The sequence below is a fragment of the Mycobacterium sp. SMC-21 genome (genome assembly GCF_045310825.1).
In the GTDB taxonomy this organism is placed as follows: Bacteria; Actinomycetota; Actinomycetes; order Mycobacteriales; family Mycobacteriaceae; genus Mycobacterium.
In genome coordinates this window covers 1-40,798 of the sequence record NZ_JBJIAO010000043.1, presented here as the reverse complement: position 1 = coordinate 40,798, position 40,798 = coordinate 1, and the positions used below count along the sequence as shown (strand labels likewise).

Genomic DNA, 40,798 nt, shown 5'->3' with positions numbered 1-40,798 from the left:
TCATCATCGGAAGACCTCGACCCCTACCTAGGCAACGACGCGCCGACCACCTCTACACCCTCAACTGCGAAGAGCCGGTAAAGGCCACTCCGGCGTTCAATCGTGAGTTGTGCGCGCGTTTCGGTGTCTCGCCGATCGATTTCGATGGTCGTAGCGATGCACTGCTACATGGGTTTACGGGTGACGGCACCCAGCACATGGAGTATCTGTGCGATCGAGGAGCATACGACGATCTACCCCTAGCGGACATCCTGCAAGCACTGAAATCGCATTACGGCAGTTTCATCGACCAGCCGAACAGCAGTCCCGACCTCTTCGCCTGAAAGGGCACTACACGATGCAAAGCACTATGCAAGATGTTCCCCTCACGGTCTCGGCAATCGTTCAGCATGCGGCAGCCATACACGGTGATAGCGAGGTCATCACTCAAACCGGAGCTGGTTATCGTAGGACTTCCTATCGCGAGATGCTGCCGCGAGTAGCTCAACTCGCCAACGCACTGCGCAGCCTTGGCGTCACTGCAGATCAACGCGTGGCCACCTTCCAATGGAGCAACCAGGAACATTTGGAGGCCTACTGTGCGGTTCCCTCCATGGGTGCGGTCCTGCATACCTTGAACCTTCGTTTGGCCCCAGATCAACTCGCGTACATCGCCAATCATGCGAACGACCAGATTGTGATAGTCGACGCGTCGGTCGCGCCGTTGCTGGCTGCCGTGCTCCCTGCGATGACGTCGGTGCACACCGTCATCGTCACAGGACAGGGCGACCTTGCCCCGTTGCAGGGAAGCGGAAAAACAGTTCTGTGTTACGAGGAAGTGCTTGCCGGCCAGGAAGAGTCATTTGAGTGGCCGGTTCTCGACGAGTTGTCTGCCGCGGCCATGTGTTACACCAGCGGCACCACGGGAGATCCCAAAGGCGTCGTCTATAGTCATCGTTCCACCTACCTGCACTCCCTGACCGCGTGCACAGCTAATGCGTTGTCGATCAGCGAGGCCGACCGTCTGTTGGCCATCGTTCCAATGTTTCACGCCAATGCGTGGGGGCTTGTCTATGCAGCGTTGATGTCCGGTGCGGATCTGGTGCTGCCTGACCGGTATCTCCAAGCCGAACCATTGGTATCGCTCATCGAAAACACCGGGCCGACCGTCGCTGGTGCGGTTCCGACGATCTGGAATGATGTCGACCGATATCTGGATTCGCATCCTGGGCGGGATATTTCTTCGCTACGTTTGGTCGCTTGCGGCGGATCGGCTGTTCCGATTTCGCTGATTCGTGGGTTTGAAGAAAAGTACAACGTGCCCATCGTGCAGGCATGGGGTATGACCGAAACGTCTCCGCTGGCTACCGTTGCACGTCCGAGTCGCGACGCTGACGAGACGAGACGATGGGAGATGCGGGCCAGTCAAGGTCGGCCGATCTGCGGTGTCGAAATCCGTCTGCGGGACGACGACGGTAAAGACGTGCCGTGGGACGGACAATCCGTTGGGGAGATTCAGGCGCGTGGGCCTTGGATAACCGGCTCATATTTCGGTGATTTCGACTCGGACAAATTTGACGAAGGATGGTTGCGTACCGGTGACGTCGGCCGCATCGATCCGGACGGATGCCTGACCCTGACGGACCGCTCAAAGGACGTGATCAAATCTGGCGGGGAATGGATCTCGTCGGTAGAACTGGAAAACGCGCTTATCGGTCATCCCTCAATCTACGAAGCAGCGGTCATCGGAGTTCCTGACGAAAAATGGCAGGAGAGGCCCTTGGCTCTTGTGGTAGTTCACCCAGGCTCTGAGGTGAACATTGACCAACTTCAGGTCTTTATCTCGCAGAAGGTTGCAAAGTGGTGGATTCCGGAGCGATGGTGTTTCGTTGCTGACATTCCACGTACAAGTGTTGGAAAGTATGACAAAAAAGCAATCCGTGCGAAACATGCGTCTGGACATTACAAAGTTAAGTACGTTTGATTCCCCTGAATATTTGCAGACTCGAGTTGTTGAAAGGAAATTGTGTCCACCTCAATGTCCCCATGGATGAATGCCGAATTGGTAGAGCTTCGCGACCTCGCAGCGAAGTTCTTGTCGGCCGAATTAGCGCCGCATGCGCAGCGCTTTGCCGACCAGCACCACGTCGACCGAGAACTGTGGAACCGGGCGGGTGAGCTGGGCTTGCTCTGCATGTCTATACCTGAGGAATACGGCGGAGGCGGTGGCACGTTCGCACACGAAGCGGTCGTGCTCGAAGAGCAGGCCCGCATCGGTGACAGTTCGTGGGGCGCTGGGCTGCACAGCGGAATCGTCGCGCACTACATCCTGCAGTACGCGACTGAAGAGCTGCGACGAGAATGGTTGCCTAAGATGGCATCCGGCGAACTCGTTGGAGCTATAGCAATGACTGAACCAGGTACCGGCTCGGATTTGCAAAGTGTCAAAACCAAAGCTGTACTGGCCGGAGACGAGTACGTCATCTCGGGCTCAAAGACCTTTATCACCAACGGCCAGCAAGCCGATCTGATAATTGTCGTTGCCAAAACCGACTCCAGTAAGGGCGCGGCCGGAATATCTCTCTTCGTAGTCGAAGCTGACCGGGCGGGGTTCCGGCGTGGCAAGGTTCTCGACAAGATCGGCCAACGCGGTCAGGACACCTCTGAGTTGTTCTTCGACGAAGTGAGGGTTCCGCGCTCGCATCTATTGGGCCAGACCGAGGGGCAGGGCTTCATTCAGCTCATGAACCAGTTGCCCCAAGAACGACTTATCGTGGCGGTGGGTGCAGTCGCGGCGATGGAGCTTGCCCTGGAGCAGACGCTTAACTACACGCGTGAGCGCGAGGCGTTTGGTCGGCCGGTCTTTGGCTTCCAGAACACCAAGTTCATTCTGGCTGAAGCCGCGACCGAAACGCGCATCGCAAGAGTGTTCCTCGACTACTGCATCGACCTGCACCTTGCGGGTCAACTCGACGTGCAGACCGTCGCTATGGCGAAGTGGTGGACCACGGAACGGGCTATGAAGGTCCTTGATGACTGTATGCAGCTGCACGGCGGATATGGCTACATGACTGAGTACCCCATCTCGAGATTGTGGGTGGATCAGCGCGTGCAAAAAATCTATGCCGGCACGAACGAGGTTATGAAGGAAATCATCTCTCGATCGCTGTGATCGACCGATCATTGACTTTTCTAAACAAATCTAGGAGTTCGAATGGCAACGGTGATTCTGCCCTATCGACATGAAGTTGCGGGCCATTGTGGTTCGGGTGCGCTACGTGACTTGACTGAGTGGGCGGGTATTCGTTTCGCCGGACACGTACCGGATGAAGGATTGGTTTTTGTGCTTGGCGGCGCATTGGACTTCTCCTACATCCGATCAGCGAAACTTCAACCGCCGGTCTATCTCGTTGGGCGTAGCGCCGATCTTGAAGACGAATACTTGAACCGATTGGGTGCGCAGTTTGAGACTCGCGCGACCGATGACGCTGACCTTGGATGGAAATGGGTTACCGAGCAGCTCGACGCGGGCACGCCAGTCATGGTTTGGACGGACATCGCCGAATTGCCTTATCTGCGCGCGCGGCTGAACATGAGTCGGCACGACGTCGTGGTCGTCGGATATGATGATGCCCAGGAAGTCGCTTATGTCGTAGATAATGATCGCGATACTGTCCAGGCTGTTCCGTATGCAAATTTACGGCGCGCCCGTGCTTCGACTGGATTTCCAGTCCCGACCCGCAATACGACTTACATAGTCGAGTGGCCGGAGTCGGCACCCGACCTCAGGGTAGCTGCGTGCTCGGCGTTTCTTCGTAGCGCTGAAGCCATGGAAGGCGCCTACATTGGCGCACCCATTGCGTCGCTTTCCAGTTCCGAAATGCAGGTGAGCGGACTGGCTGGAATTTCGTCTTTCGTTGAGGATTTGAACCGGTGGCCGGACCTTTTCGATGATGATTGCCTCGAAGCGGCGTTGTTTGCGCTAAGCGCCCTTATTCAAAAGGCTGGAACGGGAGGCGGCCTGTTCCGGAGCCTCCAGGCGCAGGGTTGTCAAAAAGTAGCCGAACTACTCGATTTCGAACCTGCACAAGAAGCTGCCGACGCTGCTGCGGCCGCATCCCGACTTTGGACGGGCTTGGCGTCGATCGCTTATGACCCGGAGGCCGACCCCCGCCGTAGGGCCGCAGATGCTGCTTCTCTGGCGGCGCAGCTGCCGAGTGCCGAATGGGAGTTGGCGACCGCGCTGAGGGCTGCGGGAAATTCGCTTCGTGGACGACGAATCACGAGCGGATAAGGCTGCGGCAAATATGGTCGCGCGAAGATTCCCGGAACAACCATGTGGTCAATATGTCAATAGATGGAGGAAAGCAATGTCCGTTTTTGGTGATGAGGATGAGGTCTACCGCTACTTGGGTGGAATTTTCCGGCGAGGTTTAGAAAACGCAGAGCTTGCGACAAAGCTTGCTAGGTCCGGCGTGGTATTGCGCATTCACTACACCGATCCTGATGCGATAGTAACCGTGGACATGCCAAACAAATTGATCGAGACTGGCGCCGCCAGCGCCGCTACGCCGAACGTCGAACTATTTATGACTGCCGACACTGGCAATAGGTTTTGGCTGGGCAAGGTAAATCTGACGGTGGCCATGGCTAAAGGGAATGTCAGGGCCAAAGGCCCTGTAGCCAAGTTGGTGAGACTAATACCGCAGGCCAAGAATCTCTTTCCGGAGTACCGTGCAATGCTGGAAGCGGAGAAACGCCAAGATCTTTTAAGTGCTTGATGTGGCAAGTCAATCGGCGCTGTCGTAGCTTCAACCGTATTCTTCGTTGAGATTCCCCGTGGTCGCGGTCGCATAGTAACCTCGCTTTGGGGTAGTGCTCAACGCTAAATTATGTATTTACTAAACATTGTTGCCACCGAAAGGACATATTCAACGTGAAGACACGTGCTGCGGTATTGTGGGGTCTGGGTCAGAAATGGGAAGTCGAAGAGATTGACCTCGACCCTCCGGGTGCTGGCGAGGTACTTGTACGCCTTGCGGCCACGGGACTGTGCCATTCTGATGAGCATCTCGTAACCGGTGATCTGCCAATCCCGCTGCCGGTTGTCGGTGGCCACGAAGGTGCCGGCACAGTTATTGAGTGTGGCGTGGGCGTTGATGAGTTCGCCGAAGGCGATTCCGTTATCTTGACTTTCCTGCCCTCGTGCGGTCGGTGTTCCTACTGTGCCCGCGGTATGGGGAATCTCTGCGAACTCGGAGCCGCGCTGATGATGGGGCCGCAACTCGATGGCACCTACCGGTTCCATGCTCGAGGCGAAGATGTCGGACAAATGTGCTTGCTGGGGACGTTTTCCGAGTATACCGTGGTGCCGAAATCGTCACTGGTAAAAATAGACGGTGGAATTCCCCTCGACAAGGCAGCATTGATCGGTTGCGGCGTTACGACCGGCTATGGTTCGGCTGTACGGACCGGAGAGGTGCGCGCCGGCGACACTGTTGTGGTCGTTGGTGCAGGCGGTATCGGAATGAATGCGATTCAGGGTGCGCGCATCGCTGGAGCGCTCACGATCGTGGCCGTCGATCCCGTGGAATTTAAGCGGCAGCAGGCCCGGGATTTCGGCGCGACACACACCGCAGCTTCAATGGACGAAGCGTGGTCAGTCGTTAGTGACGTCACGTTCGGCAAATTGGCCGATGTATGTATTCTCACCACGGACATCGCCGAAGTGTCCTACACGGGCGAGGCGCTCGCTTTGGTTGGAAAGCGCGGGCGCGTTGTGGTTACGGCCATCGGGCACCCTGACGACACGTCGATAACTGGATCCCTGCTTGAGATCACGCTCTACGAGAAGCAAATTCGTGGTGCGCTCTATGGTTCGTCAAACGCGCCCCACGATATTCCGCAGTTGGTCGAACTTTATGCCGCCGGGCAGCTGAAGCTTGATGAGTTGATTACCCAGGAATACTCATTGGATCAAATTAACGATGGGTACGATGACATGCGATCCGGAAGAAATATTCGTGGACTCATCCGATTTTGACATTTGACCGCACGGGATTGGGTCACGTCGTTGCCGCTACGGATTTTCATGCAGGGGCTTGGTCTCGGGCTCGGTGAAGATCGCCACGACTGGCCTGGTGAAGCCGCAGCGGGTAAATACTCACGCGCCGCGTAGCTTCGCCAGGTGCAGACGCGCATCAAACTCCGCGATCAAGAAGCCGAGTTGACTCACTGCGCAGTCAGTTACCTGTCCCGCGACGTCAACCCACAATGATGAACCCGCTACTCCTCGAGCTTTCCGATGACAGCGTTCCCGACACGGTGGCCTGCCGGGTTTTTGGATCTCCACTCAAGCGTTCTATACGAGGCGCAGAGAAACTTGTTTCGCAGCGCGATTGGGATGATGTAAATCTGATCAACGCAGGCCGTGAGATCCACGCCCACGGCCCCACCTTCGGACAATGATTTATCGCTGACGAGTTGCCCAGGTGCGGGATCAGCGCCGGCGAGAGCCGTGTCGCTCTACTGTGCTCGAAGGAGCGTATCTTGTTGTCCTCGTCAAGATTCGTGGGTTGAATCGTCGATCAGGTCCGTAAGTTCATGGCGGCCTCGTGCAGCGTCAGTTCGATGCGCAGTCCCCAAATCCATTGTGGTTGGCCAACCTCACAGAGCGCCGCACCACGAACGCCAGCTCTATCTGTGTATTCCATAAAAGAGGTTCTTTCCAAACGGATCGTGGGCTATCGATCGAAGCGCGCAAGAAGTCCACGCTCGGGTTGGCCGCACTCGATTGTTCATCGGGGCAGAGGCAGCGATTCCGCCGATCCGTTAAAGCATTGTTATGCAAACAATTACGCCGATCGCGGTGCTCAGTGCGCGGGTCGCCTGCGGAGCAACGCGCCTCGCATTGACCCAGCCTCCCGGCGATTCGACGCCACCGTGTCACGTGTTGAACAGCAAACCCGACCCCGGTTGGCGCGCCACTACGTTAAGTTCCATTTCGCCCCGGGGATTCGTACAAATCCGTCCTGAGAATTGTTGTTGGCAAGCGTCTTTCGTCGTGAGGCCGGATGTCCGTGCCACGCGCCGATAGACCCCGAGAACGCCGGGTCATAGCCGTCCGCCCCCATGCAATCACGCCGCTTTTAACCCTGTCCGTTGTGGTCGGCAGCGCGCATGCTCGTATACATGTCCCGACCAAGACACATGCACCTCGCCGGCTTCTTCTCCGCGGGAAACGTCACCCACGCTCACGGCGCCTGGCGGCACGTCGGCGCAACGAACGAGTTTCTTAGCGGGCGGTACTACAAGGAGATCGCCAGGACGCTCGAACGCGGGAAGTTCGATCTGCTGTTCCTGCCCGACGCTCTCGCGATCGAAGACAGCTACGGGCACAATCTTGAAACCGGCGTCGGACTGGGCGGCCAGGGCGCTATTGCGTTGGAGCCGACCAGCGTTGTAGCGACGATGGCCGCCGCGACCGACAAGCTCGGACTCGGGGCGACCGTATCGACCACCTACTACGCGCCGTATCACGTTGCACGAGTGTTCGCGACGCTGGACAACCTCTCCGACGGACGAGTCTCGTGGAACGTGGTCACCTCCCTCAACGACTCCGAAGCCCGCAACTTCGGTGTTGACGAACACCTCGAACACGACCAGCGGTACGACCGCGCCGACGAGTTCCTGGAGGCGGTGAAGAAGCTGTGGGCGTCCTGGTCAGACGACGCGCTGTTATTGAACAAGGCGGGCGGCCAGTTCGCGGACCCGAAGCGGGTGCGTTACGCCGACCACCGGGGCACGTGGCTGTCGGTGCGCGGTCCGCTGCAAGTGCCCAGATCCCGGCAAGGTGAGCCCGTGATTCTGCAAGCCGGTTTGTCACCGCGTGGACGTCGCTTCGCCGGCCGCTGGGCGGAGGCGGTGTTCAGCATTTCGCCCAACGTCGACGTCATGCGCGCGACGTATGCGGACATCAAGTCCAACGTCGCCGCAGCCGGACGTGACCCTGACCAGACAAAGGTCTTCACCGCGGTGATGCCCATTCTGGGCGAGACCGAGGCCATCGCCAACGATCGACTCGAATACGTGAACTCGCTGGTACACCCTGAAGTGGGGTTGTCGACGCTGTCGAGCCACAGCGGCGTCGACCTGTCCGCGTACCCGTTGGATACCAAATACTCCGATATTGTCGGCGATCTGGGCGACCGTCACGTCCCCACCATGTTGCAGATGTTCTCCGCTGTCGCCGGCGGTGCGGATCTGACGCTCGCCGAGCTCGGCCGCCGCTACGGTACGAACGTCGGGTTCGTTCCCCAGTGGGCGGGAACGGCCGAGCAGATCGCCGACCTGCTGGTCGACCACTTCGAGGCGGGCGCGGCCGACGGTTTCATCATCTCCGCCGCTCATCTTCCCGGCAGTTACGACGAGTTCGTGGACCAGGTGGTGCCACTCCTTCAGGAACGCGGGGTGTTCCGCGCCGATTACGAGGGAACGACGCTTCGGGAGCACTTGGGCCTCGATGTACCCCACGCGGAGGCGGTCGCATGACGACGGGCGTCGAGCGCGATGTTCTCGCGTACAGCAATTGCCCCGTGCCGAACGCGCTCCTGACCGCTCTGGAATCCGGTCGCCTGACACGGGAAGGCATCTCACTCGAAGTGCTCACCGGCAGCCAGGGTGATCTGCACTTCACCTACGACCACCCGCAGTACACCCGCTTCGGTGGCGAAATCCCACCGCTGGTCAGCGAGGGACTGCGGGCACCGGGCCGAACACGCCTTCTCGGTATCACCAGATTCGTTGGACGACAGGGCTTCTACGTGGCCGCGGGTAGCCAGGTAACCGATGCTGCCGGGCTTGCCGGCCGACGCGTCGGCGTCTCGTCAGCGGCGGTCCGCATCCTGCGACGGGAACTGGGTGATTACCGGCGACTCGATCCATGGAACCAGACCCTGACCGCTCTCGGCACATGGGAAGCTCGCGGCCTCCTTGCAACGCTGAGTCGCGGTGGCCTCGAACTCGGCGACGTCGAACTCGTCGCCATCGAAACACCGGGGGTCGACCTGCCGCCGGATCAACTTCACTCATCGTCGAGTATCAAGGGTGCGGACCTGTTCCCCGCCGTCGCTTCGCATCAGTCCTCCATCTTGGCGTCCGGCACGGTAGACGCACTCTTCAGCTGGTTGCCGTGGGCAGCGGAACTGGAGGATCTCAGCGGCGCACGGATCGTCTCGGACCTCAGCGACGACGACCGCAACATCTACGCCAGCGTGTGGACGGTGAGCGCGCGATTGATCGACGATCGACCGGATCTGGTGCAGCGACTGGTCGACGCGGCCGTCGACGCGGGACGGTGGGCCCGTGATCATCACGACGAGGTAGTGGCCATTCACGCCGAGAATCTCGGCGTTGCACAGTCGGCCATCGGACGGGGCTTCGGTGCGGACTTCAACAAGCATCTCGGCCCCGCACTCGACGACGAGTCGTTCACGATTCTCGAGCAAACCCAGCGGTTTCTGCTGGACCGTCAGCTCATCGATCGCGCCACCGACCTAGAACAGTGGTCCGCCCCCGACTTCCTCGCCGACAGCATCAAACGATTGACCACGATAGGAGCATGACGATGACATTAACCACCGACGCACACCACAAGGGTGCACAGGCGCTCGCCGATCCCGTCGCGGTCGCCAAGGACCTCGCCTCCACCTGGACCGACGGTCTGCTTGAACGCGACCGCGCCGGCGGCTCAGCCACCGCGGAGCGAAATGCTCTGCGGGACAGCGGACTCCTGTCCCTCGCCGTTCCGCAGGAGTTCGGTGGCTGGGGAGCGTCATGGTCGACGGTCTTCGACGTCATCCGCGAGATCGCCAAAGTGGACGGCTCCCTCGGTCACCTGTTCGGCTATCACATCGTGGACATCGCCTTCGTCGAACTACTGGGTTCGACCGAGCAGAAGGAGTCGACCTACCGCGAGGTGGCACAACACAATCGGTGGGCGGGCAACGCGTCGAGTGAGAACAACAGCCACGTCCTCGATTGGAAGGTCCGCGCGAAGCCGGTGGCGGACGGTGGGTATCGGTTCGACGGCGTCAAACACTTCAGCAGTGGTGCAAAGGGTTCCGATCTGCTCCTCGTGTTCGGTGTCGTTCAGGACGACTCGCAGCAGCAGGGGGCGATCATCACGGCGGTGATCCCCACCGATCGAGCGGGTGTCGTCGTCAACGACGACTGGGACGCGCTCGGCATGCGCCGAACCGACAGCGGCACTACCGAATTCCATGACGTCGAGGTGCGCGCCGATGAGGTGCTCGGCGGTCCGAACGCCGTGCTGAGCGCTTTCTTCCAGTTCCAGCGAGGCAGTCTCTTCGGCCCCCTGGTGCAGCTGGCCTTCGTCAACGTGTACCTCGGCATTGCGCGGGGAGCCCTCGACGCAGCCGCCGAGTACACCCGCACTCAGGCAAGGCCGTGGACACCGGCTGGCGTGACCCAAGCAGTTGAGGATCCATACGTTATCCGCACCTACGGCGAGTTCGGCATCGCATTGCAAGGCGCCGACGCCGCCGCGCGCGAGGCCGCGCGAGTTTTTGAGACGGTGTGGAACAAGGGCGATCAACTGTCGGCGGAGGATCGAGGAGAACTGATGGTTCTGGTGGCGGGCGCCAAAGCGCTGGCATCGCAAGCCGCACTTGACATCACCAGCCGGATCTTCGAGGTCATCGGAGCCAGGGGGACGCATCCGCGTTACGGCTTCGATCGCTTCTGGCGCAACATCAGGACCCACACCCTGCACGATCCGGTGGCGTACAAGATCGCCGAGGTGGGGAATCATGTGTTGAACGGCGCCCATCCGTTACCGGGATTTACATCATAGGTGCGGCCACCGCGTCGCGATGTTTGATGTTTGCCGGGCAGACAAACGTGATTCCACGCGGTTGTAGCTTGGAGACAGATGACCTCAAGGGAATCGCGTGACTCCCAAGCTAATGGGTATGACCATCCGAGTTGAGCACTGCTGCTCCGAACAACTCGCACATTTCTAAGGCGATCTCGACATCGAGCCGGTCGTCGGTTAGGGGGCGGCCCCGTCGCTGGGCTGCACGCCCTACTCGGTACTTGACCGTATTGCTGTGCAGGTGCAGCTCTTCTCCCGCTGACTTAAGGCTGGCTCCCGAACGCAGAAAGACTTTGGCTGTTTCACGGAGTTTTAGGTCGGCTACAGAGTTGCTTGCGAGGGGCCCGAGGGTATCGCGGACGAACATGCGCATCGCATCAATGTCACTGACGAGCAGAGAGCCAAGCGCAACCCCTGGATCGGCCGCGCTGATGAAGCGGTGCTCCGCACCTTCGGCCGCAATAGCGACTAGACGAGCCCGTTCCGCCTGGCGATGTGATCGCCGAAATCCGTCTATACCGGCGAGCGGTGTTCCTACGGCGACGTTGGGCACGTCCTGCTCTGACTCTATGAACCTGCGGAGTTGGGCCACCGCAGTCTCGTCGTTCACTGCAATCCAGGCCCACCCCACCAAACGGTCCACGGACAGGTGCAGGGCGGACACGGCCCCCACCGCACGTGATGCACGTTTCAGGAGTCTCTTGGTCGTCTCCGGTTGTGCATTCTGGTCCTCTCGCGGGCGATCCCACCACAGGACGATCGCGGTATGCAGGGCGTCCAGTGGATACTGGATGATCTCGGACGTCGTGGCGATGTTGACGTCCATGCCTGCGAGAACGTCGCGTACCACCTGTGTGCGAGCTCCGCGACGATGCTCTTCCCACACCGTGTGCTCTTCTTGATACGTGCTCAGTAGCTGTTCGGAAACGCAGTCAATGTAGCCGAACGACACTCGCGTAATGTGTTCGTAGAGATCGAGCTTCAGTTCTGGTGACAGATTCGACCGTCTGATCTCGTCGATCACGAATCGCAGTCCTTGCTGATGACCCAGTCGATAAGCCCGCAGCAGGGAATTGGCCGGTACTCCACGCTGTGCCATCCTGCGGGCATGTTCAAGCGCCGCTGCGGGTGGTTCCACAATTGCGATCGGGATGTCGTAACGTAGGGTCGAAAACCAGGTTTCGACGTTCGCCGCGACGGTCTCGATTAGAAGATCTTCGAGTTGACCGTCCCCACTTAGCTCTGCGACCTCGGCCGCCAGAAGCCTCTGGATCAGATCCGGTAGATCGCGCAATTGCTGCCCCAGGCCACCGAGTACCTCGGCGACGTGAACGGGCATCGTCCTATCAGAAGCGGGGTGAACCACCATGGGTCCATGGTAGGCGCTACCTTTGTCTACTGGCGACAAACATTTCCTCGGCGTTCATCGATAACCTACGTAGCTCTAGTTGAGCCACCGCGTTAATGTGGAAATCGCTGTTCCCGGCGGTGACCGGCGGATTTCAGTAATCGATATCGTGCGGCTTGCCTCATCGTAGGAGGACCTTTATGTCATTCATCGCAGCTTTCACTGTGTTGGCATGCGTTGCCGGTATAAGTCGGCCTGTTGTTGCCTGTGTTGGCTCGCGTCCGGATGTCGTGCGAGCACTCGCTTCGATCGGTGACGACTGGTTGGCAGTCGACCATGCTCGGGACAACCCACCGTTGTAGACGAAGACTGCTCACTGATCAACGGCCGGCAATAGGCTTGTAGTAGTCAGCTCTTGCGCAGCGTCAAGCGAGTGCTCCTTCGCCACCATCTGAGCCGTGCGCCGGGCCACTTGCAGTGCGAGGTTGTCTCTGACGTGCATTGAATCTGAAGTTGAATTAGCGCCAGTTATACCCAACGTGCGGTCACGGCCGAGTATGCGACAGTCGGTGCACGGCGTTCCCGCGCCCACTCACGCCGCTATAGGTCACGGCCGCACGGTTCAGCCAATGATGTCACGCAAAGCAACTCGCCCACCTGGTGCAGCTGGCACTGCCCGGTCTGGCCATGCTCATCAACTATGTTGCGCAACATCGCTTTTCGCACCCGCAGCATACCGGCGGGTGGTCGATCAACTGACATAGACTCATTTGGTGACGTAGACCCTCGTTGCTTCGCCGACGATCGCCGCTGTTGCAAGAACTTCCGGCGGGTCGGGAAAATTGAGCGTCACGGTTCGGGCACGCAGTAATGGTTTTCATCATCTAAACTCGAGCGACACCAAGAACGGCATGTCCCAAATCGGCAAGTAGAACCGAAATGCGTTCGGCGTCCATACCGGTTTCGCGGTATTGCAACGTCGACTGAATCGCTCCAATTGCGCCGTGGACTACAGCGCGTAATCCTGTCTCGTCAAGTTCGGGGCGGAGCTCACTGAGGACGTGCACCCACTCCTCGAGATATAGACGCTGTTTGCGACGTAACTGACTGCGCTGCTGCGCGGCCAGATTATGAAATTCGCGGTAGTAGACGATGGCGAGTTCGCGTTGGTCCAAAACGAGCGCTACATGGTCCGCGACGAGGGCGGTCAGTGCCTCGGCGTCGTCACGGCTCTGTTCGACGATCGAGGAAGCACGCTGCAGTAGCGTGTCGATCACTTGCTCGAATAGCGCCGCCAGCAAGCCTGCCTTGCTTTCGAAGTGTCGGTAAATCGCCGGACCGACGACGCCAGCGGAATCGCCGATATCGGCCATCGATGCGGAATGATATCCGCGGTCCGCGATAATCTGCGCGGCTGCCGTCAGAATCCGCGCTCGACGTTCATCGCCCCTTCTGCGACCGTCGGCGACCGTCAGACTCATAGCCGACCTTCCTTTCGCGGAAAAGGGTGGTTGTCTGGACCGTGCACGACGCCTGCGGAGTCGAAGCACCGCCCGTGATGTTAGCATTGATTCACTTACTCAAGCTGAACCTCCCGACATCAGCACCGAACGTGAATTGTGCTCCGAACGACTTGGCCTGCGAGGCTTTCTCGTCTGTAAGAAGCGCGCTACGTGCAATTCGCGGACGGGCCAGCGCGAATCATCAATGTGCGTTTCAGACGTCGCTGGACCGCATGACATCGCCGTACATCTAGGCATGTCGCGCTCGAAGGTCGAGGCGTTGCTTGGCCGCTACTGGATGGCTCCAGACCAGAACACCAGGTTTGGTGGTGCGCCGAACCACACCATATCGCTGTGAGCACTCCGAGCCCGGGACCTGGTGCGTCTCGATGATCAAAAAGCCGGGCCGCCATGTCAGCGCAACCACAGCGGCGTGGAATACGCCAACGTCAATCACGCGGTCGATGAGCACTCGCGGGTGACGTATAAGGAGACCGGGACTGCCCCCGGATTGGACGACTCCTCACCAGTGAGGAGTCGTCCTTGCTGAGCTGATCAACCCCCGTTCCGAGACGTTTGGCGGTTCAAGCTGAACCGGCGAGCAGTTCGGCGCGGTCGGTGGGAAGACGTTTGGTGATGGCCTGTTTAGCAAGCATGAAATCGCGTGGTCGATTGACGCAGTCGGCGGCGATGAGTTCGCCATCGCGGAAGTAAAAGCAACTGAATTCTCTATGGTGCGATGGTTCGCCGCTGAGTACGACTTCGTCGTATCCGGTGTTCAGACCGGCGATCTGGAGTTTGAGGTCGTACTGGTCGGACCAGAACCACGGTAGCGCAGCGATGGCGCTGCGCTTCCCGCAGATGGTCGCCGCGGCGATCTTGGCCTGCTCGCCGGCGCTCGGCACCGATTCCAGCCGAATGCGTGAACCGTATCGGGCCATCACGTGGCTGGTGCAGTCGCCGGCGGCCACGATGTCCGGATCGCTGGTGCGGGCCTGGTCATCGATCGCGATGCCGTTGTCGACGGATAATCCTGCGGCTGAAGCGAGTTCGGTGTTGGGTACCACGCCGATACCGACGATCACCACATCGGCAGGAAGTAATGCGCCGTCCGCCAGCACTACCTCTCGCACGTTGCCGTTGCCGGTGAAGGCTTCGACGAGGGCCTGAGTTCTGATGTCCACGCCCGCGTCGCGGTGGATCCGCGTGAAGAACGCGGACACTTCCGGCGCGGTGACCCGTTCAAGTACACGATCCGTCGCCTCCAGGACAGTGACCTGCATGCCCAGCGAACACAACGAGGCCGCTGTCTCCAACCCGATGTAGCCGCCCCCCACGATTACGACCCGATGGCCGGGTACAGCAGCTGCTCGGATCGATTCGACGTCAGCCGCGGTGCGCAAGTAGTGAATCCCGCGAAGGTTCGCCCCCGGAATCGGCAGTTGCCTAGCCCTCGCGCCGACACACAACGCGAGCTTGGTATAGCTCACCGTGTCGCCGGTATCCAATAACACGCGCCCCGCAGCCCGGTCGATCGAATCCACGGTCGAGTGCACAAGCTTAATGTCCTGCTTGGGGTAAAAATCGGCACTGCGGATCAGGAGTTCGTCGAGGTTGCTCTTACCGGCCAGGTAGGTCTTCGACAACGGCGGACGGTGATATGGCAGTTTCCCCTCATCTCCGATCAGGACGATCTCGCCGGCCCAACCGTCACGCCGGAGATTGCCCGCCAGCTGCGCGCCGGCGTGGCTGGCTCCGACGATCACCGCCCGTTCGGGCGTCATGCACTCTCTTTAGGGGTGAGGCGGACCATCAACTTGCTGATGCCCCGAATGAAATTCGATTGCACGTACTCAGGCTCGCCGATGACCTCGATGTTCTCGAAGCGTGGGAGCAGTTCCTCCCACAGGATCCGCAGCTGAAGCTCGGCGAGCCGGTTGCCCATGCACCGGTGCACGCCGAACCCGAAGGCGATGTGATTGCGGGCGTTGCTTCGATCGATGATCAACTCGTCGGGCCGCTCGAAGACACGCTCATCCCGATTGCCCGAGGCGTACCACATCACCAGCTTGTCGCCCTTGCGGATGAACTGCCCGTTCAGCATGGTGTCCTTCTTCGCGACGCGCCGCATGTACGCTAAGGGGGTCTGCCACCGGATGATCTCGGGAACCATTCCGGGGATCAGGTCGGGATTCGCCTTCAGTTTCTCGAACTGGTCGGGGAACTCGTTGAGGGCCAGCACCCCGCCACTCATCGAGTTACGCGTGGTGTCATTGCCCCCGATGATGAGCAGCAGCAGGTTGCCCAGAAACTCCATCGGGCGGTCGATGAGATCTTTCGTTTCGTCGTTGCTCTGCAGCATCGTGATCAGATCGAATCCGGGCTCTTCCCCGCTGGCCGTTCGAGCCGCCTTGTCGCGCCAGAGCGCACCGAGCCCCTGCGCCATATCAACCATGCCGCGGAAAATCTCGTCGTTGTCGGACGGACCACCGTTGGCCTGCTCCATGGAGCCGGCCAGATCCGACCACTCCACCAGCTTGCGGCGCTGCTCGTACGGGAAGTCCAACAGCGTCGCCAGCATGCGTGCGGTCAGCTCGACGGAGACGTTCTGTACCCACTCGAACGGCTCGTTCACCGGCAGGTCGTCCAACACCTCCCGAACGCGTGAGCGGATCAACCCCTCCATCTCACGCAGGTTCTTCGGCGCCACAACTCCCTGAACGGTCGCGCGCTGGCGGTCGTGGCGCGGCGGGTCCATCGCGATGAACATCGCGACGTCCATGAAGCGGGGCGGAGTGCCGATGATGATGAACGGTTCCGCCGAGAACACCTCGTGGTTCTTGTCCACGGCGATGATGTCCTCGTGCCGGGTCACCGACCAAAACGGACCGAACGGACTCTTCGCCTGGTAATGGACCGGAGCCTCGTTGCGCACCCGCTCGAAGTAGGACTGCCAGCGACCCTGACGGTAGAGGAACGGGTTGCTGAGATCGATATCAGCCAAGTCGACGTCCTCGACCGGCGGGATGGGGGTCTCGGTGAACATCTTCTGGCCGTTCGTCCCGGTGATCAACCGGCGCATCTTGTCGTAGCCGTGAGCGCCCCTCAGTTGCATCTTCACGGGCAGCGTGGACTGGACTTTCGCGGTGACTGCTGAGGAAATACTCATCTTTTACTCCCCTCTCGTGGTCTACAGTTGGAATTCGGGCAGTTCGACGGTCAAACCGTCCCAAGCCTCAGACACGACCATCTGGCACGACAGTCTCGAAGTTGGTTGACGCTCGGGATGCATGCTGAGCATGTCTTCTTCGATCGCTCCCGAGCTACCCACCTTGTCCGACCACTCGTGGTCCACGATCACGTGGCACGTGCCGCAGGCGGCTTCCCCGCCGCAATCGCCGTCGATTCCGGGTACCGCGTTGTTCAGCGCGATCTGCATTAACGATTGACCCTCGACAAGGGTCGCTTCGTACGACTCACCATCGTGAGAGACAAAGGTTACGACTGCCATAACTGCCCGTCCTTTACTCGCGTATCCACCTTCCAATTGTTGCCGTGAGCAATCGGTATCGCTATGTTCGAAGCAGTCAGAGAAGTGTGGATTTAGCTCACAAGGGGGTGGGCTGTGGAGCTCGAAGACGCGGGCATGCCAGCGCTGGCTTTCCTTCAGATGCTCGACAGCGACGCGCTCGGGCGTGAGGCGGTGGACGCTCTCCGTGACATCATGGTTCGAGAGCACGTCAACGAGTCGATGTTGGTCGGACCCGACGCACAGGTCCCCTTAAGATGGTTTAAAGAGATATATCCCGATTTCAACGTTGATCACGGCACCCGTCTGGGTTTCGCATTCGCTGAACATGCCAAACTGACGTCATTCGGGGCACTCAGCGTTCCCCTGGTCAGTGCGGGCTCCGTAGCCGAGGTCGTCGAGTTGCTGGCCTATCTGCCAGTGATAACGACTGCCCTGAGCCCGTCGTTCCACTCGACTGAACGCGGACTAACGATCGGGCTCACGGGCCGCACAGGTGACGTTGGCCTGAATTGTCTGGCCGTTACCTACGGCGGACTCGCATTGCTGCGGATGCTCAACATGCTAGCCGGTGCTGTACCCAGTGTTGAACTGCATCTAAGTCAGTCAGCCCCGGGTGGCTGGGTTTCGGACAAGGAAACGCCGACCGGGCGCCTCTTCTTCGGCGCCCCTACCTCGTTTATTCACGTACCCGTGGACACGCTTGACGAGGTCTGTCGATTCTCGGATCCTGTTGCGTATCGGATTGCCGTCGCCGACCTGCAGCGCGTTCTCGACCGGCAGCGTGATGCGTCGTTCACTGAGCAAATAAGACAGCTTCTGGAGAAGGATCTCGCACAGGCGAGCAGCAGCCGTGCCGCAGGCGAGCTCTCGATGTCCACGAGCACCTTGAAACGGCGCCTCTCGGAGGAGGGGACCACCTTCCGCGAGTTGCGTCAGACCTTCATGCAGGAGCGGGCGATCGTGCGACTCCTCGACCGATCAGTGTCGGTAAGCGAGATCGCGGCAGAGCTCGGCTACACCGACCCCACAAACTTCATACACGCTTTGAAACGCTGGACCGGTCGGTCCCCCAGCTATTTCAGACGCCCTTGAATTGTTTGGCTTCCATATGCTCGCCGATCCCGGCGGGAACGCGGCTCTCATCGACTTCGGTTCGCGCTGCGCCTTGTGAGTCGCGGCTTGAACTCGTTTCAGCCCGAAATGGCCATTGAGTGCTCGTCACCCGAGTAGCGGGCGCCCCTCGGAAACAACAGCGCAGCAAGGTCGAAAGTGGTGACGAGTCCCGGCCCATCCACGCCGGCCGGGACACCCGTGCCCTGTGCGTGAGCATCCGCTCCCGTTTCGATTTTCAGCGTCGAACCGCCTAGTTTCTATCGGCGTCCCGGCAGATGTCTTCGATGACTGACACGAGGAGGAGTGCACCTGGGCGGCTTCTGCGCCGCCGCCGTACGAGTGCGTGAGGATTTCGAGATTGTGGCCGTACAGTCGTCGAAGTAGCCGCCCTTCAGTTGTCGCAGCGATCGGTCAAATTCGGATCGTCGTGCATCGGCTCGGAACGGTAGGGTTGGTCGCGAGCCCGGACGCGAGATAAGGATCTCGTAGAATTGCTCTTTGGTCACGAGGAACCCATCGTGTTGCCCGTTGAAATCGATACTCGCGTCGACCAAGTCGAGCGTGGTGTCGGCACCTACTTTGACGACCGCGAAATGTCCCAGATTTCATCTGGCTCGGAACTCAGTGCGCGGCAGTAGTAGCGCGCTTGACTCGCTGTCAGTCGCGAAGCGATGTGCTGGTTCAGCATCGGCATGGGTATCGCGTTTCCCCGCACCTGTGCGCAGCTAAACACGGCTCACATTCTGGGGAATCTCTCACGACCCGGCACTTCCGGCAGTTTCGGGCCCCGCACTTGTCCGCGTCGATCTGAAAGTTGGCTGACCACTGACCCGGGCCGCGCACGTTTTCAGACATACTGAACCCGCGCGTGAGCCGAGTCCTCATCGAGCCCTAGGTAAGGGGCGCAACAATTTTCGCAAAAATCCGCTGCTGGGCATGCGAGAGGCGAGAAGGGTTTACCTGGACGACTTGAGAACGCTATGCTAACCACTGTTAACATTGGGACCGTCGCTGAGTGCGGGGGTTGAGAGGAGTGCGGGTGTCTTACGATCAGCCGGCCATCATCGGCGCCGCCGAGCTCACTCCGGGCAGGAAAGTCCCTTACACATCCACCGAAATGCACGTGCGCGCCGCGGTGGCGGCGCTTGCCGATGCGGGGGTTTCGGCGGATGAGGTCGACGGACTCGTATGCGCTGGGCCGATGACGAACGAAGGCTCGATCTTCCTGTCCGAGGACCTTATGGACTACCTTGGTCTGCACAATCTGAAGCTCCAGATGACTTGTCAACTCGGCGGCGGGACCCATCTCGCCATGACCCGTGTGGCGAGTAACGTCATTGCCCGAGGCGAGGCTGAAACGGTACTTGTCGTATCGGCGGGCAAGTTCCCGCCGATACGCGACGGCGGACGCGAACTCATGTCGCTCGTGTGCGACCACGCGTTCGAAATGCCCTACGGGCCATCAGTTCCCGCGCTCTACGGCCTGATCGCGCAGGCGTGGATGCACGAAACCGGCCAGGGCAAGGCCGACATCGCCGAGGTAACCGTGTCGCAAGACCGTTGGGCTGCGTTGAACCCCGCGGCGATCGCTCATGACGCTGAGCGCCTCAGCGTCGACGACGTGATGTCGTCCCGGCCGATCGCAGGACCGTTTCACTTCTACCACTGTTCGATTCCTTGCGAGGGTGGTGGAGCGCTGGTGCTGGGTTCTGCCCGTCGAGCACGCGAGGGCAAGCACCGGCCCGTCCACGTTTTGGGCTTTGGAGAGGGCCACACTCACGGCTTCCTGACGTCGTTGGCCCGGCCGGGTCGCACCGGGGCCGCTAGGTCGGGTCCGATGGCGTTCGAGCGCTCCGGACGGGCGCCGGCCGACGTCGACATCGCTCTGCTCTACGATGCCTTCGCCTCCAACCCAGCGATGATCCTGGAGGAGGCGGGCTTCGTGAAACCCGGCGGGGCGGGCGGTTTCTACCGTGACGGGCGCGCCGATCCGGGCGGTGACCTGCCGGTGAACACCGACGGGGGTCTGATCCGGTTCGGGCACACCGGGACCTCCTCTGGCATTTCGCAGATCCTTGAGGGTTACTGGCAGTTGTCCGGTCGCGCCGAGGGCCGTCAGGTGCTCGGGGCGGATACTGCGTTCGTACACAGCTACGGCTCGATGCTGTGCAGTCACGTCAGCATGGTGATGGAGGGGGCGTCATGACCACGGTTTCGAGTTTCCTCGACGGTCTGCATGATCCGGAGGCATTGCCGCCGCTGACCGACGTCAACCGACGCTATTTCGCCGCGGCGGCCTGCGGGGTACTTGTCTTCCAGCGGTGCGCGAACGGTCACCCGTTCCTGTACCCGCGGCTGGTGTGTCCGGTTTGCTATGAAGCCGAGTTGGCCTGGGAGACTGCTGCGGGCACCGGCGAGATCATCAGTTTCGCGCCGGTGTACCGCCGTCCGTGGGATTCGTTTCCGCGGAGCGAGCCGTACGTGGTCGTGCTCGTCCGACTCGACGAGGGGCCGCAGTTGTTGGCAAGTCTCGAGGGCGTGGCACCCGACGACGTCGTCATCGGCGCGCGAGTGCGCGCAGTGTTCGAGCGCGTGAGCGAGGACCTAGGGCTGGTGCGATTCCGGTTGGCGGCGTCTTGAGTACGTACGGCATCTCCGTGCTCGGCGCGGAGTTGGCGACCCTCGTCGATACAGCCGTGGCCGCCGACCGCGCCGGATTCGACGCCGCCTGGGCATCCGAGTTCTACTCGCGCTCCGGCTCTATCTCGATGGCCGCGATGGCCGCGCGAACACGGCACTGCCGCCTGGGGTCGTCGATCCTGTACGGCGTTGGGCGTAGTCCACTGGTGCTGGCCACCGAAGCGCGCGACCTCGACGAGCTTTCAGACGGGCGTGTTGTCCTCGGCCTCGGTAACGGCACACGCCGCATGATGAGCGACTGGCATGGTGTCGCGGACACCTCGTCACCCGCCGTGCGCATGGAGGAACTGGTCCCGCTGATCCGACGGATCTGGAACCTGCACGAAGGCCCAGTGAACCACGAGGGGCGCTTCTACCGGCTCAACCTTGTTCCCACGGGAGAAGTCCCGCCGCCGAAGCGAGCGATCCCGATCATCACTGCGGGCGTGCGTCCGCGGATGTGCGAGGTAGCCGGGCGCGTCGCCGACGGGTTGGCCGGTCATCCGCTGTTCACCACGACCTACGTCGAGGAGGTCGCCCGCCCGGCCGTCGTACGCGGCGCGGAACGGGCCGGGCGCGACCCCGCCGACGTGGAGATCGTCTCCATGGTCATCTGCTCGGTGCACGAAGACGCTCAGATCGCACGTCGTGAGGCCGCGCAGCAGATCGCGTTCTACTCGTCCGTGAAAAGCTACCAGCACGTGCTTGATGTGAGCGGCTTCGCTAGGCAGGGGGCGGCGATCCGCGAGGCGTTCGCACAGCGCGACCTGCCCGCCATGTTCGCCGCCGTCACAGACGACATGATCGACGCGATGGCCGTCGCCGGCACCGCAGCCGAGGTGCGCGACGGGTTGCGCCGCTACGAAGGCGTGTTGGACCACATCATTCTCTACTCACCCTCGATCGGGCTCGCACCCGAACGGATCGCTGAGAACCTTGGCAGCCTCATTCGCGATTGTGCGCCGGCCTTCGCCGGCGGGAAAGGTGACCAGAGTGGCTGACGCCTCGCTTATCGGGACGCAACTCGGGAGCACCACATTTCCCGTCGACCGGTCCAAAGTGCGCGAGTTCGCGCTGTCCCTCGACGACCACGACCCGATCTACCAGGACGCCGCAGCGGCCCGGGCCGCCGGCTTCAGCGCGATCCCCGCTCCGCCCACCTTCGTCGTCTCCTCGGCTCACTGGCGCGTCGACGACGACATGTTCGGCGCCCTCGGGCTCGACCTGCGCCGCGTACTGCACGGTGAGTGCGGCTGGGAGTATTTCGCGCCGGTGTTCGTCGGCGACGAGCTCACTGAGACGCGCCGGGTGTCGAACGTGACCAGCCGCGAGGGCAAGCGCGGCGGCACCATGACAATCGTGACGATCGAGACCGACTTCACCAACCAGCGCCACGAACTCGTCGTGCGCCAGACCGACGTCTTGATCGAAACCGGAGGCTCCACCCAATGACGACATCCCCCGCGCCGGTGGCGTTGGCCATCGGCGACGAGATGCCGAGCTCACAGTTCGGTCCGCTGACCCGCTCGCACATCGTCCGCTACGCCGGTGCCGGCGGCGACTTCAACCCGATCCACCACGACGAGGAGTTCGCCCGTGCCGCCGGCATGCCCGGTGTGTTCGGTATGGGACTGCTGCACGGCGGCATGCTGGCCCAGCGGCTGACCGACTGGGTGGGGCTGGCCAACATCCGATCGTTCCGGATCCGTTTCACCGGGCAGGTGTGGCCCGGCGACGTGCTTACCTTCGCCGGCAAGGTGACCGGCGTGCGAGAAGCCCAAGGCCAGCAGCTAGCGGACGTCGAACTCGACGTCACGCGCCAGACCGGCGAACCCGCGATAAAGGGGAGCGCCGTCGTGCAGGTGGCCCGGTGAGCGCGCCAACGAGCGACGTCACCGGCCTCGGGATGACATTCGGGACCGTCGACGAGGGCCGGGCGTGGGTCGGTCATCGCACGGGACCGCGACGCGCGTGGTTCCCGATCGATCGCTCGATGGTGTTGTACTACTGTTCGCTCGTCGAGGATGCCAATCCCAGCTACTGGGAGGGTGAGGACTGCCCGCCCGGGCTGTTGATGACCCTTGGCTTCGCGCCGCAGTGGGCGCCGGAGCATCTCACGCGCACGGACATGCTGCTGGCGCTCAGCGTGCCGCTGCCGGGCCACCACATCATCAACGCCTCGACGACGACGGAGTTCGAACGCCGGCCCCGGGTGGGCGATCACGTGTCGATCGTGGAGGAGGTGGCCTCGATCTCCGAACCGAAGACGACGCGGGTGGGCACCGGCGTGTTCATCACGACGGTGAGTACGTTCTCCGATCAGCACGGCGAGATCATCGGGCGCAACACCAACGTGCTGTTCCGATATGACACCGACGCGGACGGCGAGCCGTCGTGAACTCGAGCGATACGGGAGCGGCCGCGCGTCCCGCTCTGCTGTTTGACGAGGTCTCCGTCGGTGACTCACTGCCCACGGTTGCCATCGAGGTGACGTACAAGCGCATCTGCATGAACGCGGCCTCAACGTGGGACTGGTTCCCCGGCCACCACAACCCGGAGTACGCCCGGAGTCAGGGCCAGCGCACGATCTACCTGTCGACTCTCTTCTTTCACGGCTTCATCGACCGGGGCCTCAACGAATGGGCCGGACCCGACGCGCTCATCCGACGCCGCAAAATCTCGATGGTCCGGTCGATCTACCCGGGCCAGACCGCGACCCTGAGCGGCAAGGTCGTGGCCAAACGCGACGATGGCGGACGGCGCCTCGTTGATCTCGAGTTGCTCGTCTCGAGCGAAGATGGTCCGTGCGTGCCGAGTGAAGCCACCGTTGAGCTGGCCGACCCGTTTGTCGAGGTGCAGGGGTGAACTGCCTTTCACATGCGAGGCGACGGTGAGGGACGGAGGCTCGGTGGCCGAGCAACCGATTCGCTACGAGGTCGTCGAAAGCGTCGCGTGGCTGACGATCAACCGGCCCGAGGCGCGCAACGCGCTGAACAACGCTGTGCGCACCGGTTTGTTCGACGCGGTGCGGCGCTTCAACGACGACGACGCGGCGAAGGTGCTCGTCCTCACCGGTGCGGGTGAGAAGGCGTTCTGCGCAGGCGGGGACTTGAAGGAGATGGCGCAGAACGCGCTCAAGGTGCCGCCGAAGGATTTCGCTCCGCAGTTCGGCCGCAACATCGATGTCGCGAAGCCGACGATCGCGGCGGTCAACGGTGTCGCGTTCGCCGGGGGCTTCCTGCTCGCGCAGCAGTGCGACTTGGTGGTGGCTGCCGAACACGCGACGTTCGCGGTCAGCGAGGTCAAGGTCGGTCGCGGGTCGCCGTGGGCGGCACCGCTGTCGTGGCTGGTTCCGCCCCGCGTCGCCATGCAGATATTGCTGACTGGCGACCCGATCACCGCTGAGCGCGCCCACCAGGTCGGCTTGGTCAATGAGGTGGTGCCGGCCGATCAGTTGCGTGAGCGTACCCAGCAGTTGGCGCTCAGCATCGCCGCGAACGCACCGCTGTCCGTGCTCGCGTCCAAGCGCACCGTGTACCTCTCGGCACAGCATCACCTCGCCGCCGCCTACGACCTGGCAGACGAGATATGGGAGCCGGTCTATCTGAGCGACGATGCGCAGGAAGGCCCGACGGCGTTCCGCGAGAAGCGCGTACCACAGTGGAAGGGACGCTGACATGGCGGTGAGCATGCAGTCGGTTATCACCGACATCGAAGCGGAGACGGCAGCCCTACGCGGATTGGTCGCGCCGCTGACCGAAGGTCCGCGCGGCTGGGACGCGCCGACTCCGGCCGTGGGCTGGATGATCCGCGACCAGATCAGTCATCTGGCGTTCTTCGACGACGTGGCGGTGCGCTCGGCCACCGACCCCGACGGGTTCAGCGGCGACTACCTGCCGATGATGGCCGACGGAAGTATCTCACCCGACGTCATCGCCGAGCGCTACCGTCAGATGCCGGCTGCCGACCTGCTCGCGTGGTTCGACACGTCGCGTGCAGCCCTCGTTGCGGCGTTCGCGGACATTGACCCGGCGACCCGCCTGCCGTGGTTCGGGCCGCCGATGAGCGCGGTCTCGTCGCTCACCGCGCGACTCATGGAGACCTGGGCGCACGGCCAGGACGTCGCCGACGCGCTCGGCGCGACCCGCGCGGCCACGGCACGGCTGCGTCACGTAGCCCACATCGGGGTGGGTGCGCGCGCGTTCAGCTACCTGGCCAACGGTCTGGACCTGCCCGCGGACCCGGTACGCGTTGAGCTGACCGCTCCGGACGGCAGCGTCTGGACGTGGGGGCCAGCCGACGCCACCAACCGCGTGAGCGGGCCGGCGCTGGACTTTTGCCTGTTGGTGACCCAACGCCGCCACCGTGATGACACCGCTTTGGTCGTCGACGGCCCGCTGGCCGACCAGTGGCTCTCGATCGCCCAGGCCTTCGCGGGGCCCCCTGGTGGCGGACGCGTGGCGGGCCAGTTCGCAGGGGGTCAGCGGTGAGCGTCCCGATCCGCATCGGCAACTGTTCCGGGTTTTACGGCGACCGCATCGCCGCGGCCCGCGAGATGGTCGAGGGCGGACCGATCGACGTCCTGTGCGGCGATTACCTGGCCGAGCTGACCATGCTCATCTTGGCCAAGGCCCAGGCCAAGGATCCGAACGGCGGATACGCTCGCACTTTCCTCACCCAAATGGAACAAGTGCTGGGCACCTGTCTGGATCGTCGCATCAAGGTCGTCGCGAACGCGGGCGGACTGAATCCCGCTGGCCTGGCGGCCGCGTTGCGCGAGCTGTCCGCACGTCTCGGCCTCACAGCACGGATCGCACACGTCGAGGGCGACGACCTGCGCGGTAGCCTCGACGCGATCACGCCGCCCGTCGGCGAGAAGAAACCGGTGTCGGCCAATGCCTACCTCGGTGCCTGGGGCATCACCGAGGCGCTGCGCTCGGGCGCCGACGTCGTCGTGACCGGCCGCGTCACAGACGCCTCGCTGGTGGTCGGTCCCGCCGCCTGGTGGCACAATTGGGCACCCGACCACTGGGATCGACTCGCGGGTGCCGTGGTCGCCGGGCACGTGATCGAGTGCGGCCCGCAGGCGACGGGTGGAAACTACGCGTTCCTGGACGAGGTCACTGACCGCCGCTATCCGGGGTTTCCGATCGCGGAGGTCGCCGAGGACGGCTCATCGGTGATCACGAAGCATCCGAATACCGGTGGGCTGGTCTCGGTGGGGACGGTCACCGCCCAATTGCTCTACGAAATCGCCGAACCCGCCTATCTCGGCCCCGACGTGGTGACCCATTTCGACACCATCCGCCTGAACCAACAGGGTGAGCACCGTGTCGGCATCAGCGGCACCAGAGGCAGTCCACCGCCAGACACGCTCAAGGTCGCGCTGAACGAGGCGGGCGGATTCCGCAACTCTATGACCATGGTGCTCACAGGCCTCGACGTCGAGGAGAAGGCGGCCTTCGCTGAACAGCAGCTTTTCGACGTTCTCGGCGGGCGCGAAGCCTTCGACGAAGTCGACGTGAGGCTGTTGCGTTTTGACGTCGCCGATGCACCGACGAACGAGCAGGCGTGCGCGCACCTGCGTGTGACGGTGAAGGACGCCGACCCGCGCAAGGTGGGCCGGGCGTTCTCCGGCGGCATCATGGAGATCGCACTGGCCGGATTCGCCGGCTTTCACACGACCACGCCGCCGTCCTCGGAGACCGCGTTCGGCATCTACCGACCGGCCCTCGTGCCACGCACGGCCCTGACCCAAACACTCGTCGACGCGGATGGAAACCGGCACGCGATCGCCGACCCGCCCACCGGTGTAGCGCCTTCGGCTGAGCCGGCCGCGCCTGTTGGTACACCCGCACCCACCGGGCCCACGCGGCGTGCGCCGCTCGGGCGAGTTCTCGGCGCACGATCCGGAGACAAAGGCGGCAACGCCAACCTAGGGCTGTGGGCCCGGGACGACCCCGGCTACGCGTGGGCACGGGAGTATCTCAGCGTCGAGCGCCTTCGCACGCTACTCGGGCCGGAAGCGGCGAACCTTCGCATCGAGCGCTTCGAGCTGCCGAATCTACGAGCGCTCAACGTGGTGGTGTACGGCCTGCTCGGCGATGGTGTCGCGTCGTCGACCCGCCCGGATGCGCAAGCCAAGGGGTTCGGGGAGTACGTGCGGTCCCGTGAGGCGGACGTCCCCGAATCGCTGCTCGACGCACGCTGAACGTCCGGCACGGCGCCGGTGGTACCCCTACGGAAAGGTCGAACCCAACATGGGAAAGCTGGACGGCAAGATCGCGCTCGTCTCCGGGTCGGGGCGTGGCATCGGACGCGCCATCGCCTAGAAGCTGGCAGGCGACGGTGCCAGGGTGGTCGTGAACGACCTCGACGCCGGGCCGGCGAACGAGACGGTGGCCGCGATCGAAGCCGCCGGTGGCACCGCGGTCGTGTGTGCGGGCAGCGTCACCGAGGACGGTTTCGCCGAACGCTTCGTACAAACGGCCGTCGATGAGTACGGCGGAGTGGACATCATCGTCAACAACGCCGGCTACACCTGGGACTCTGTGGTACAGAAAATGAGCGACGAGCAGTGGGATGCGATCCTCGACGTGCACCTGAAAGCACCGTTCCGGATACTTCGCGCCGCCCAGCCGGTGATCAGCGCGGCGGTCAAGAAGGAACGCGAAGCGGGCGACGTGAGTTGCCGCAAGGTCGTCAACATCTCCTCGATCGCGGGCACAGGGGGCAACGCCGGTCAGGCGAACTACTCCTCGGGAAAGGCCGGCGTCCTCGGGCTCACGAAGGCGATGTCGAAGGAGTGGGGCCGCTACAACGTCACCGTCAATGCGGTCGCGTTCGGACTCATCCGCACCCGCCTCACCGAAACTCCCGCCGGAGGTGACGGGACGATCGACATCCAGGGCCGCGAACTAGCGGTCGGCGTCAACCCCGACCTTCTCGCCACCATGGAACGCGCCATCCCACTAGGCAGGGCCGGAACGCCAGACGACGGCGCGGGTGCCGTCTACCTCCTGTGCATTCCCGAGTCGGACTACATCAGCGGACAGGTGGTGATCTGCGGCGGCGGCTTCAACACCTGAGCAATCTCAGCCGGCTGCCGAGCCTAACCGGTCATTGCTCGCGCTGAACAGCGCGTCAGCTGCAGCGGTGACCAGCATCGCCTCGACTGTCGCGTCGTCCAGCGACGCGGGCATGTACGCGGACGCGTTCAGTAAAGACAGCGCGGCGGCGACCAGGCTCTGTGCGCGTGTGTCGTCCAGATCGCCGCGCGCCAGTACCAGCGCATCGACCCAGATGGCTTCATAGCTGCGCTGTCGGCGCCGAAGGGCACGGGTGGCAAGCGGCGATAGTGAGCGGTGCTCGCGGGCGTAGACGGCCAGCAGGCCACGGTGCCGAGCGCCGAAAGCCGGATGCAGCTCGACCAAGGTGCGCAGGACCTCCGACGAGGTCTTCGCCGTCGTGCCGTGTCGCGCGCCGGCGAACAGCTCAGTCATTGCGGAGTCGCACAGTTCGCGCAGGATTGCATGCTTATTCTGGAAGTGCCGGTATACCGCTGGCTCGCTCGCCCGAGCCGCGGCGCCGGTGTCATCAATACCCACCGAGTGGAAGCCTTGGCACGCGAACAGGTCGGCGGCGGCCTCAAGTAGCAATTTGCGGCGCAAGCCAGACGCGTTCGTGCCTCCTATCAGTTCGTCGCGATCATTACGTGTGGAGTGCTCCGCAGAACGATAGTCCTATCGACGCCCGGGTTTCCTGCGTCGACACCCACCGCACCGTCTTCGAAAAGGACAACGCAACTGCTGAACTCGGCCGTTGTTGCCAAATTCTCGCATCAGCACGTCGATTGAGAGACCCTGCCCCGAACCCGCGAGGCGCTGCGCAGGCCACTCAGCGCAGAACGACTCCGGCCTCGATGCCTGTGAACTGCGTACGCAGCTCGGTCTTGAGCAGCTTGCCGGTGGCGTTGCGTGGCAGTTCGTCGACGAAGTGCACGTCGCGCGGGCACTTGAAATGTGCCAGCCGCTCACGACACCAGTCCACTATCTCTTGGGCGCTCGGCGCTTCCACCGCGGGTTGGGCGACGACGACCGCGACGACGCGTTCCCCCCACTTCGCGTCCGCGCCTCCGATCACAGCGGCGTCGAGTACCTCCGGGTGGCGGAACAGAACCTGCTCGACCTCGATCGGGTAGACGTTCTCGCCGCCGGAGATGATCATGTCCTTCTTGCGGTCGACGAGGGTGATGTATCCCTCGGCGTCCATGCGTCCGAGGTCGCCCGTGTGGAACCAGCCTCCGCGGAACGCCTCAGCGCTCGCCTCGGGCTTCATCCAGTAGCCTGTAAACACGTTGGGGCCACGCACAATCAACTCACCCACAGTGTCGATCGCGACTTCGCGATCGTGGTCGTCGACGATGCGAGCGTCGACGTGCATCGCCACGCGGCCAATCGACCCCGCCCGAGTGCTGGTGTTCTCGGCGTCCAGGACGGTCACCAACGGGGCGGTCTCGGTCATGCCGAAGCCCTCGGTGAAGGGCACACCACGCTCGCGCATGAAATCGATCACCGTCAGGGGAACGGGTGACCCGCCGCCCATAGCGAAACGCAGCGCGGACAGGTCGAAGGAGTCGAAGTCGGGCACCTTCATGAGCGCGGCCCACATGGCCGGCACCATGAACTGAATCGTTACTTGGTGGTCGGCCATCGCTTGCAGCGTTGCTCGCGGGTCGAAGGCGGGCATGATGACGCTGGTGCCGCCGACGTAGAGCAGCGGCAGTGTGTGCACACCCAAGCCACCGATGTGGAACATCGGCGCCACCGCGGCCGTGACGTCGTCGCCCCGCACGCCGATATCGGTGCCGAGGACGTTGATCGCGTTCCACAGCAGGTTGTCGTGGGTGAGGATCGCGCCCTTGGGTCGGCCGGTCGTCCCCGACGTATACATGATGAACGCCGGGTCGCGGCCCTCGACATCGCCGTTAATCGCGTCGAGCGTTCCGCCTGAGACGAGGTCGTCGTAACTGAGCTCACCCGTCGCCGGCACCCCACCGGCGCGCACGATATGGCGCACGCGGGCTCCGGATTCGGTGACGGCTGTCGTGGCTTGTGCGGCCAACGGCTCGTGGAAGATGAGGACGTCGGCCCCGGAGTCGGCCAGGATGTACCCGATCTCGGGTGCAGCAAGCCGCACGTTGAGCGGTACGGTGATAGCGCCGATCTTGGCGCAGCCCAGCAGCACCTCGATGAACTCGGCCGAATTGACCAGCAGCACTGCGACCCTGTCGCCTTTTCGCACGCCGAGCGCGATCAAGGCGGCGGCGAGCTGGTTGGTGCGCCGATCCAAGTCGGCGTAGGTGATGTGCTCGCCGTTGCTGATCAGCGCGGTACGCCCGGCGTTGAGGAAGGAACGCCGGGTGACCCAATGACCGATGCCGCGTTGCATGTGATCTCTTTCCGTTTCCGCCGGCTCAGTAGGACGCTGGAAGACGCAGGCTGTGCTGCGCCACGAAATTGAGGATCATCTCGCGGCTGATGGGGGCGGTGCGCATGAGTCGGGCCGGGCCCCAGAGCGTGGCGAGGCCGTACTCGGTGGCCATGCCGTTGCCGCCGTGGGTCTGAATCGCCTGGTCGAGCGCCAGGATGCCTGCCTCGGCCGCGGCGTACTTCGCCATGTTGGACGCCTCACCCGACCCGGGGTCGCCTGCGTCGTGCAGGGAGGCGGCGCGCTGGGTCATCAAGCGCGCCAGTTCGACCTGGATCTTGGCGTGGGCGAGCGGGTGCGATACACCCTGGTGCGAGCCAATTGGCGCTCCCCATACGTGCCGCTCACGTGCGTAGTTGGCGGCTTTGTCGAGCGCGTAAAGGCCGATGCCGTTGCCTAGTGCTGCGCCCATGATCCGCTCAGGGTTCAAGCCCATGAAGACCTGGCGCAGCCCTTCGTTCTCTGCGCCGATCAGGTTGGCGGCTGGCACACGAACGTTATCGAAGAATAGGGTGAATTGCTTCTCCGGAGTGACGGCCTGCACCGGGATGAGGGACTTGGTCAATCCAGGTGCATCGGTGGGCACGACGAGCAGGCTCAAAAGGCCGCGACCACGGTCGTTGGTGGACGTGCGCGTCACGACCAGAATGGCCTCGGCCTCGTCGACGCCGGAGATGTAGTACTTGGTGCCGTTCACGACCCAGTCGTCACCGTCGCGTTTGGCGGTCGTGGAGATGTTGTGCGAGTTCGAGCCCGCATCCGGCTCGGTGATCGCGAAGGCCATGATCGTCTCGCCGCTCGCGATGCTGGGCAGCCATCGTTGCTTGAGTTCCTCACTGCCGAAGGCCTGGATGATGGTGCCGCAAATGGTCGGCGAAACGACGGTCATCAGCAGCGGGCATCCGGCCGCGGCGAGTTCCTCACCGACGATCTGCATGTCGTAGATGCCGCCGCCGCCGCCGCCGTACTCCTCGGACAGGTTCACGCCGAGGAAGCCCTGCTTGCCTACGGCCTGCCATAGTTCGGTGCTCTTCTCGCCTGCCAGTGACTTCTCAAGGTAGTACTTGTGGCCGAAGTCCTTGGCGATCTCGGCGACCGCCTTGCGCAGGTCTTGGCGTTCCTCGGTCTCGTGTAATTCCATGACATTCCTGACGTCGTGCGATAGCACGCGGCCGGTCGGCAGCGCGCTGGCTTTACCTAGGGCTGTATGGCGCAGGCCGCCTCGCCGCCGTCCACCGCCTCGACCACGGCGAGTACATCGCCGGTGGAAACCTGCTTCCCGACCTCGACCGGCAGTGCGCTCAACAAGCCGTCGATCGGGCTGGCGATGCTGTGCTCCATCTTCATCGCCTCGAGGACGACGAGCGTTTGTCCGGCTGACACAGTCTCGCCCGTGGCGACTGGTAGCCGAATCACCGAACCGGGCATCGGTGCCGTGAGCGAACCCGGCGGGGTCAGAGTGCTCGGGTCGACAAAGCGCGGCGCCACGCTCAAGGCCGTATAACCCAAGACCGAGTCGACATGGGCGAGATCGCCGTCGATGAGCACGTGGAACGTTCGTCGAACGCCGCTCACGCTCAACACGACGGATTCGGTGCTCCCCACCACGACCGCGACGTCGGCCGACGGTTGGTCATCGACACTCAACGATGTTCCCATCGGATGCAGCGTGTAGCCGACGCGTATATCGCGCCCGGTCTGCGTCCGCCAGGTGGTGGTCTGCGGTTGAGAGGAGTTGTTTCGCCAACCTGCGGGCAGTGACGCTTGCAGGGGCGCGACGGCACGCCGAGCGGCCACGCCGGCCACGGTCGCCGCAATGGCGTGCAGACCCTCAGCGTATGAATCGACAAGGGGCGCGCCGAGTTCGGCGACGTCGTGTCGTTGCAGGAAACCGGTGTCCGTGCCGCGCCCGGCGAATTCGTCGTGGCGCAGGGTCCGCACCAACAGGTCGCGATTGGTGGTAATGCCGTGAATACGGGCGCCGGCCAGCGCCGCCGAGAGACTGGAAAGAGCCTCCTCGCGCGTTGGAGCCCACGCGATGACCTTGGCGAGCAGCGAGTCGTAGTGGTGGCCGACGACCGAACCGGCCCGGAATCCCGAATCGACCCGCACGCCGGCAAGCGCTGGAATATCCATGGTGCGCAGGGTCCCCGTGCAGGGCCGGTAGTCATCGGCCGGATCCTCGGCGCACAAACGGGCCTCGATAGCGTGACCGCGAACTCGCAGGTCGTGCATCTCGTCGGGCAGCGCTCGCCCCATCGCAACCAGCAGCTGGGCCCGCACCAGGTCAAGACCTGTGATCAGCTCGGTGACGGGGTGCTCGACCTGCAACCGGGTGTTCATCTCGAGGAAGGCGAAGGAGCCATCCATGCCGTCCCGGCCCACGTCGTAGACGAACTCGACCGTTCCGGCGCCTACGTAACCGACGGCGCGCGCGGCGGCGATGGCGGCCTCGCTCATCCGAGCGCGCAACGCGTCGTCGACGACCGGTGACGGTGCTTCTTCGATGACTTTCTGGTGGCGACGCTGCACCGAGCACTCGCGCTCGAACAGAGAGACGACGTTGCCGTGCATGTCGGCCATGACCTGGATCTCGACGTGTCGCGGGCGCTGGATGTATCGCTCGAGGAAGACGGTGCCGTCGGAGAACGCGGCAGCAGCCTCACGGGAGGCGGAGGCCACCGCCTCCTCAAGCTCATCCGGCGAGGTGACCACGCGCATACCCCGGCCGCCACCGCCAGCGCTGGCCTTGACCAGGACCGGGTAGCCGACGTTGGAGGCCAACTTCTCGAGGTGTTCGGCAGACAGCCCCGTCGTGTCGCCACCGGGGAGTACGGGAACGCCCGCGTCGGACATCATCTTCTTGGCCGCTAACTTCGAGCCCATCGCATCGATCGCCTCGGCCGGTGGGCCGACGAAGATCAGGTCGGCAGCGGCGCAGGCCCTCGCGAACGCAGCGTTCTCCGACAGGAAGCCGTAACCGGGGTGAACGGCGTCGGCGCCGGTGAGCGAGGCCGCGGCGATGATCCGTGACATGTCGAGGTAGGTCTCGGCGGGGGACGAGCCGGGGAGGCGCACCGCCTCGTCCGCGTCGGCGACATGCCACGCGTCGGCGTCGGCGTCGGAATAGACGGCCACCGTGGCGATCCCGAGGTCGCGGCAAGTGCGGAACACTCGCCGTGCGATTTCACCACGGTTGGCCACCAGTACCTTGGAGATCTTCGGCATCGTCATCACATCCGGAAGACGCCGTAGCCGCGCTGGCCACGAACTTCGCCGTTGTGGATGACCGACAGACACAAACCGAGAACCGTCCGCGTGTCGCGAGGATCGATGATTCCGTCGTCATAGAGGCGACCGCTGTTGGCCAGGGCGACGGATTCCCGCTCGATTTGTTCCTCGACCGAGGTGCGCATCTGGGCGTCGGCGTCCTCATCGAAGGGCAGCCCGCGGTCGGCGGCGGACTCGCGCGCAACGATGGACAGCACTCCGGCCAGTTGCGCCGGACCCATGACCGCCGACTTCGAGTTGGGCCACGCGAACAGGAACCGCGGCGAGTACGACCGGCCGCACATGCCGTAGTTCCCGGCACCGTAAGACGCACCCATGGTGATGGTCACGTGCGGGACAGCGCTGTTCGACACGGCGTTGATCATCTTCGCGCCGTCTTTGATGATGCCTCCCTGCTCGTACTCGGCGCCGACCATGAATCCGGTTGTGTTCTGCAGGAAGATCAGGGGCGTGTCGATCTGATTGGCCAGCTGAATGAACTGGGAGCCCTTCTCGGCCTCCTCACTGAACAAGATGCCCCGCGCATTGGCCAGGATCCCGACCGGAAACCCGTGGATCGAGGCCCAGCCGGTGACCAGTGACGTGCCGTACAGCGGTTTGAACTCGTCGAAGGCCGATCCGTCGACCACTCGGGCGATGACGTCGCGGGGGTCGAAGGGCACCTTCGGATCAACCGACGCGATGCCGAGCAGCTGGTCGGGGTCGTACACCGGCGGGTGCGGCGGCAGTGTGGGTCCGGTGCCACACTTCCGCCAGTTGAGCCGCGCCATGATGCGCCGGCCGATGCGGATCGCATCCTGCTCGTCCTCTGCCATGAAATCGGCCAACCCCGAAGTGCGGGCGTGCATATCGGCGCCGCCGAGCGATTCGTCGTCGGAGACCTCTCCGGTGGCCATCTTCACCAACGGCGGACCGCCGAGGAACACCTTGGAGCGATTGCGCACCATCACGACGTAGTCGCACATGCCAGGGATGTAGGCACCGCCAGCGGTCGAATTGCCGAAGACCAACGCCACGGTCGGCAACCCTGCTGCGCTGTGCTGGGTCAGGTCGTGGAACAGTTGACCGCCGGGCACGAAGATCTCCGCCTGTGTGGGCAGGTCGGCACCGCCGGACTCGACGATGTTGATGATGGGCAGTCGATTCTCCCGCGCGATAGCCATGCCGCGGAACACTTTTCGGAACGTGTACGGGTTCGATGCGCCTCCGCGCACGGTGGGGTCGTGAGCGATGATCATCGACTCGATTCCCTCGACGATGCCGATGCCGACCACCACACTGCCTCCGACGGGGAACCGGGTGCCCCATGCGGCGAAGGGGCACAGTTCGAGGAACGCCGTGTCGGGATCGAGCAGGAGTTCAATGCGTTCTCGGACGAGCAACTTGCCCCGTTTACGATGCCGCGCAACGTACTTCGGTCCGCCACCGGCATTCGCCTGCGCCAGCTGCTCCGCGATGGCGTTGAGTTGAGCGCTCAGGCCGTCGCGGTTCTCGAGGTAGCCGGGCGCCGTTGCATCGACGTGATCGGGTAGGACGTGAACCACGGTATTCCTCCGAGCGATCATCGACGCCGATCTGCTGACGCGGTAATGTTAGCCGCAATTAACGTCGGGTGACAACCGCGGCAGGACATGCCTCGGGTCGAGCAAGGAGGAGCATCACGATGACCCAGTTGGACGAGCAGTCGGGTACCGAGGTGGTCAGCCCGTGGGAGACACCTGAGCGCCGCGCCCTGACCGATCTCGTGCAGGCCTTCACGCGCAAGGAGATCGCCCCTTACGTCAGCGAATGGGAGGAGGCCGGAGAGCTACCACGCGAATTGCACCGCAGCGCGGCCAAGGCGGGCCTGCTCGGTATCGGCTTCGCCGAAGAAGTCGGCGGAGTCGGCGGCGACCTGCGCGACCTAGTCCTTCTCACCGAGGGCGTGATGGAGGCCGGCGGCTCGTCGGGGGTGCTGGCGAGCCTGTTGACACACAACATCGCGTTGCCTCACATGGCCGCCCACCGAGATCCGGATCAGGTCCGCCGGTTCGTCGCGCCCACTCTCGCCGGCGAGAAGATCGGCAGCCTGGGCGTGACCGAACCCGACACCGGTTCCGACGTCGCGGGGATCCGCACGACCGCAGTTCGTGACGGCGATCATTACGTCGTCAACGGGGCGAAGATGTTCATCACATCGGCGGTCCGCGCAGATTTCGTGACGACGGCCGTACGCACCGGCGGCCCTGGCGCCGGCGGAATCTCGCTGCTCGTCGTCGAGCGCGGAACACCCGGATTCACCGTCTCGAGCAAGCTGAAGAAGATGGGCTGGTGGTGCTCGGATACCGCCGAGTTGGGCTACGTCGACGTGCGGGTCCCCGCATGCAACCTCGTCGGCCCCGAGAACAGCGGCTTCATCCAGATCATGCAGCAGTTTCAAGTAGAGCGTGCCTTCATCGCCGTGCAGTGTTACGCCACGGCGCGGCGCTGCCTCGACCTCACCCTGCAGTGGGTGAAGCAGCGCGAGACGTTCGGGCGGGCATTGTCCACCCGTCAGGTGGTTCGCCACAAGGTCGCCGACATGGCTACCGCCGTTGACGTGGCGCGCACCTACACCCGTGCCGCCGTCGACCGCATCGTCGCAGGTGACACCGATGTGCGCATGGTGTCAATGGCGAAGAATGTGGCCGTCGCCGCGTGCGACCTCGCTGTCGATACCGCGGTCCAGTTGCACGGCGGTATGGGCTACCTCCGTGAGACCGAAGTCGAACGCCACTACCGCGATTCGCGCATCCTCGGCATCGGCGGCGGCACCACCGAGATCATGAAGGAGATCATCGCCAAACACATCGGCCTGTGAACCGTGCAGGGCTCGATGCACACCATCGTGTGTCTAAGGGGTCTTGAGGGTTCGGTTGACTCCTGATATCTGAGGATTGTGGGGTTCTCGGTAGAAGGGTGCCGATCATGGCGAAGGCGTATCGGGAGGAGTTCCGGGACGATGTGGAAGCGGAATTACTGCCTCGATCGGAATGAACCACTGTCGCAACGGGATTGCGAGGAATGATGGCCATATGGAGCCGCGTTGACCGCCAACTGCGACTTCATCGGGAATCGATCGAGTAACGGAATATACGATTAGAAAACACGCGGTTTACCGCACAGGCGTAGCTTGTCCGTGGTCGTAACGTGTTATGTGATATCGCTGAGTCACAACTGATTTGGCCGATCGGCGATGAACACACGGTGCACGAGATCGTCATGAACGGGCGGCCCACTTTCGTCGGCACGGCTGGCTTCTCACCAAGCATGCGGAAATTCTGTCGCGTGAGCGCAGCCGCCAAAAGCGCCGCAGCCTTTCTCGGCCAGACCGTCAGGGATGAAGCGGTACACGAACCCGGGATCATCAAGATGGACATCAGGGCAGCGTTGGTCAGGGGGACTGCCCCGAGTTCAGTTGACTCGCGGGGTGTGAATTTTCAGGCCGCAGTTGCGACTGGTGTGTGGAGCAGTTCGAACTCTATCGGCGTGGGTCTGCCGAGTGCGCGTTGTCGGCGTCGGCGGTGTTAGGTCCGCTCGATCCACGACACGATCGCCAGGCGTAATTCGGTGCGAGTGGCCCAGCATTTACGGTCGGGCACGTCGCGCCACCGCGCTGTGCAGCGCCCGAGTGGCCAGCTGCGACTTAATCGGGTCATCGATGCTGTACCCGACGATCCGGTTCGAGAACACATCCTTGATCGCACAGAGGTAGAGCGTGCCCTCTCCGGTCATGTGTTCGGTAGGATCGCTGATCCACAATTGATTTGGGGCTTTAGCAGTGAAGTCGCGGTCCACGAGGTCGTCATGCACCGGCGGGCCGGGTTTCCCGTTCTTGCCCCGCTTCTTACCGAAGACACTCCATAACCGGTTCTGCGAGCAGATCCGCCAGCCGGTGCGCTCGACCATCGGCTCACCGGCGTCACGGGCTTCCTCGACCAGGTAGCGATACCCGAACTCCGGATCGTCGCGGTGGGCATCGAACAGGGCGTTGACGCGGTAGGCCTGGACGAGGTTGGCGTCGGTGACAGGCTGGGACAGCCAGCGGTAATACGGTTGGCGGGCGAGCCTGAGTACCCGGCACGTCACCGCGACAGGGATTCCGTCGGCGGCGAGCTCCTTCACGAGCGGGTAGATACGCTACCGCCCTGCGCAGCACCTCGTTCTCATGTTCCAGCAGCCGATTTCGGCGACGCAGCTCGCGCAGTTCAGCAGAGTCGCCGGTGCTTTTGCCGGGTTTGGCGCCCTCGTCGATGTCGGCCTGGTGCATCCATTTGTGCAGGGTCATCGGATGGACACCGAAATCGGTGGCGACCTGCTCGATCGTCACACCGGCTTCGCGGTTGCGAGCGACGCCGACCACGTCGTCACGGAACTCCTGGGGGGTAAGGCCTGGGCACAAGGACATCCTTCCAGCCTGCCCACGACGGGCAAGCCAACTCAGATGTCACCTATTCATGCAGCAGACCCGGATTCTTACGCCATTGCTAGTGTCCCGCGACTGGAATTCGTTGATTAATACTAGAATCGGCCCGTAGCGACTAGGGGTAGACCGGTAGTTGCGCTGGTATTGAACGACGACGAACGTGAACGTTGCAACGATGGGTGCGCAGGGCCAAGTCATCGCAGGCGCGGCGGTCGCGGATCGTATTGGGTTGCGCGGCAGGTAAATCCGACAACGATGTCGCCCTGACGTGGGCGTATGGCCGCAGACAGTCGGTAGATGGCGTCGACGGTTCTTGAGGCTCGCAGCGACGGGCTGAACGATGAGCCCCGTCCGGGTGGTCCCCGCACCATCACCGATGAGCAGGTCGATGTGGTGCTGGTGGCGACGTTGGAGCGCACTCCGGGGGACGCGACGCACTGGTCGCGGACATCGATGGCCAAAGAATCGGGCCTGGCCAAGTCCATGTTGGGGTACCAAGGCTCATCCACAGGTTCTGATCATTGCTCGGTTCGCGATGTCGTCGGGCTCTACCTGGACCCGCCCGATAAAGCGCTGGGCCCCGCGTCGACGAGAAGGGGTTGGCGGCTATCAACCGCGCACCGTCGATGCGGCCGACAAAATCAGAAGGCAGGGGTCAGTCGGATCGGCAGGTGGGTGGGGCCGCGAAGTGAGCTGTTGATTGACCAGGTGGTCAAACCGGCCGCTGCGATGGCCGAGGCTTGGGTGGTGAGTTCGCGGAGCACGGCCTGGCCTTCCATGCGAGTCAGGGTTGCTCCGATGCACATGTGAGCACCGAAGCCAAAAGCGATGTGGTTGTGCGGGTTTCGATCAGCGCGGTAGGTGTCAGGATACTCGAAGACCTCAGGATCGCGGTTGGCCGCGCCGAAGGCCAGCAAGAGCCGCGACCGGCTGGGGATAGTCACCTCGCCGACTCTGTAGTCGGCGCGAGTGTAGCGGTACAGGTTTTGGATTGGTGTCGAGTAACGCAGCTGTTCCTCGACGGCGCTTGGGATCAGGTCAGGATGGTTTCGGATCATGGCGAACTGATCGGGGGCGTGGGCGAGAGTGTCGAACATACCGCCGATGAGGTTCGTGGTGGTTTCGTTCCCAGCGAACAGCAGTAGCATCGCGATGAAAAACAGCTCGTCGTCGGAGAGCTTGCCATCCTCATTGTTATCGACGAGCCGGCCCAGTACGGTATCCGACCCTTTGAGCTTGCCCGAGGCCAACTGGTCCTTGAAGTACCGGCGCAGTGCCGCGATCGCCCGAACTCCTCTGAACCCGTACCGCAGCCCGGCAGCGGTGGCGCCAGCATTGATTACGCCGACACCGTCTTCGGACCATGATCGGAAGTTGCAGACATCTTCGGGAGGGATGCCGATTATGTGTGCGATCATTCGGATGGGCAAAGGTACGGCGAGGTGCTCCATCACGTCGCAACCGGGGTTGGCGACTACGTCGGCGACGAGTTCTTTGGCGAGTTGGTCTGCCATGCCTTGCCAGTCGCTCATGGCACCCTTGGTGAATCCAGGTTGAACCTGTTTGCGGAGCCTGGTGTGGTCATCGCCGTCGGTGAGCACCAGGATCGGTGCCGAGATCTTCATCCGGGTGACGCCCTGGCTACTTGTGACCGCCTCGGTATCGCGCAAGGCCGCTCGGATGTCTTCGTGTCGGCTGAGAATGAAGGTCGCACGTTTGGGGTTGTAGTGCACTCGCCCTCCGGCGTGCAGCGCGCGATAACTTTCGAATGGCTGCGCCGCGGTCGCCGGATCGAGTGGATCGAAATCGGTATTGACCGCGCCGGTCCATCCTGCATAGCCACGACGCCGGACCCGCACGGCCGCAGCAACGTTCATTCCGATCGCCCCCATCACCGGTGCCCAGACCTGCCGCACCGCGCCATCCCAGCGCAATGTTCTCATCGGCGCTACGCGCCAAGTTTGCTGGACGGTTGGTGCTTTGAGTCCGGTACGTAGCACGCCATGGAAACAAGTCTGACCAACTGCGCTCCACCGCGTCAATGAGTCTCCGGGAAACCCGGGTGTTTCAGGTTTTTGAATCGCCCTGGAAATCCCGGAGGCTCCTGGCCTTGGAAACGAGGATGCGGGTATGCCCACGGTATCGTCATCGGGAAAGGAGCCGACCAGTCGCCGCTACAGCCCGGAGGAGACGGCTGCAGCGGCGCGGATGGTCCGTGCGTTGCGCGCCGAACTCGGCACCGAGCAGGGCACCGTTTGGCGGGTTGCTAACCAGCTCGGCTATGGGGTCGAGTCGGTGCGTTCCTGGGTTCGCCAGGCCGACGTCGACAATGGCTACGAACCCGGAGTAACAACGGCCGAGTCGCAGAAAGTCAAAGAGCTTGAGTAGGAGAACCGAGAACTCAAGCGCGCCAACGAAATTCTGAAAAGAGACGCCAGTTTCTTCGGGGCGGAGCTGTGCGCCACGAGGCGCTGGGTATATCGAGAGGCGGTGAGAGACCGTCTCCTTCGGGTCGTCGCAGCGGCCT

Annotated in this window: 31 protein-coding genes and 4 pseudogenes; 23 read left to right on the top strand and 12 right to left on the bottom strand. The window is 62.7% G+C overall.

Annotated features, from left to right (window positions below):
• The 9 genes and pseudogenes from ACJH6H_RS25965 to ACJH6H_RS25925 all read left to right on the top strand — a co-directional run.
• A pseudogene (locus tag ACJH6H_RS25965) lies at window positions 1-323 on the top strand (hypothetical protein); the annotation flags it as partial.
• A gap of 26 nt (window positions 324-349) precedes the next feature.
• Entirely contained in the window at window positions 350-1,963 is a 1,614-nt protein-coding gene (locus ACJH6H_RS25960; protein WP_293021526.1) for a fatty acid--CoA ligase, read from the top strand.
• Window positions 1,964-2,029: 66 nt separating this feature from the next.
• Complete coding sequence (locus tag ACJH6H_RS25955; protein WP_226519100.1) at window positions 2,030-3,151, top strand: acyl-CoA dehydrogenase family protein; 1,122 nt, start codon at window positions 2,030-2,032, stop codon at window positions 3,149-3,151.
• Between the two features lie 42 nt (window positions 3,152-3,193).
• Complete coding sequence (locus tag ACJH6H_RS25950) at window positions 3,194-4,273, top strand: BtrH N-terminal domain-containing protein (protein WP_226519099.1); 1,080 nt, start codon at window positions 3,194-3,196, stop codon at window positions 4,271-4,273.
• A 76-nt stretch (window positions 4,274-4,349) separates the two neighbouring features.
• Window positions 4,350-4,760, top strand: coding sequence for an SCP2 sterol-binding domain-containing protein (locus ACJH6H_RS25945; RefSeq protein ID WP_226522214.1), 411 nt, complete (start codon window positions 4,350-4,352; stop codon window positions 4,758-4,760).
• Window positions 4,761-4,915: 155 nt separating this feature from the next.
• Window positions 4,916-6,022, top strand: coding sequence for an NDMA-dependent alcohol dehydrogenase (locus tag ACJH6H_RS25940; RefSeq protein ID WP_226519098.1), 1,107 nt, complete (start codon window positions 4,916-4,918; stop codon window positions 6,020-6,022).
• 1,148 nt (window positions 6,023-7,170) lie between these two features.
• Window positions 7,171-8,529 (top strand): LLM class flavin-dependent oxidoreductase, encoded by a 1,359-nt coding sequence (locus ACJH6H_RS25935; RefSeq protein WP_226519097.1) that lies wholly within the window; start codon window positions 7,171-7,173, stop codon window positions 8,527-8,529.
• Window positions 8,526-9,602: a 2'-hydroxybiphenyl-2-sulfinate desulfinase gene (locus tag ACJH6H_RS25930; protein ID WP_226519096.1), complete on the top strand. Its 1,077-nt coding sequence runs from the start codon at window positions 8,526-8,528 to the stop codon at window positions 9,600-9,602. Before ACJH6H_RS25935 ends, ACJH6H_RS25930 begins: the two co-directional genes overlap by 4 nt.
• Window positions 9,599-10,852 (top strand): acyl-CoA dehydrogenase family protein, encoded by a 1,254-nt coding sequence (locus ACJH6H_RS25925; protein WP_293021514.1) that lies wholly within the window; start codon window positions 9,599-9,601, stop codon window positions 10,850-10,852. Before ACJH6H_RS25930 ends, ACJH6H_RS25925 begins: the two co-directional genes overlap by 4 nt.
• 109 nt (window positions 10,853-10,961) lie before the next feature.
• Here the strand turns inward: ACJH6H_RS25925 and ACJH6H_RS25920 are convergent, their stop codons facing one another.
• The 5 genes from ACJH6H_RS25920 to ACJH6H_RS25900 all read right to left on the bottom strand — a co-directional run bounded on the left by ACJH6H_RS25920 (window position 10,962) and on the right by ACJH6H_RS25900 (window position 17,234).
• A complete protein-coding gene (locus ACJH6H_RS25920) occupies window positions 10,962-12,242 on the bottom strand; it encodes a PucR family transcriptional regulator (RefSeq protein WP_406776090.1) in 1,281 nt (426 codons plus the stop codon).
• Between the two features lie 863 nt (window positions 12,243-13,105).
• Window positions 13,106-13,702: a TetR/AcrR family transcriptional regulator gene (locus ACJH6H_RS25915; RefSeq protein ID WP_318986944.1), complete on the bottom strand. Its 597-nt coding sequence runs from the start codon at window positions 13,700-13,702 to the stop codon at window positions 13,106-13,108.
• 605 nt (window positions 13,703-14,307) lie between these two features.
• Entirely contained in the window at window positions 14,308-15,507 is a 1,200-nt protein-coding gene (locus ACJH6H_RS25910) for an FAD-dependent oxidoreductase (protein WP_318986943.1), read from the bottom strand.
• Complete coding sequence (locus tag ACJH6H_RS25905) at window positions 15,504-16,892, bottom strand: cytochrome P450 (RefSeq protein ID WP_318986942.1); 1,389 nt, start codon at window positions 16,890-16,892, stop codon at window positions 15,504-15,506. Before ACJH6H_RS25905 ends, ACJH6H_RS25910 begins: the two co-directional genes overlap by 4 nt.
• A gap of 21 nt (window positions 16,893-16,913) precedes the next feature.
• Entirely contained in the window at window positions 16,914-17,234 is a 321-nt protein-coding gene (locus tag ACJH6H_RS25900) for a 2Fe-2S iron-sulfur cluster-binding protein (protein WP_318986941.1), read from the bottom strand.
• 114 nt (window positions 17,235-17,348) lie between these two features.
• Here ACJH6H_RS25900 and ACJH6H_RS25895 point away from each other — a divergent pair, with 114 nt between their 5' ends.
• From ACJH6H_RS25895 to ACJH6H_RS25840, 12 genes and pseudogenes are all read left to right on the top strand, one after another.
• Window positions 17,349-18,347 (top strand): helix-turn-helix domain-containing protein, encoded by a 999-nt coding sequence (locus ACJH6H_RS25895; protein WP_318986940.1) that lies wholly within the window; start codon window positions 17,349-17,351, stop codon window positions 18,345-18,347.
• A gap of 1,060 nt (window positions 18,348-19,407) precedes the next feature.
• On the top strand, window positions 19,408-20,574 hold the full coding sequence (locus ACJH6H_RS25890; protein WP_260939856.1) for a thiolase family protein: 1,167 nt from the start codon (window positions 19,408-19,410) through the stop codon (window positions 20,572-20,574).
• Window positions 20,571-21,008, top strand: a complete 438-nt coding sequence (locus ACJH6H_RS25885; RefSeq protein ID WP_318986939.1) for a Zn-ribbon domain-containing OB-fold protein — start codon at window positions 20,571-20,573, stop codon at window positions 21,006-21,008. The genes ACJH6H_RS25890 and ACJH6H_RS25885 overlap by 4 nt, the downstream gene beginning before the upstream one ends.
• Window positions 21,005-22,048 (top strand): LLM class flavin-dependent oxidoreductase, encoded by a 1,044-nt coding sequence (locus ACJH6H_RS25880; RefSeq protein WP_293024116.1) that lies wholly within the window; start codon window positions 21,005-21,007, stop codon window positions 22,046-22,048. The genes ACJH6H_RS25885 and ACJH6H_RS25880 overlap by 4 nt, the downstream gene beginning before the upstream one ends.
• Window positions 22,041-22,499: a MaoC family dehydratase N-terminal domain-containing protein gene (locus ACJH6H_RS25875; protein ID WP_318986938.1), complete on the top strand. Its 459-nt coding sequence runs from the start codon at window positions 22,041-22,043 to the stop codon at window positions 22,497-22,499. Before ACJH6H_RS25880 ends, ACJH6H_RS25875 begins: the two co-directional genes overlap by 8 nt.
• Window positions 22,496-22,921 carry a MaoC/PaaZ C-terminal domain-containing protein gene (locus ACJH6H_RS25870; protein ID WP_293024110.1) on the top strand — a complete coding sequence of 142 codons (426 nt, stop codon included), beginning with the start codon at window positions 22,496-22,498 and terminating at the stop codon, window positions 22,919-22,921. The genes ACJH6H_RS25875 and ACJH6H_RS25870 overlap by 4 nt, the downstream gene beginning before the upstream one ends.
• 32 nt (window positions 22,922-22,953) lie before the next feature.
• Entirely contained in the window at window positions 22,954-23,445 is a 492-nt protein-coding gene (locus ACJH6H_RS25865; RefSeq protein WP_293024133.1) for a MaoC family dehydratase N-terminal domain-containing protein, read from the top strand.
• Entirely contained in the window at window positions 23,442-23,912 is a 471-nt protein-coding gene (locus ACJH6H_RS25860) for a MaoC/PaaZ C-terminal domain-containing protein (RefSeq protein ID WP_293024106.1), read from the top strand. The genes ACJH6H_RS25865 and ACJH6H_RS25860 overlap by 4 nt, the downstream gene beginning before the upstream one ends.
• 43 nt (window positions 23,913-23,955) lie before the next feature.
• The gene (locus tag ACJH6H_RS25855) at window positions 23,956-24,723 is read left to right on the top strand and encodes an enoyl-CoA hydratase/isomerase family protein (RefSeq protein ID WP_293024104.1); all 768 of its coding nucleotides are present in this window, start codon (window positions 23,956-23,958) and stop codon (window positions 24,721-24,723) included.
• Window position 24,724: 1 nt separating this feature from the next.
• Window positions 24,725-25,537 (top strand): TIGR03084 family metal-binding protein, encoded by an 813-nt coding sequence (locus ACJH6H_RS25850; RefSeq protein ID WP_293024101.1) that lies wholly within the window; start codon window positions 24,725-24,727, stop codon window positions 25,535-25,537.
• Window positions 25,534-27,258, top strand: a complete 1,725-nt coding sequence (locus ACJH6H_RS25845; RefSeq protein WP_318986937.1) for an acyclic terpene utilization AtuA family protein — start codon at window positions 25,534-25,536, stop codon at window positions 27,256-27,258. Before ACJH6H_RS25850 ends, ACJH6H_RS25845 begins: the two co-directional genes overlap by 4 nt.
• Window positions 27,259-27,307: 49 nt before the next feature.
• Window positions 27,308-28,135, top strand: a pseudogene (locus ACJH6H_RS25840) (SDR family NAD(P)-dependent oxidoreductase).
• A 6-nt stretch (window positions 28,136-28,141) separates the two neighbouring features.
• Here ACJH6H_RS25840 and ACJH6H_RS25835 read toward each other — a convergent pair.
• The 5 genes from ACJH6H_RS25835 to ACJH6H_RS25815 form a co-directional block, all read right to left on the bottom strand.
• A complete protein-coding gene (locus tag ACJH6H_RS25835; RefSeq protein ID WP_318986953.1) occupies window positions 28,142-28,741 on the bottom strand; it encodes a TetR/AcrR family transcriptional regulator in 600 nt (199 codons plus the stop codon).
• Between the two features lie 202 nt (window positions 28,742-28,943).
• On the bottom strand, window positions 28,944-30,497 hold the full coding sequence (locus tag ACJH6H_RS25830; protein ID WP_318986936.1) for a long-chain fatty acid--CoA ligase: 1,554 nt from the start codon (window positions 30,495-30,497) through the stop codon (window positions 28,944-28,946).
• A 25-nt stretch (window positions 30,498-30,522) separates the two neighbouring features.
• Complete coding sequence (locus ACJH6H_RS25825) at window positions 30,523-31,677, bottom strand: acyl-CoA dehydrogenase family protein (RefSeq protein WP_318986935.1); 1,155 nt, start codon at window positions 31,675-31,677, stop codon at window positions 30,523-30,525.
• Window positions 31,678-31,733: 56 nt separating this feature from the next.
• Window positions 31,734-33,764 (bottom strand): biotin carboxylase N-terminal domain-containing protein, encoded by a 2,031-nt coding sequence (locus ACJH6H_RS25820; RefSeq protein ID WP_318986934.1) that lies wholly within the window; start codon window positions 33,762-33,764, stop codon window positions 31,734-31,736.
• Between the two features lie 5 nt (window positions 33,765-33,769).
• Entirely contained in the window at window positions 33,770-35,371 is a 1,602-nt protein-coding gene (locus ACJH6H_RS25815; RefSeq protein WP_318986933.1) for an acyl-CoA carboxylase subunit beta, read from the bottom strand.
• A gap of 119 nt (window positions 35,372-35,490) precedes the next feature.
• Between ACJH6H_RS25815 and ACJH6H_RS25810 the strand changes: the two genes are divergently transcribed.
• Window positions 35,491-36,666 (top strand): acyl-CoA dehydrogenase family protein, encoded by a 1,176-nt coding sequence (locus ACJH6H_RS25810; RefSeq protein WP_318986932.1) that lies wholly within the window; start codon window positions 35,491-35,493, stop codon window positions 36,664-36,666.
• A 619-nt stretch (window positions 36,667-37,285) separates the two neighbouring features.
• On the opposite strand, the pseudogene ACJH6H_RS25805 reads toward ACJH6H_RS25810, so the two are convergent.
• Window positions 37,286-38,253 (bottom strand): annotated as a pseudogene (locus tag ACJH6H_RS25805) (IS3 family transposase).
• 659 nt (window positions 38,254-38,912) lie between these two features.
• The gene (locus ACJH6H_RS25800; protein ID WP_346415426.1) at window positions 38,913-40,214 is read right to left on the bottom strand and encodes a cytochrome P450; all 1,302 of its coding nucleotides are present in this window, start codon (window positions 40,212-40,214) and stop codon (window positions 38,913-38,915) included.
• Between the two features lie 187 nt (window positions 40,215-40,401).
• On the opposite strand from ACJH6H_RS25800, the pseudogene ACJH6H_RS25795 reads away from it, so the two are divergent.
• A pseudogene (locus ACJH6H_RS25795) lies at window positions 40,402-40,656 on the top strand (IS3 family transposase); the annotation flags it as partial.
• Window positions 40,657-40,798: the final 142 nt, after the last annotated feature.

What these genes read in the sequence shown, in the direction of transcription:
- ACJH6H_RS25960 (WP_293021526.1), top strand. Translation starts at nt 350, where the DNA reads ATGCAAGATGTTCCCCTCACGGTCTCGGCAATCGTTCAGCATGCGGCA.
- ACJH6H_RS25955 (WP_226519100.1), top strand. Translation starts at nt 2,030, where the DNA reads ATGAATGCCGAATTGGTAGAGCTTCGCGACCTCGCAGCGAAGTTCTTG.
- ACJH6H_RS25950 (WP_226519099.1), top strand. Translation starts at nt 3,194, where the DNA reads ATGGCAACGGTGATTCTGCCCTATCGACATGAAGTTGCGGGCCATTGT.
- ACJH6H_RS25945 (WP_226522214.1), top strand. Translation starts at nt 4,350, where the DNA reads ATGTCCGTTTTTGGTGATGAGGATGAGGTCTACCGCTACTTGGGTGGA.
- ACJH6H_RS25935 (WP_226519097.1), top strand. Translation starts at nt 7,171, where the DNA reads ATGTCCCGACCAAGACACATGCACCTCGCCGGCTTCTTCTCCGCGGGA.
- ACJH6H_RS25930 (WP_226519096.1), top strand. Translation starts at nt 8,526, where the DNA reads ATGACGACGGGCGTCGAGCGCGATGTTCTCGCGTACAGCAATTGCCCC.
- ACJH6H_RS25925 (WP_293021514.1), top strand. Translation starts at nt 9,599, where the DNA reads ATGACGATGACATTAACCACCGACGCACACCACAAGGGTGCACAGGCG.
- ACJH6H_RS25920 (WP_406776090.1), bottom strand. Translation starts at nt 12,242, where the DNA reads ATGGTGGTTCACCCCGCTTCTGATAGGACGATGCCCGTTCACGTCGCC.
- ACJH6H_RS25915 (WP_318986944.1), bottom strand. Translation starts at nt 13,702, where the DNA reads ATGAGTCTGACGGTCGCCGACGGTCGCAGAAGGGGCGATGAACGTCGA.
- ACJH6H_RS25910 (WP_318986943.1), bottom strand. Translation starts at nt 15,507, where the DNA reads ATGACGCCCGAACGGGCGGTGATCGTCGGAGCCAGCCACGCCGGCGCG.
- ACJH6H_RS25905 (WP_318986942.1), bottom strand. Translation starts at nt 16,892, where the DNA reads ATGAGTATTTCCTCAGCAGTCACCGCGAAAGTCCAGTCCACGCTGCCC.
- ACJH6H_RS25900 (WP_318986941.1), bottom strand. Translation starts at nt 17,234, where the DNA reads ATGGCAGTCGTAACCTTTGTCTCTCACGATGGTGAGTCGTACGAAGCG.
- ACJH6H_RS25885 (WP_318986939.1), top strand. Translation starts at nt 20,571, where the DNA reads ATGACCACGGTTTCGAGTTTCCTCGACGGTCTGCATGATCCGGAGGCA.
- ACJH6H_RS25870 (WP_293024110.1), top strand. Translation starts at nt 22,496, where the DNA reads ATGACGACATCCCCCGCGCCGGTGGCGTTGGCCATCGGCGACGAGATG.
- ACJH6H_RS25865 (WP_293024133.1), top strand. Translation starts at nt 22,954, where the DNA reads ATGACATTCGGGACCGTCGACGAGGGCCGGGCGTGGGTCGGTCATCGC.
- ACJH6H_RS25850 (WP_293024101.1), top strand. Translation starts at nt 24,725, where the DNA reads ATGGCGGTGAGCATGCAGTCGGTTATCACCGACATCGAAGCGGAGACG.
- ACJH6H_RS25830 (WP_318986936.1), bottom strand. Translation starts at nt 30,497, where the DNA reads ATGCAACGCGGCATCGGTCATTGGGTCACCCGGCGTTCCTTCCTCAAC.
- ACJH6H_RS25825 (WP_318986935.1), bottom strand. Translation starts at nt 31,677, where the DNA reads ATGGAATTACACGAGACCGAGGAACGCCAAGACCTGCGCAAGGCGGTC.
- ACJH6H_RS25820 (WP_318986934.1), bottom strand. Translation starts at nt 33,764, where the DNA reads ATGCCGAAGATCTCCAAGGTACTGGTGGCCAACCGTGGTGAAATCGCA.
- ACJH6H_RS25810 (WP_318986932.1), top strand. Translation starts at nt 35,491, where the DNA reads ATGACCCAGTTGGACGAGCAGTCGGGTACCGAGGTGGTCAGCCCGTGG.
- ACJH6H_RS25800 (WP_346415426.1), bottom strand. Translation starts at nt 40,214, where the DNA reads ATGAGAACATTGCGCTGGGATGGCGCGGTGCGGCAGGTCTGGGCACCG.